The 55290-nt window shown below is 65.6% G+C and carries 46 protein-coding genes (1 of these 46 running past the window's edge); 22 read left to right on the top strand and 24 right to left on the bottom strand.

What is annotated here, in order from left to right; translation table 11 throughout:
* Positions 1 to 190: 190 nt before the first annotated feature.
* Positions 191 to 952, bottom strand: a complete 762-nt coding sequence (gene ubiE / locus DT603_RS13660; protein WP_162350526.1) for a bifunctional demethylmenaquinone methyltransferase/2-methoxy-6-polyprenyl-1,4-benzoquinol methylase UbiE — start codon at positions 950 to 952, stop codon at positions 191 to 193.
* A 149-nt stretch (positions 953 to 1101) separates the two neighbouring features.
* Here ubiE and DT603_RS13655 point away from each other — a divergent pair, with 149 nt between their 5' ends.
* The gene (locus DT603_RS13655) at positions 1102 to 1557 is read left to right on the top strand and encodes a nucleoside deaminase (RefSeq protein ID WP_162350525.1); all 456 of its coding nucleotides are present in this window, start codon (positions 1102 to 1104) and stop codon (positions 1555 to 1557) included.
* Between the two features lie 44 nt (positions 1558 to 1601).
* Positions 1602 to 2051, top strand: coding sequence for an OsmC family protein (locus DT603_RS13650; protein ID WP_162350524.1), 450 nt, complete (start codon positions 1602 to 1604; stop codon positions 2049 to 2051).
* A gap of 85 nt (positions 2052 to 2136) precedes the next feature.
* On the opposite strand, the gene hslU is transcribed toward DT603_RS13650, so the two are convergent.
* The 10 genes from hslU to DT603_RS13600 form a co-directional block, all read right to left on the bottom strand.
* Positions 2137 to 3510 (bottom strand): ATP-dependent protease ATPase subunit HslU, encoded by a 1374-nt coding sequence (gene hslU, locus DT603_RS13645; RefSeq protein WP_162350523.1) that lies wholly within the window; start codon positions 3508 to 3510, stop codon positions 2137 to 2139.
* Positions 3511 to 3615: 105 nt separating this feature from the next.
* Entirely contained in the window at positions 3616 to 4167 is a 552-nt protein-coding gene (hslV, locus tag DT603_RS13640; protein ID WP_162350522.1) for an ATP-dependent protease subunit HslV, read from the bottom strand.
* Between the two features lie 140 nt (positions 4168 to 4307).
* Positions 4308 to 5147 (bottom strand): tyrosine recombinase XerC, encoded by an 840-nt coding sequence (gene xerC, locus DT603_RS13635; RefSeq protein WP_162350540.1) that lies wholly within the window; start codon positions 5145 to 5147, stop codon positions 4308 to 4310.
* A gap of 193 nt (positions 5148 to 5340) precedes the next feature.
* Positions 5341 to 6015 (bottom strand): DUF484 family protein, encoded by a 675-nt coding sequence (locus DT603_RS13630; protein ID WP_162350521.1) that lies wholly within the window; start codon positions 6013 to 6015, stop codon positions 5341 to 5343.
* Positions 6012 to 6821, bottom strand: a complete 810-nt coding sequence (gene dapF / locus DT603_RS13625; protein WP_162350539.1) for a diaminopimelate epimerase — start codon at positions 6819 to 6821, stop codon at positions 6012 to 6014. Before dapF ends, DT603_RS13630 begins: the two co-directional genes overlap by 4 nt.
* Before the next feature lie 39 nt (positions 6822 to 6860).
* Entirely contained in the window at positions 6861 to 7088 is a 228-nt protein-coding gene (lptM, locus tag DT603_RS13620) for an LPS translocon maturation chaperone LptM (RefSeq protein ID WP_162350520.1), read from the bottom strand.
* A 51-nt stretch (positions 7089 to 7139) separates the two neighbouring features.
* Complete coding sequence (locus tag DT603_RS13615; protein ID WP_162350519.1) at positions 7140 to 7538, bottom strand: YbaN family protein; 399 nt, start codon at positions 7536 to 7538, stop codon at positions 7140 to 7142.
* Between the two features lie 50 nt (positions 7539 to 7588).
* A complete protein-coding gene (locus DT603_RS13610) occupies positions 7589 to 9718 on the bottom strand; it encodes a S9 family peptidase (RefSeq protein ID WP_162350518.1) in 2130 nt (709 codons plus the stop codon).
* 102 nt (positions 9719 to 9820) lie between these two features.
* The gene (locus DT603_RS13605) at positions 9821 to 11947 is read right to left on the bottom strand and encodes a prolyl oligopeptidase family serine peptidase (RefSeq protein ID WP_162350517.1); all 2127 of its coding nucleotides are present in this window, start codon (positions 11945 to 11947) and stop codon (positions 9821 to 9823) included.
* Positions 11948 to 12014: 67 nt separating this feature from the next.
* Positions 12015 to 12341: a hypothetical protein gene (locus DT603_RS13600; protein ID WP_162350516.1), complete on the bottom strand. Its 327-nt coding sequence runs from the start codon at positions 12339 to 12341 to the stop codon at positions 12015 to 12017.
* A gap of 124 nt (positions 12342 to 12465) precedes the next feature.
* Between DT603_RS13600 and DT603_RS13595 the strand changes: the two genes are divergently transcribed.
* Positions 12466 to 13053 (top strand): lipocalin family protein, encoded by a 588-nt coding sequence (locus DT603_RS13595; RefSeq protein WP_425500980.1) that lies wholly within the window; start codon positions 12466 to 12468, stop codon positions 13051 to 13053.
* Positions 13054 to 13147: 94 nt separating this feature from the next.
* Here the strand turns inward: DT603_RS13595 and DT603_RS13590 are convergent, their stop codons facing one another.
* Both DT603_RS13590 and DT603_RS13585 read right to left on the bottom strand, forming a co-directional pair.
* The gene (locus DT603_RS13590; protein ID WP_162350515.1) at positions 13148 to 14047 is read right to left on the bottom strand and encodes a patatin-like phospholipase family protein; all 900 of its coding nucleotides are present in this window, start codon (positions 14045 to 14047) and stop codon (positions 13148 to 13150) included.
* The gene (locus DT603_RS13585; RefSeq protein ID WP_162350514.1) at positions 14047 to 15015 is read right to left on the bottom strand and encodes a helix-turn-helix transcriptional regulator; all 969 of its coding nucleotides are present in this window, start codon (positions 15013 to 15015) and stop codon (positions 14047 to 14049) included. The genes DT603_RS13590 and DT603_RS13585 overlap by 1 nt, the downstream gene beginning before the upstream one ends.
* A 209-nt stretch (positions 15016 to 15224) precedes the next feature.
* Between DT603_RS13585 and DT603_RS13580 the strand changes: the two genes are divergently transcribed.
* The 3 genes from DT603_RS13580 to DT603_RS13570 all read left to right on the top strand — a co-directional run bounded on the left by DT603_RS13580 (position 15225) and on the right by DT603_RS13570 (position 17493).
* On the top strand, positions 15225 to 15887 hold the full coding sequence (locus tag DT603_RS13580; RefSeq protein WP_162350513.1) for a hypothetical protein: 663 nt from the start codon (positions 15225 to 15227) through the stop codon (positions 15885 to 15887).
* A gap of 64 nt (positions 15888 to 15951) precedes the next feature.
* Positions 15952 to 16569: a hypothetical protein gene (locus DT603_RS13575; protein ID WP_162350512.1), complete on the top strand. Its 618-nt coding sequence runs from the start codon at positions 15952 to 15954 to the stop codon at positions 16567 to 16569.
* Between the two features lie 120 nt (positions 16570 to 16689).
* Positions 16690 to 17493, top strand: coding sequence for a DUF481 domain-containing protein (locus DT603_RS13570; RefSeq protein ID WP_162350511.1), 804 nt, complete (start codon positions 16690 to 16692; stop codon positions 17491 to 17493).
* 176 nt (positions 17494 to 17669) lie between these two features.
* Here the strand turns inward: DT603_RS13570 and hemC are convergent, their stop codons facing one another.
* The 9 genes from hemC to DT603_RS13525 form a co-directional block, all read right to left on the bottom strand.
* On the bottom strand, positions 17670 to 18575 hold the full coding sequence (gene hemC, locus DT603_RS13565; protein ID WP_162350510.1) for a hydroxymethylbilane synthase: 906 nt from the start codon (positions 18573 to 18575) through the stop codon (positions 17670 to 17672).
* Positions 18576 to 18627: 52 nt separating this feature from the next.
* Entirely contained in the window at positions 18628 to 19416 is a 789-nt protein-coding gene (locus DT603_RS13560) for a LytR/AlgR family response regulator transcription factor (RefSeq protein WP_211368439.1), read from the bottom strand.
* 31 nt (positions 19417 to 19447) lie between these two features.
* The gene (locus DT603_RS13555) at positions 19448 to 20131 is read right to left on the bottom strand and encodes an alpha/beta hydrolase (protein WP_162350508.1); all 684 of its coding nucleotides are present in this window, start codon (positions 20129 to 20131) and stop codon (positions 19448 to 19450) included.
* Positions 20132 to 20183: 52 nt separating this feature from the next.
* Positions 20184 to 20699 carry a DUF2306 domain-containing protein gene (locus DT603_RS13550; protein WP_162350507.1) on the bottom strand — a complete coding sequence of 172 codons (516 nt, stop codon included), beginning with the start codon at positions 20697 to 20699 and terminating at the stop codon, positions 20184 to 20186.
* 157 nt (positions 20700 to 20856) lie between these two features.
* Positions 20857 to 23391, bottom strand: coding sequence for a TonB-dependent receptor (locus tag DT603_RS13545; RefSeq protein ID WP_246191845.1), 2535 nt, complete (start codon positions 23389 to 23391; stop codon positions 20857 to 20859).
* A 38-nt stretch (positions 23392 to 23429) separates the two neighbouring features.
* On the bottom strand, positions 23430 to 25478 hold the full coding sequence (locus tag DT603_RS13540; protein ID WP_162350505.1) for a tetratricopeptide repeat-containing sulfotransferase family protein: 2049 nt from the start codon (positions 25476 to 25478) through the stop codon (positions 23430 to 23432).
* Between the two features lie 120 nt (positions 25479 to 25598).
* Positions 25599 to 27011, bottom strand: a complete 1413-nt coding sequence (locus DT603_RS13535) for a M20/M25/M40 family metallo-hydrolase (RefSeq protein ID WP_162350504.1) — start codon at positions 27009 to 27011, stop codon at positions 25599 to 25601.
* Positions 27012 to 27031: 20 nt separating this feature from the next.
* The gene (gene pcaF / locus DT603_RS13530) at positions 27032 to 28228 is read right to left on the bottom strand and encodes a 3-oxoadipyl-CoA thiolase (protein ID WP_162350503.1); all 1197 of its coding nucleotides are present in this window, start codon (positions 28226 to 28228) and stop codon (positions 27032 to 27034) included.
* Complete coding sequence (locus DT603_RS13525; RefSeq protein WP_162350502.1) at positions 28225 to 29055, bottom strand: IclR family transcriptional regulator domain-containing protein; 831 nt, start codon at positions 29053 to 29055, stop codon at positions 28225 to 28227. The genes pcaF and DT603_RS13525 overlap by 4 nt, the downstream gene beginning before the upstream one ends.
* A gap of 103 nt (positions 29056 to 29158) precedes the next feature.
* On the opposite strand from DT603_RS13525, the gene DT603_RS13520 reads away from it, so the two are divergent.
* Genes DT603_RS13520 through DT603_RS13495 form a run of 6 tightly spaced genes read left to right on the top strand, consistent with a single transcriptional unit; the run spans position 29159 to position 37057 of the window.
* The gene (locus tag DT603_RS13520; protein WP_162350501.1) at positions 29159 to 30487 is read left to right on the top strand and encodes an aminotransferase class III-fold pyridoxal phosphate-dependent enzyme; all 1329 of its coding nucleotides are present in this window, start codon (positions 29159 to 29161) and stop codon (positions 30485 to 30487) included.
* Positions 30484 to 32052, top strand: a complete 1569-nt coding sequence (locus tag DT603_RS13515; protein ID WP_162350500.1) for an aldehyde dehydrogenase family protein — start codon at positions 30484 to 30486, stop codon at positions 32050 to 32052. The genes DT603_RS13520 and DT603_RS13515 overlap by 4 nt, the downstream gene beginning before the upstream one ends.
* A complete protein-coding gene (locus DT603_RS13510) occupies positions 32049 to 32903 on the top strand; it encodes a CoA transferase subunit A (RefSeq protein ID WP_343037762.1) in 855 nt (284 codons plus the stop codon). Before DT603_RS13515 ends, DT603_RS13510 begins: the two co-directional genes overlap by 4 nt.
* The gene (locus tag DT603_RS13505; RefSeq protein ID WP_162350499.1) at positions 32900 to 33685 is read left to right on the top strand and encodes a CoA-transferase subunit beta; all 786 of its coding nucleotides are present in this window, start codon (positions 32900 to 32902) and stop codon (positions 33683 to 33685) included. Before DT603_RS13510 ends, DT603_RS13505 begins: the two co-directional genes overlap by 4 nt.
* A 22-nt stretch (positions 33686 to 33707) precedes the next feature.
* Positions 33708 to 35051, top strand: a complete 1344-nt coding sequence (locus tag DT603_RS13500; RefSeq protein WP_162350498.1) for an acetyl ornithine aminotransferase family protein — start codon at positions 33708 to 33710, stop codon at positions 35049 to 35051.
* Positions 35048 to 37057: a prolyl oligopeptidase family serine peptidase gene (locus DT603_RS13495; RefSeq protein WP_162350497.1), complete on the top strand. Its 2010-nt coding sequence runs from the start codon at positions 35048 to 35050 to the stop codon at positions 37055 to 37057. Before DT603_RS13500 ends, DT603_RS13495 begins: the two co-directional genes overlap by 4 nt.
* Before the next feature lie 65 nt (positions 37058 to 37122).
* Here DT603_RS13495 and DT603_RS13490 read toward each other — a convergent pair whose 3' ends face one another.
* Positions 37123 to 38274, bottom strand: a complete 1152-nt coding sequence (locus DT603_RS13490; protein ID WP_162350496.1) for a DmpA family aminopeptidase — start codon at positions 38272 to 38274, stop codon at positions 37123 to 37125.
* 52 nt (positions 38275 to 38326) lie between these two features.
* On the opposite strand from DT603_RS13490, the gene DT603_RS13485 reads away from it, so the two are divergent.
* The 4 genes from DT603_RS13485 to DT603_RS13470 all read left to right on the top strand — a co-directional run bounded on the left by DT603_RS13485 (position 38327) and on the right by DT603_RS13470 (position 44252).
* Positions 38327 to 39397 (top strand): aromatic ring-hydroxylating oxygenase subunit alpha, encoded by a 1071-nt coding sequence (locus tag DT603_RS13485; protein WP_162350495.1) that lies wholly within the window; start codon positions 38327 to 38329, stop codon positions 39395 to 39397.
* A complete protein-coding gene (locus DT603_RS13480) occupies positions 39394 to 40686 on the top strand; it encodes a Xaa-Pro dipeptidase (protein WP_162350494.1) in 1293 nt (430 codons plus the stop codon). The genes DT603_RS13485 and DT603_RS13480 overlap by 4 nt, the downstream gene beginning before the upstream one ends.
* Positions 40687 to 40856: 170 nt before the next feature.
* On the top strand, positions 40857 to 42170 hold the full coding sequence (locus tag DT603_RS13475) for an APC family permease (RefSeq protein WP_162350493.1): 1314 nt from the start codon (positions 40857 to 40859) through the stop codon (positions 42168 to 42170).
* 3 nt (positions 42171 to 42173) lie between these two features.
* Positions 42174 to 44252, top strand: coding sequence for an oxidoreductase (locus DT603_RS13470; RefSeq protein WP_162350492.1), 2079 nt, complete (start codon positions 42174 to 42176; stop codon positions 44250 to 44252).
* Between the two features lie 54 nt (positions 44253 to 44306).
* Here the strand turns inward: DT603_RS13470 and DT603_RS13465 are convergent, their stop codons facing one another.
* Positions 44307 to 45776 carry a glycoside hydrolase family 30 protein gene (locus DT603_RS13465; protein ID WP_162350491.1) on the bottom strand — a complete coding sequence of 490 codons (1470 nt, stop codon included), beginning with the start codon at positions 45774 to 45776 and terminating at the stop codon, positions 44307 to 44309.
* A gap of 377 nt (positions 45777 to 46153) precedes the next feature.
* On the opposite strand from DT603_RS13465, the gene DT603_RS13460 reads away from it, so the two are divergent.
* From DT603_RS13460 to DT603_RS13435, 6 genes are all read left to right on the top strand, one after another.
* Positions 46154 to 47158, top strand: a complete 1005-nt coding sequence (locus DT603_RS13460; RefSeq protein WP_162350490.1) for a LacI family DNA-binding transcriptional regulator — start codon at positions 46154 to 46156, stop codon at positions 47156 to 47158.
* A 308-nt stretch (positions 47159 to 47466) separates the two neighbouring features.
* Positions 47467 to 50517 (top strand): TonB-dependent receptor, encoded by a 3051-nt coding sequence (locus DT603_RS13455; RefSeq protein ID WP_162350489.1) that lies wholly within the window; start codon positions 47467 to 47469, stop codon positions 50515 to 50517.
* Between the two features lie 114 nt (positions 50518 to 50631).
* Positions 50632 to 52185: a tryptophan halogenase family protein gene (locus DT603_RS13450; protein WP_162350488.1), complete on the top strand. Its 1554-nt coding sequence runs from the start codon at positions 50632 to 50634 to the stop codon at positions 52183 to 52185.
* Positions 52186 to 52246: 61 nt separating this feature from the next.
* Positions 52247 to 52954 carry a SapC family protein gene (locus DT603_RS13445; RefSeq protein WP_162350487.1) on the top strand — a complete coding sequence of 236 codons (708 nt, stop codon included), beginning with the start codon at positions 52247 to 52249 and terminating at the stop codon, positions 52952 to 52954.
* On the top strand, positions 52938 to 53957 hold the full coding sequence (locus DT603_RS13440) for a cupin-like domain-containing protein (protein ID WP_162350486.1): 1020 nt from the start codon (positions 52938 to 52940) through the stop codon (positions 53955 to 53957). The genes DT603_RS13445 and DT603_RS13440 overlap by 17 nt, the downstream gene beginning before the upstream one ends.
* Before the next feature lie 14 nt (positions 53958 to 53971).
* Positions 53972 to 55290, top strand: the 5' portion of a protein-coding gene (locus DT603_RS13435; protein WP_162350485.1) for a tryptophan halogenase family protein. The gene runs 193 nt beyond the window's last position; 1319 of the gene's 1512 nt are visible here — the first part of the coding sequence; the start codon lies at positions 53972 to 53974; its stop codon lies beyond the right edge, outside the window.

Raw genomic sequence — 55290 nt, 5'->3', positions numbered from 1 at the left:
GGCGTCGGGGGTGGGAGCGGGTTCGCGGGAACAACCGGCCACCAGCACGGCGGCGCAGGACAGCAACAGGAAAGCGGAACGCATCAGGGATATCCGGGAACGGGGGATGGCTGCAGTTTACCCTCCCCCGCTTGCAGTCAGGCCTGAACGGGAGGCCAGCAACACTGCCCTCGCTGCGCCCGCCGCAGCCTCAGACCTTGTAGCCCGTGTGCACGGCGACGATGCCGGCCGAGAGATTCTTGTAGCTGCAGCGCTCGAAACCGGCTTCGCCCATCATTGTTTTCAGGGCTTCCTGCGGCGGATGCTTGCGGATGCTTTCGGCCAGGTATTGGTAGCTGTCGGCGTCCTGGGCGAACAGCTTGCCCAGTTTCGGCAGGATCCTGAACGAGTGGAAGTCGTACACCGGCTTGAACCAGTCGACTGTGACTTCGGAGAACTCCAGCACCCGCGCCTGGCCGCCGACCTTCAGCACGCGGTACATCTCGCGCAGCCCTGCGTCCTTGTCGGTCACGTTGCGCAGACCGAAGGCAATGGTGACCAGGTCGAAGCTGGCATCAGGGAACGGCAGCGCCTCGGCGTTGCATTGCACGTAATCCAGTCCCGCCACCAGGCCGCGATTGGTCATGCGGTCGCGGCCCACCGACAGCATGCCGGCGTTGATGTCGCCCAGCACCACTTCGCCCGTCGAACCGACACGCTCCTTCAACAGGGCGGCGATGTCGCCGGTACCCCCGGCCAGGTCCAGCACGCGGTCGCCCGGTTTCACCTGCGCAGTGGCCACGAAGTAGCGCTTCCACACCCGATGGATGCCCAGGCTCATCAGGTCGTTCATCAGGTCGTAGTTGCCGGCGACCGAGGAAAACACTTCACCGACCAGCTTCTGCTTGTCCTTGGCGGCGACGTCCTTGAAGCCGAAATGGGTGGTGCCGGATTTGTAGGGGGATTCGCTCATGTGGCCATTATTGCACTGCGGGCCGCGCCGCTGTGTGGACGCGCGGGGCGCCTGCAGTGGCCATCGCGTAGCCCCCGCTTCCACATTGTCCTGTCTCGCACTGCGTGGCCATGGCAAGCTCTGCACCCCCACACCCCCTGGAGCACGCATTGGACACCCGACCCGATTACCGCGCCTTGCTTGCCACCGCTGTGGCCGAAGCCCGGCTGGGGCTGGCGGAAGGCGGCATTCCCATTGGCGCGGCCCTTTTCAACGCGGGCGGAACGCTGCTGGGCTGCGGCCACAATCGCCGCATCCAGGAGAACGACCCCTCGGTGCACGGCGAAACCGACGCCTTCCGCAAGGCCGGGCGCCAGCGCGGTTATCGCGACACCATCATGGTCACCACCCTGGCCCCGTGCTGGTACTGCAGCGGCCTGGTCCGCCAGTTCAACATCGGCACGGTGGTGGTCGGCGAATCGGTGAACTTCACCGGCGGCATCGACTGGCTGCGCGAGAACGGCGTGAACGTGATCGACCTGCAGGACGAGGAATGCATCGCCATGCTGGGCGACTACATCGCCGCCAATCCGGACGTGTGGAACGAGGATATCGGCGAGGACTGACTCCGGCTGCTATCTTCCGCCCACTCGATTCCAGGGCCTACACCATGTCAGAACACAAGACGTCCATCCAATGGAACCGCGACGGCAAGCCGTTCACGCCCGAGGGCTACAGCCGCGACCACGAATGGGTTTTCGAGCGTGGGCAACGGCTAACCGGTTCGGCCGCGCCGGCGTACCTGGGCAGCGCGCAGGGCGTGGACCCGGAAGAGGCACTGGTGGTGGCGCTGTCTTCGTGCCACATGCTGACGCTGCTGGCGATTGCCTCAAAAAAAGGCTGGGTGATAGACAGCTATGCTGACGAAGCGGTGGGCAGGCTCGGCAAGAACGAGGCCGGCAGGATTGCCCTGGTCGGTGTGACGCTGCGGCCGAAGATCGTGTTTGCCGAAGGCAGCGCGCCAGATGCGGAGGGGTTGCAACGCCTGCACCATTCGGCACACCAGAATTGCTTCATCGCCAATTCCGTCAAGACCGAAGTGACGATAGAGCCGCGCTGAGTCCTGTGGTAGCGGCTTCAGCCGCGACGATGCTCCACCGGCAACGCCCGTCGCGGCTGAAGCCGCTACCACAGTGAGCAGGGGGTCAGAGGATGTAGCGGCTCAGGTCCGGGTCCTGCACCAGTTCGCCCAGGTGCTGGTCCACGTAGGCTTTGTCGATGCTTACTTTCTGGCCGTCGCGGTCGGGCGCTTCGTAGCTCAGCGTATCCAGCAGGCGCTCAAGCACGGTGTGCAGGCGACGTGCGCCGATGTTTTCCTGGCGTTCGTTGACCTGGGCAGCGATTTCGGCCAGCCGATCCACTGCGTCCGCGGTGAAGTCCAGGGCCACGCCCTCGGTCTGCAGCAACGCTTCGTACTGGCGGGTCAGCGCGGCCTTCGGCTCGGTGAGGATGCGCACGAAATCGTCCTTCGACAGTGCCGACAGCTCCACCCGGATCGGGAAGCGGCCCTGCAACTCGGGAATGAGATCGCTGGGCTTGGCCAGGTGGAACGCGCCCGAGGCGATGAAGAGGATATGGTCGGTCTTGACCGTGCCGTACTTGGTGCTGACGTTGGAGCCTTCCACCAGCGGCAGCAGGTCGCGTTGCACGCCTTCGCGGCTGACGTCGCCACCGCTCATGTTGCCGCCGCGCTTGGCGACCTTGTCGATCTCGTCGATGAAGACGATGCCGTTCTGCTCGCAGGCCTCGATCGCCGCGGTGCGGATGTCGTCTTCGTTGACCAGCTTGGCGGCTTCTTCTTCCACCAGCTGCGGGCGCGCGGCCTTGATGGTCAGGGTGCGCGCATGCGACTTGGGCGTGCCCATGCTGGAGAACATCTGCCGCAGTTGCTGGCCCATTTCCTCCATGCCCGGCGGGGTCATGATGTCCATGCTGACGTTGGCCGAAAGCTCGAGTTCGATTTCGCGCTCATCCAGCTCGCCGGCGCGCAGCATGCGGCGGAACTTGGTGCGGGTGTCGCCGTCCTGCGCGGACGGCTCGTGGCGCGCCGCTTCGGCATCGAAGCCGATGCCGGTACTGCGCCGTGGTAACAGCGCATCGAGGATGCGGTCCTCGGCGCGCTCCTCGGCCTGGGTGCGCACGCGCACCTTGGCCTGCTCGCGGTACATCTTCACCGCGGTGTCGGCCAGGTCGCGCACGATCTGTTCGACGTCCTTGCCTACATAGCCGACCTCGGTGAAGCGGGTCGCCTCGACTTTCACGAAAGGCGCGTTGGCCAGGGTCGCCAGGCGCCGCGCGATCTCGGTCTTGCCGACGCCGGTCGGGCCGATCATCAGGATGTTCTTGGGCATTACCTCCTCGCGCAGGTCGGGCTGCAGCTGCATGCGCCGCCAGCGGTTGCGCAGGGCGATGGCAACCGCGCGCTTGGCGCCGTGCTGGCCGACGATATGGCGGTCGAGTTCCTGCACGATTTCGCGCGGGGTCATGGTGGCGTTGTTGTTGAAGGGTTTGTCGGACATGGGGGCTTTATCCAGGAACGGGTGGGACGGAAAGAAGCACGAATCAGGGGGCGCGCTGGAACCGGGGCAGGCCTTGGCCCGTTCCGCGTTCCTCTGCATCCTTTCCTAGAGTTCTTCCACCACGATATTGCGATTGGTATAGATGCAGATGTCGCCGGCGATATTCAGCGACTCGACGGCGATGGTTTTGGCATCCAGGTCTGTATGCGCCATCAGCGCGCGCGCGGCGGACAGCGCGAAGGAGCCACCGGAGCCAATGGCGATGAGGCCGTCCTCCGGCTCGATGACATCACCGGTGCCGCTGATGATCAGCGAGGTGTCCTTGTCGGCCACCGCCAGCAGCGCCTCCAGCTTGCCGAGGCGGCGTTCGGTGCGCCAGTCCTTGGCCAGTTCCACCGCGGCGCGTTGCAGCTGGCCATGCTTTTCCAGCTTGGCCTCGAACAGTTCGAACAGGGTGAAGGCATCGGCGGCGGCGCCCGCGAAGCCGGCCAGCACCTGGCCGTCGCGACCCAGACGGCGCACCTTGCGCGCATTGCCCTTCATCACCGTGTTGCCAAGGGTGACTTGGCCGTCGCCAGCCACGGCGACAAGACCGTTGCGCCGCACCGACAGGATGGTGGTGGCGTGGAAAACATTGGGGTTCTGGCTGGGGTCCATGCGGCCTCCGGAGTGATGATTAGGAGGTGGGGACGGCCTGAACCGGTTCAACCGTGACTTTCGACACGATCCATGCAGGGTCGAGCTTGCTCGGCTGGTATTTTTAATTCCGCGCCAGGAGCGGTCGAGCAAGCTCGGCTCTACAGCGCGTCCTTGCGACGCTTTGCCCGCGGATGTGCAGCATCGTAGACCTTGGCCAGGTGCTGGAAATCCAGGTGGGTATAGATCTGGGTGGTGGCGATGTCGGCGTGACCCAGCAGTTCCTGCACGCCGCGCAGGTCGCCGGAGGATTCCAGGATATGGCTGGCGAAACTGTGCCGCAGCATGTGCGGGTGCACGTTCTTGAACAGGCCCTGCTTCTGGGCCAGGAGCTTCATGCGGATCTGCACCGCACGCTGGGAGAGGGGCCCGCCGCTGCGTCCCGGAAATACGAACGCGTCGCTGGCAGGTTTCTGTTCGTCGCGCCAAGAGTCCAGCGCACGGCGCGCATGCGAGCCTACCGGGACCTTGCGTTGCTTGCTGCCCTTGCCCAGCACGGTCACCAATCCGCCATCCAGGTCCAGGTCGTGCCAGCGCAGGCCGCACAGTTCGCTCAGGCGCAGGCCCGAGGAGTAGAAAAGTTCCAGCAGCGCGCGATCGCGCAGGCCCAGCGGCACGTCGGTGGGTACTTCCACCAGCCGCGAAGCCTCGTCGGCATCCAGCACCTGCGGCAACTTGCGTGGTGACTTGGGCGCGCGCAGCGCCGCGGCCGGACTGGCGACGATGCGGGCATGCCGGAGCAACCAGTTGAAGTAACTGCGGCAGGCGGAAAGCCGGCGTTGCAGGCTCTTCGGCGCCAGGCCGCGGCGGTGTTCGGCGGCCACGAAGGCGCGCAGCTGTCCTGTATCCAGCGCCGACAGTTCGTTGACGCCCTGTGCCGATGCCCATTCACCCAGTGAGGTCAGGTCACGCCGATAGGCATCCAGCGTGTGCGCCGACATGCGGCGCTCGACCTGCAGGTGGGAGAGGAAGTCTTCGACGCCGGACACGGTGATTTTCTCTCGTCATCCCCGCGCAGGCGGGGATCGCTCTTCGCTTCGTGCCGGAACGAGTCGCGGGCAGAAGCGCTCATGCAGGAGCAGCAGCGAGCCCCGCCTGCGCGGGCGTGACGAGCAAAAAAACAGAGGCCTCGCTTCAGCCATCGAAGCGCTTGAGCGCCACCACCAGCGCCTCGCCCATCATGCGCAGGAACAGCGTGCCCATGCCCGGATAGAAACGGTTGCCTTCGCGGCTACCCACCGCGACGAGGCCCAGGCCAGGCAATGGCAACAGCGCGGACGACTGCACTTCCTCGGCCCGCGGCCCGTACAGCAGCGCGTTCTTTTCCGGTTGCAGACGCCCGCAGATCGGCTCGCCGTCCTTCAGGCAGTCGCGGAACGAATTCAGGTGCGCGCTGCCCTCGGCCACCACCTGCAGCCACTCGGCATCTTCCAGGCCCGGCACCGGCTCGAACAGCACCATGCGCACCAGGTCGCCATTGAAATCCTCGGCCAGCGAGGCCGCCATCGCGCGCAAGATGTCCTGGGCGGTGTTCTGCTTCAACAGGGCAAGCGTCAACTGGTGGGTGCGCACGGCAAGACGCTCGTTGTCCTGCGCATTGCCGAACAGGTCATTGAGGCGCTTGGACAGTTCGCGGTTCTTGTCGCGCAGCACTTCCAGCTGGTAGCTGGCCAGCGACGCCGTCGGGCCCTCGTCGCGCGGCACCACCAAGGTCAGGGCCAGGTCGGGGAACTGCTTCAGGAAGGTCGGGTGCCGGCGCAGCCAGGCCGCGATCTCGTGCGCGCCGATTTTTTCTTGTGTCTCGTTCATTGCTTCCAATTCCCTTCGAATACGAATGCCGCCGGTCCGGACATGATGACCTCGGCGGCGTCATCGGGCCAGCTTATGTGCAGGTCGCCGCCCGGCAGGGTGATATCGACGTCACGATCGATGCGGCCACGCCGCATCAGCACCGCCGCCGCCGCGCAGGCTCCACTTCCGCAGGCGAGGGTTTCACCCACGCCGCGTTCGTACACGCGCAGGCGCAGGCGGTCACGCGCCACCACCTGGGCAAAACCGATATTGGCCGATTGCGGGAAAACCGCACTACCCTGCAATGCAGGCCCGGCCACCAGCACGGGTGCGAGATCGACATCGTCAACTTCCACCACGGCGTGCGGGTTGCCCATGGACACAGCGCCGAATTCCAGCGTCTCGCCATCCAGTTCCAGCATGTACCGGTCTGCTGCGGAAAATCCCGCCAGCGGGATCGCCGCCGGATCGAATCGCGGAACGCCCATTGCGATCGCATACCGGTCGCTTTCCAGACGCTGCACCTCGTGGGTGGCCAGCGGGCTGTCGACCTGGAAACGTTGGCCTGTCGCCGTGCCATCGCGCACCAGCCAGGCGGCGACGCAGCGTGCGCCGTTGCCGCACTGCTGCGAGGACGAACCGTCGGAATTCCAGATGCGATACGAAGCCACCGCCTGGCTGCTGCGCGCAGGCTCGATGGTCAGGATCTGGTCGCAGCCGACGCCAAAGTGGCGATCGGCCAGCTCGGAAGCCAGCGTCGCGTCAGGCGGTGGTGTGCCATCACGCAGGTCGAGGATGACGAAGTCGTTGCCTGCACCGTGCATCTTGGAAAAACGCAGCACTGTGATTGCTCCGGCAGTCGTTCACTCGTCCTTGGCAGGAGGCGCCGGGTCTTCGACAGCGTCGTCGGCCTGCTCATCGGCGGGCGTTGGAGCCGGCGCGTCGATCTGCGGCGTATTGTCGGTGGGCTCGTCGGCGGGCATCCCGATCGGCGCTGCTTTTTCCGGAAGGATCAACGGACCCTTGGCGCCGCAGCCGGCGAGGAGGACGAAGACGGAACTGGCGAGGGCGAACCGGAGGAATGTAGTCATGGCAGAAGTATAGCCAGACGGGCATGAACCAGCATGCCTGCCGCCCCAGGTCTAGCTGGGACCTGGTGGCTCGGGGCGCAGCCACAGCCACACTGCCACTGCCGCCATGCAGGCGATGGGCAGGGCGGCCATCCACCACCGATGAGTGCCTACCGACAGCATGATCGCCAGCAGGACCGCCGCGCACGCCAGCATGGTCAGCGTGGCCGCCCATTTGCCGCGACGCGAGACCGCGCCATGGGCCTGCCAGTCGCTGATGACCGGGCCGAAGCGCGGATGCTGCATCAGGTAGGCATGCAGGCGCTCGGAACCGCGCGAGGCGGCATAGGCCGCGATCAGGATGAACACCGTGGTCGGCAGGCCAGGGATGAATATGCCCACGATGCCGGTGCCCAGGCTGGCATAGGCCAGCAACCACCATGCCCAGCGAAAACGGGAGCGTCCGGTCATGGCGGCATCGTAGCAACGCGGGAGCGGGCAAGGCCTGCTCCCGCGCGATGCTATTTCATGGCGGGTTCGGCTACGCCCAGCTGGTCCAGCACGAAGGCGTAGTACTCGGCCGCCTCGCGATATTTGCGGAAGCGTCCCGATTTGCCGCCATGCCCGGCTTCCATGTTGGTGCGGAACACGACCGGAAGGGTGCCGGCATTTTCATCGCGAAGCCTGGCGATGTACTTGGCCGGCTCCCAGTACTGGACCTGGGAATCCCACAGGCCGGTGCCGACGAAGATCGCCGGATAGGCCTGCTTGCGGATGTTGTCATACGGCGAATAGGTCAGCATGTAGTCGTAGTATTTCTTCTGCTCGGGATTGCCCCACTCGTCGTACTCGTTGGTCGTCAGCGGGATGGTCGGGTCCAGCATGGTGGTGACCACGTCCACGAACGGCACCTGCGACACGATCACGCGGTACTTGTCCGGCGCCATGTTGGCGATCGCGCCCATCAGCAGGCCGCCAGCGCTACCACCTGAGGCAGCCACCCGATCCGGAGCGGCGTAGCCCTGCTTCACCAATGCATCGGTGACGTCGATGAAATCGTTGAAGGTGTTCTTCTTGTTGAGCAGCTTGCCGTCGTCGTACCAGTCGCGGCCCATTTCCTGGCCGCCGCGGATGTGGGCGATGGCATAGACCACGCCACGGTCGAGCAGGCTGACCGCGGTGGAGTTGAAGCCCGGGTCCATCGACAGGCCGTAGCTGCCGTAGGCGTACTGGAACAGGGCGCCCTTGCCGTTCTTCTCGAAGCCCTTGCGGTAGACCAGCGACACCGGCACGCGGGTGCCATCGCGGGCCTGGACCCACACCCGTTCGGTGGCGTACTTGCTGGCGTCGTAGCCGATCACCGGCTGCTGCTTCAACTGCCGGCGCTCGCCGGTTTCGACATTCAGCTCATAGGTGGTGGCCGGCGTGGTCATCGAGGTGTAGCTGTAGCGCAGCCACGGCGTGTCATGCTCCGAATTGACATCCAGGCCCATCGAATACGCCGGCTCGTCGGCCTGCACGTATTCCTCCTTGCCACTGGCGCGCAGCAGGCGCAGCCGCTCCAGGCCATCGGAACGCTCGCTGATGGCGGTGAAGCCGTCGAACAGTTCGAAACCTTCGATGTAGACCTGGTCGCTGTGCGCAATCCAGTCCTTCCATTCGCTGCGCGAGGTGGCGGACGACGGCGCAGTCATGATGCGGAAGTTCTTGGCCTTCCAGTTGGTGCGGATCACCCAGCGCCCATCCAGGTGGTCGGCGCTGTATTCCAGGTCACGCTCGCGCGGCGCCAGTACGGTGAATTCGCGCGGATCGGCGGCGGGCGTGCAGCGCTGTTCCGATGAGACCGTACTTTCCACCGAGATGCAGATGAAGCGGTCATCGCGGGTGCGGCCGATGCCCATGTAGAAACTGTCGTCCTGTTCTTCGTAGACCAGCTTGTCGGCACTGGCCGGCGTACCCAGCACGTGGGTCTTCACCCGAACGGTGAGCAGGGTTTCCGGGTCGGTCTCGACGTAGAACAGGGTCTTGTTGTCATCGGCCCAGACCACGTTGGGCGAGGCATTGGTGATGGTGTCGGGATACAGCTCGCCGGTGGCCAGGTTCTTGAAGCGGACCACGTACTGGCGGCGGCCGACTTCGTCGTCGGCCCATGCCAGCAGGGTGTTGTCCTGGCTCACCTGGGCATCGCCGACGCTGAAATAGCCCTTGCCCTCGGCCATGGCGTTGACGTCCAGCAGGATTTCCTCGGGCGCCTCCATCGTGCCCTTGCGGCGGGCCTGGACCGGATAATCCTTGCCAGCCTTGAAGCGCGTGTAGTACCAGTAGCCGCGCTCGCGGTACGGCACGCTGGCGTCGTCCTGCTTGATGCGGCCGACGATCTCGTTGTACAGCGTTTCCTGCAGCGGTCTGGTTGGCGCCAGCACTGTATCGGTATAGGCGTTCTCGGCGGCCAGGTAGGCCAGCATCGCCTTGTCCTTGCGCTTGTCGTCACGCAGCCAGTAGTAGTCGTCGTTGCGGGTGGCGCCGAAGGGAGCTTTCACCGCGTGCGGCCTCTTCACCGCATCCGGTGGCGTGGCGTCGAGCGCAAGGACGGAAACGGGAGAGGTGGTCATCAGGAAGGCAGCCGCAAGCAGGAAGGGGGTCGGTTTCATGGAAGATAGGTCCGGTTCGGTTCGATGCAATGGAGTTCGGTGCCAAAACCAGCATCCCGGCACGCGGCCGGGATGCAGGAGCAATTCCAGTCCAAGAACGCGTTACTTGGCGAGCTGCTGCCAGAGGAAAGTATAGGCAAGCGCGGACATATGCGCCGACTGCGCATTGTTGGCCGCGCCGCCGTGGCCGCCCTCGATGTTCTCGTAGTAGCGCACGTCCTTGCCGGCCTCGGACATCTTGGCCATCATCTTGCGCGCATGGCCGGGATGCACGCGGTCATCGCGCGTGGAGGTCATGAACAGCGTAGGCGGATAGGTCTTGCTGGCGTCAAACAGGTGGTAGGGCGAGAACTTCTGGATGAACTGCCAGTCCGCCGTATCCGGGTCGCCGTATTCAGCCATCCACGAGGCACCCGCCAGCAGGTGGCTGTAGCGCTTCATGTCCAGCAGCGGTACCTGCACCACCACCGCGCCAAACAGCCGCGGGTACTGCATCAGCATGTTGCCGGTGAGCAGGCCGCCGTTGCTGCCGCCCTGGATGCCCAGGTGCGCCGGTGAGGTGATCTTGCGCGTGATCATGTCTTGGGCCACCGCGGCAAAGTCCTCGTAGGCCTTGTGCCGGTTCTGCTTCAGCGCGGCCTGGTGCCAGCGCGGGCCGTATTCACCGCCGCCGCGGATGTTGGCCACCGCGTAGACGCCGCCCTTCTCCAGCCAACCCATGCCCACGCCGCCGGAATAACCGGGAGTCAGCGAGATCTCGAAGCCGCCGTATCCGTAAAGCAAGGTGGGCGAGCTGCCGTTGTATTCCAGGTCTTTCTTGCGCACCAGGAAATAAGGCACCTTGGTGCCGTCCTTCGAGGTGGCGAAGTGCTGCTCGACCACGTGCTTGGACGCATCGAAGAAGGCCGGCATGGTCTTCAGCACTTCCGGGGCAGCCGGCTTGCCCACTTCGGCCAGCATCAGCGTGGTCGGGGTCAGGTAGTCGGTCACGGTCATCCACACCGCGTCGCTGTCATCACTGTCCACCGCGCTGACGCCGATGGTACCCAGCGCGGGGGCGCCGGCGAACGCGCTCTTCTTCCAGCCGCTGGCCGATGGGGTCAACACGCTCAGCCTGTTCTTGACGTCCTCCAGCACGTTGAGCACGACGTGGTTGCGGGTCCAGGTGGCACCGGCCAGGGAGCTGGAGTCGGTGGGCTCGAACAGCACGTCGAAATTCCTCTTTCCCTGCATGAAGTCGTCGAAGCGCGTGGCCAGCAACGAGCCTGCCTTGTACGTGGTGCCGTCGACCTCCCATGGTTCGCGCAATTCCAGGGTCAACCATTCGCGGACCACGCCCTTGCCGGTGGAATTGGGAACGTCGACCTTGGTCAGCTTGCCGTCCGCGCCGCGCAGGTACATCTCGTCGTTGTAGAAGGCGATGGTGCGGCTGACGAAATCGCGCTCGAACCCCGGGGTCGCGTCATGGAACGCGGCGATGTACATGTCGGTATTGCTGCCTTCGTACACCACCGTAGCCGCCTCCAGCGGCGTGCCGCGCTTCCATTCCTTGACGATGCGCGGGTAGCCGGACGGCGTCATGCTGCCCGGGCCGAAGTCCGTGTACACATAGACGGTGTCGGCGTCTTTCCACCCCAGCGCGCCCTTGGCCTCGGGACGGAAGAAACCCTCCTTGACCCACTGCCGGTTGGCCAGGTCGAACTCACGGGTGACATCGGCGTCCGAGCCGCCTCGCGACAACGCGATCAGGCAGCGGTCATAGGACGGCTTGCGGCAATCGGCGCCATGCCAGACCCATTTGCGGTCGTCCTGCAGGCCCTCGGCGGCATTCAATGCGTCCAGGTCGATGACCGTTTCCCAATGCGGCTGCGGCTTGCGGTATTCCTCCAGCGTGGTGCGCCGCCAGAGGCCACGCTCGTGGTTCTTGTCCTTCCAGAAGTTGTAGTAGTAGTCGCCGATCTTCTCCACGCCGGGGATCTTGGCGTCGGAATCAAGCATGGCCAGGATCCGGCCTTCCAGCTGCTTGAATTCGGGGGTCGAGGCGATCTCGGCCTCGGACTTCGCGTTCTGGGCCTTGACCCATTCCAGCGGCTTGGCGCCGGTGACTTCTTCCAGCCAGGCGTGGGAGTCATTGGTCACTGTGGCGGTCTCATCGGCAAGGGCGCTGCCGGCGGCAGCGAGACCTGCGACGACCATCAGGGTCTGGCAGGTTTGGGCAAGGGTAGGCATCAATTGTCCTGGTGCGGGTCAATTTCCCACGCTAGCACAGCGCGCCAAGGCGCTCCCCTGCCGAAGGTCAGGCCGCGCGCGGAAGTTGCCTGGTGGCGGGCATGGCCCGCCGCCGCGCCTGCGCACCGCTGCGACGGCGACGCGGCAAACCTCGCGCAGCGGCCCCTGCACGGGCCCTGGGCCATGGCAACCGGAAGCGGTGCAGCGACCACAACGCCACCGCCGGCATGCCGGCCAGCCACATCGGCATCCAGCCCAGCCAGGCGCTGGAGCCGCGCGCCATCGGCAGCAACACGATGAGCAGCAAGCCTGCCACCAGCGCGATCCGCAGCGCGCGTTCCAGTTGCGGGTCCGGCAGGCTGGCAGTGGAAGGGCGAGGGGCGAAGTTCGACATGGCGCAGGCTCCTGTGACTGGGAGGCCAGCGTGCGCAACGGCCATCTCACCGAATGCGACCGTGCTGACATCGCCTTAGCCGAACCGGGAGTAGCCTGCGAATTTCGTCCTCCAGGTACGTCCCATGCCCGTCTCCATCGCGCTGCGCCCTTTCCTGCTGGGCGCACTGCTCCTGTCTCCCCTCGCCTGCTCGAGTCCTTCCATGCCTGCATCCACGACCCGGGCCGCGTCGCCGGCCATCGATCTCAGCCGTTTCATGGGTCCCTGGCACGTGATCGCGCACGTACCGTATTTCGGCGAACGCGGGCACGTGGCCAGCCGTGACGAATACACGCTGAGGCCCGACGGCAGGATCGCCGTGCATTACGTCTACCAGGAAGGCTTCACTGAACCGGTCAGGACCCTGGATTCGAAAGCCACGGTGAAGGCCGACTCCGGCAACCGGCGCTGGACCACCTGGTTCTTCGGGGTGATCCCGACCAAATTCAACATCCTGGAAGTCGCGCCGGATTACTCGTGGGCACTGATCAACTACCCGGGCCGCGACCTGGCCTGGGTGTTCGCGCGCTCGGCGGAAGTCAGCGACGCGCAATATTCCCAGCTGTTGCAGAAGATGCGCGGGCACGGCGTGGACACCAGCAAACTGGTGCGCGTGCCCCAGCTCAAGGAACAGGTGGGGCAACCGGGATTCGCAGCACCCAAGCAGCCCTGAGCCGAACGCGGAATCAGCTGTCAAGCAACCTGCAGGACCCACAGCGGCCCGGTGACCGCGTGCTGCCTGGGGTTGTCTTGCCGCCAGCGCGGGCTCAATACCCCGCGGCGTCGAGCGCCTTGTCCGCCTCGACGCGTCCAATCTCGACAAGTTCCTTTGCGCGCCAGAACTCGTAGAACAGACAGGCATCGCGGGGAATGCGGATCACCAGTTCGGGCGGATCCAGGGCCAGGTGCATGCGCGATATCTGCGCCTGCATGGTGTCCAGCGACAAGGCCATGATCTCGCTGATGCCGAGGTCCTCGTCCGGCTGCTCACCGATACGGCGCTCGAACCAGTCGCCGACGCGCGCGGCCAAGGAGCGGCCGGCGACATTTTCCTCTTCCTCCGGTTCGGCCGGCCGCCCGGGCGGCTGCTTGGGCCAGTCGTGCATGTCGACCGCGATCAGCCGGTGCGCATCGGACAGCCGGGTCGCGGCAATCGGCAACGGGGCCAGCAAGCCGCCATCGACCAGTGACCGCCCGTGCAGCATGGCCGGCGTGAACAGGCCGGGGATGGCGAACGAGGCGCGTAGCGCGTCCCACAGCGGCCCCGTCCGCAGCCAGACTTCGCGCTGGCGCTCCAGGTCCACCGCCACGGCGGTGAAATCGATGGCGAAATCCTCGATCAGCGGGTTGCCGACCACATCGCGCATTGCACCTACCAGCGCATCGCCGCGCATCAGGCCGCCCTCACCCACCACCGGATCGAGCAGGCGCAGGAAATCGCCGCGGCCCAGGCGCTCGATGTGTTCGCGGAACGCGCCGAGCTTGCCGGCCGCATGGATGCCGCCGACCAGCGCGCCGCTGGAAGAACCGGAAATGGCCACGATATTGAGGCCGCGCGCGCACAACGCCTCGATCACACCGACCTGCGCAAGCCCGCGCGCACCGCCGGCGCCAAGCGCAAGCGCTACTTTTTCACCCTTGCGGATGCTGGGAGCGGCCGCTGCCATCAGCGCCCGTAGTTGCTCAGGGCCAGCTCCAGCAGGGACTTGGCCTGCTCGCGCAGTACCGCCGGGGCGGTGATCTCCGCGTCGGCGCCGTAGTGCAGGATGTCCATCAGCAATTCGCGCGACGCGCTGTAGGGCACTTTCAGCTCATAACGGCCGTCGGGGAGGAAACGCCCTTCCTGGCGCGAATGCCACTGCTCGTCGGCCACCCAGCGCGCGGTCTTGGCGCTGAACACGATCGTGGCCCAGCCCTTGGGCTCGCCCGAGAAGATCCCGTAACTGGACGCCAGGTGCTGGTTGAGCTCGCTATCGGGCAGGTCACGTGCGGGTTCCTCGATCACCCTGGCGTTGCTGATGCGGTCCACCGCGAAGCTGCGCAGGCCGTCGCGCTCGTGGTCCCAGGCGTCCAGGTACCAGTTGTCGCGGTAGTGGGTGATGCGTTGCGGGGAAACCGTGCGCCGGGTGCGCTCGTCGGTGGAGCGCGCGCGGTATTCGAAATTGATCTGCCTGCGCTCCAGCACGGCCGAGGCGACCGAACGGAAACTGGCCTCGTCCAGGCGACGGCCGCGATGCGGAATGACCCGCACGCGTTCCACCGGCCAGTGATCGACGCCGGCATGGGCGGTCAGCAGCGACTCGATGCGATTCTGCAATGGCGCCAGCGCCCCGGCCAGCACGCCGCCGCCGGTACGCATCAGCAGCTGCTGGGCGGCGAGCAGTGAGTAGAGCTCTTCGGAACTCAGCCACAGACCGGGCAGTTCGAAGCGGTCGGTTTCATCAGCGGCGTAGCGGAAGCCGGCTTCGCCGTCGCCCTCGATCGGCGCCATCAGCGCATCGCGCAGGTAGGCCAGGTCGCGGTAGGCGGTGGCCCGAGAGCAGCCCAGTTCCTCCTGCAGGCGCTTGACCGTGACCGGGTAGCGGGCAGCCTTGAGGATGCGGTGCAGGGCAGTGATGCGTTCGATCTTGTCCATGCACCGATTATGGCCGAGCCGTGGCCGCTTTCGCGGTGAAGCCTGCGTTGAAGCCCATATGGACCCGTTGCCCAGGCAGCCCGGGCCCGTGCGGTGCCGGACACCGCCGCGCCCCTATCCTGCGCGGCGACCCCTCAACGCGCGGACCCGGGCTGCCTTTCTACAGACCCGGCCTTCCGGCCTGTTTGCATTCGTCACACGGAGTTGCCATGCCTGTTCGTCCGCTGGTGTTCGCCTGCCTTTTCCTCGCCCTATGCGCCTGCAAGCCCCAGGCGCAGGCGCCAGCCGGGGACGCGTCGCCGCAGCCCGACGCAGCCGCTCCCGCCAGCACCCTGGAAAAGGCAGCGGCGGCGATCAATCCGCTGTCCAGTCCGATGGAGGAAATGGAAGCCTCCACCGCGCTGTTCCGCAACGCCCGGAGCTATCACGCGGTGATGTCGGCCGAAGGCGCCCAGGCCATGGACAACGAGATCGATTTCGTCGCCCCAGACCGTTACCGCATGCAGATGCCGATGGGCACCCAGGTGATCATCGGCGACACCATGTACATGCAGGTGGAGGGGCGTTCGGTCAAGGTGCCGATGCCAAAGGGCACGCTGACCAGCATGCGCGACCCGATGCGCATGCAGGAGGCCCGTGAGGGCATGAGCGTCGAAGCACTGGGCAGCGACCGCGTGGACGGACAGGTCGCGAAGAAGTACCTGGTCCGCTACACCAGGCCGCAGGCCGGCGAATTCACCCTGTGGATCGGCAGCGACGGCCTGCCCCTGCAGTTCATCCAGCAGGGCCAGGCACAGGGCAAGCCCTACACCATGACCACGCGCTATTCGCGCTTCAATGATCCGTCGATAAGCATCGAAGCGCCGCAATGAATTCCTGACAGCGGTTTAACCCGCTGCGACAGCACGCCGGCAGACTCCGCGCCAAATCCGCGGGGTGAAGATGCGATCCAGGGACAGGAATGAGCAGGCCACGCAAGTCGCGGCCTGGGTTTTGGTCATGTTGGTACACGCGGGGATTTTCTGGTTGCTCGCGCAGCAGCAGCAGCGCAGAAGCGAAAGGGAAACAGGCCAAAGCCTGCGCCTGGCATTCATTGCCTTGCCGCCGACGTCCGCGCCTGAGCAACCGGTCCGCCCGGTCGCCGCACCGCGGCTAAGACGCGCTTCGCCGCGTGCGCAGCTGCCGGCCATGGTGCCGGACGTGCCCCCTGTGGAGCCCGCGGGAGCAAGTTCCGATCCACTACCAGGGCCGGAGCAACTGCAGCAGCAGGTTAGCCAGTGGGCGCGCGAGCAGGCCGGGCCCGCTTTCCCGGCCACCCCTTTTCGCAGCAGGTGCGCCCAGCTGCCCGGTGGCGAGCGTCCCGGCGCCTTCCGGATGAAGGAGCCCTGGAGTCCTTCGCGGGTGGTTGCCATCGTCGGCCGCGCGTTCGGCGACAGGGATCCCTGCCCCAGCATCAGGTCACGCCTTTCGGGCCTGCTCGCCTCGACTTCAGACCATGACAGGGAGCTGCTGCACGAAGAACTGCGGCGTGACCGGGAATATTGCCAACCCTGAACCGCTCCGGGTCCACTACAACAAAAATATCTTCATTAACAAGCACTTGGGTTCAAATTTAAACGCATAGGCTCTATACTGAAAACGTTTCCATATCTTTCCTCCGATCCAGAGCCTGCCATGTCCCGCCATCTGCTCAGCCTTCCTTTCCTGCTGTCGTCCTGGGTTTTCGCTCCCGCTGCATGGGCCGCCACCAACGCGGACTGCAATTGCGGGGACGCGGCAAGCGCCGAAGCGGTCTCCCCATGGAGCGGCGGTGGCGAGCTGGGCTTTGCCGCCACGCGCGGCAACAGCATCAGCGAAAGCCTCAACGGACGCCTGCAATTGCAATACACCGAAGGGGGCTGGATCCACACCATGGACCTGTTCGGGCTGCGTTCCAGCGCCGAATACCGGGTATACGCCGAGGACGGCACCATGACCCGTGACCGCAAGACCACGGCCAACCGCTACACCGCCGGCGCCGGCAGCGCGCTCAAGCTCGGTGACCACCGCCAGTTCACCACCGCGCTGCGTTACGAAAGCGACGATTTCGCCAGTTACAGTTCGCAGGCCACGGCCAGCGTGGGCTACGGAACCCGCGTGATGGATGGGGAACGCACCCGCCTGGACGTGCAGCTGGGACCCGGCGTGCGGCGTGCCCACAACGTGCAGGAAGGACGCACCGAGTCGGGGCTCATCGGCCGCGGTTTCGTGGGCCTGAAATTCGGCCTGACCGAGAACACCGAACTCGAGAACACGCTGCTGGTGGAATCGGGCACGTCCAATACGTTCGCCCAGAACGACCTTGGCCTGTCGGTCGCCATGAACCAGAACCTGGCCCTGAAGGCCGGGCTGCAGGCGCGCCGCAACAGCGAAGTGAACAGCCAGCAGAAGAAGACCGACACCCTGACCACCATGAACGTGGTGTACCGCTTCAAATAAGCGGTCTTGAGCCGTTGCCTGCGGTGGCATCGGCTTTGCGCTGGAGCTAGGTAAGCCGCGACCGGATGCCAATCAATCCTGGTTTGAAGAATTCATGCTCGTTGTGGATGGCGACGTTGGTGGTGACGGGCCACAGCTGACGCAGCTGCCAGATCGGTTTCCCGGCTACGGGATGCCTACAGGAATTCGCCGGCGCCCAGCGCCAGCAGGTCTTCGGCAACGGCTTGGCCGAGCGCTTCCGGCAGGGCGGCCGGACCTTCGCGATCAGCGCGCAGCATGCGCCCGTCGGTGGCCGATCCCACCAGCCCGGCAAGCTGCAGGCGATCACCCTGCAGCCGCGCATGCGCCGCCACCGGCACGTGGCAGCTGCCGTGCAAGGCCCGGTTCATGGCGCGCTCGGCTTCCACGCAGTTCCGCGTGGACGCGTGGTCCAGCGCCGCGAACAGTTCGTGCAGGGCCGCGTCACCCTGGCGGCATTCAATGGCGATGGCTCCCTGCGCCGGCGCCGGCAACCACCCGGGGGCATCCAGGCGCACGCGGATGCGTTGTTCGAAGCCCAACCGCTGCAGGCCCGCGCATGCCAGCACGATGGCGTCGTAGTCACCGGCATCCAGCTTGGCCAGCCGCGTATTGACGTTGCCGCGCAGGTCCAGCAATTGCAGGTCGGGCCGGCGTGCGCGCAACTGCGCCTGCCGGCGCAGCGAAGAAGTACCCACCCTGGCGCCGTGCGGCAGTGCATCCAGCGACGCATGCTGGTTGGAGATGAACGCATCGGCGTGGTCGGCGCGCTCCAGGATCGTGGACAGCACGAACGGCTCGTCCAGTTCCATGGGCACGTCCTTGAGCGAATGCACCGCGCAGTCGGCCTCGCCGCGCAGCATGGCCAACTCGAGTTCCTTCAGGAACAGGCCCTTGCCGCCGATTGCCGCCAGCGAGCGATCCAGCACGTCGTCGCCGCGGGTGCTCATTGGCACCAGGCTCACCTCGATGCCGGGGTGCGCCTGCTGCAGGCGCGCGGCCACGTGTTCGGTCTGCCAGAGGGCGAGCGGGCTCTTGCGGGTGGCGATGCGGATTCGTTCCATGTCCGCATTATGGATGCCGGCGCCCGGGACCGGCTAGGCGAAACGCAGCGGGCTACAGGCTCTTGACTGTGTCGCGCAGTCCTGCCACGCAGCGGCGGCTCACTTCCAGCGGCTCCTTGCCGTGGCGCAGCACCGCCTGCACGCGACCGTCGTTGATGCGCTTGAGTTCCACGATCTCGTGGCGGGCCACCAGGCAGTTGCGGTGGATGCGCACGAAGCGCCCGTTGAATTCGTCCTCCAGCGACTTCAGCGATTCCTCGATCAGGTCCTCGCCGCGCGCGTGGTGCACGACCACGTACTTTTCCTCGGCCTGCAGGTAGTGCACGTCCTCCAGCGGGATCAGGCGCAGGCTGCCGCGCAGGCGCGCGCAAAGATGGCTGCGCGGCTGCCGGTGTGGCGCGGCGGGGGCCTGGGTTTCGCGCCCGGCGACAAAGTTGCGCGCGCGTTCCAGCGCCACGGCCAGGCGTTCGGCACGCACCGGTTTCATCAGGTAGTCGATCGCGGCCGCTTCGAATGCCGATAGGGCGTGCTCGTCGTAGGCCGTGCAGAACACCACCGCCGGGCGCGGTTCGAAGGCGGTGAGGTGGCGCGCCGCTTCCAGTCCGTCGACGCCGGGCATGGCGATATCCAGGAGCACCAGGTCAGGCTTGAATTCCGCGCATGCCTGCAATGCGCTCAGGCCGTTGTCGGCCTCGGCGACTATTTCCACGCCGCCGTGTTCGCCCAGCAGCATGCGCAAGCGGTCGCGGGCCAGCGGCTCATCGTCGGCAATGACCACCTTCACGGCGCGTGCGTCCTCGGTTGGCGAATGGAAGTGCCAAGCCCATGGTAGCGGCGGCATCGGCCAGCGTCATCCTGCGACGCGGCGCACATCACGCCTGCTCGAAACGCCGGGACATCCAATCGCCCAGATCGCTGATTTCCTCGGCGCACAAATGATGCGCCATGGGATAGCGATGCCACTCCACGTCCACGCCAAGACTGCCCAGCAGCTGCGCGCTGCGTTCGGCATGGATCAACGGAATAACCGGGTCGGCGGTGCCATGGGCCATGAACACAGGCTGCCGTGTCGCGGCCTCGGTCTTCGTCGTCGCCGCGGTCTCCGCACCGGGCAGGTAGGTGGACAAGGCGATCACCCCTGCCAGCGGTGTCTTGCGGCGCAGGCCCGCGGCCAGGGCGATTGCCCCGCCCTGCGAGAATCCGGCCAGCAGCACGCGCTCGGCCGGAATGCCACGTGCGTGTTCGCGATCAATCAGGGCCCCGGCCTGCACGATGGACTGGTCGACGCCTTCGCTGTCGGCGCGGGTCGGGAAATCCGTGCCGACGATGTCGTACCAGGCGCGCATCCGCGCGCCGTTGTTGATGGTGACCGCGCGCACCGGCGCATGCGGGAACACGAATCGCAGCGCCGGCCATCCCGGGCGCACCAGCTCGGGCACCAGCGGCACGAAGTCATGCCCGTCCGCGCCCAGCCCGTGCAGCCAGACAATCGCCCATTGTGGCGAAGGTCCGGTTTCCTGTTCGATGGTTTCCAGCAGATCGGTGGCGTTGTCCATGGCTACATTGTGGCCGACAACGCCGCTGCCGGCCAAATGCGTGGCCCTTGGCTCAAGCGGCCGGGATCGCGCCCGGCGTGCCCACCTTGTGCAGACGCCGCAGCCGCATCACCTGGGCGAACGCGCCAACCAGGAAAAGCAGGAACACCCCGCCGATCACCTTCTGCAGGGTGGGATCATCGGGGCCTGAAAACACCGGCCCGCTTGCAGGCAGGCGTGTCAGGGTTTCGGTGAATCCCGGAATCATGTGGAAGAAGAAGGTCAGCGAATACGACACCGTTTCGATATATCGCCCCGCGCGACCGAACACTCCCGTCGAGCCTGCCACCCAGGCCACGGTCAGCACGATCAGGGTCACGATGCCGAGCACGTGCGGCTTGCCGAAGCCGCCGTGCTGGAAGATGAAGAAGCCGGTGAGGCAGGTCAGCACCGTGGTCCAGACGTAGGTCCTGCCCAGGCCAGTGCGCGGATTGATCTCCTTGTCGCGGAAAAACCCGATGATGCCGGCCGCAACGGCGACCAGGCTGATGGCGGTGTGGATGATTCCGATCGTGGTCAAACCCAGCATGGTGTTTTCCCCGGGAGCAGTTGCGAGATCCGCACTCAGGCGGTGCGGGCAGCGCCCCCCGCGCGGCCATCCTGGAAGTGAATATGACACGCCTCAATGGCGCATTCAAAAAAAACCCCGGCTGGCCGGGGCTTTTTTTCCATGCCTGGCAGGCAGGTCAGAACTTCTGCGAGAAGCGAAGGCCGATGGTCCGGGGCGGGCTGGTAACCGTGTAGATCTGCCCATTGGGATATTCCGGCACCACGCCTGGCGCTCCGCAGACCGATTCGGCGCACTGCGCGAACCGCGAGATCACCGGTCGCTCGTCGAAGGCATTGCTGACGAACAGATCCAGCGACCAGTTGTCCTTGGCGATGCCGGCGGAGAAATCGGCCGTGGTGTAGGACGGCATGTCACCCAGGATCTCGCGCTCGGCAATGCGCAGGTCGGATGTGCGTTGTCCGACATGTACCGCCGCACCCTGCACATAGGCCTCGAAGCCGCCAAGATTGAAGGTGTAGCGCGCGGTCAGATTGCCCTTGAACTTCGGCGTGACGGGCAGTCGTGTGCCATCCGGTGCTTCGGGGTCGGGGCAATCGGTGACCGGGTTGCCTGCGTCATCGGTGAAACCGCAGAAGTTCTCGGTCAGCTTGGCGTCGTAGAACGCCGCGCCCCCGGAGATGTTGAGGTTGTAGGTGGCCGCCCAGTTCAACTCCATCTCCAGGCCGTCGATCTGGGCCTGGTTGGCGTTCTTGATTTCGGTCAGGCCATTGGCGCCGAGGATCGCGAACTGGAAATCCTCCCAGTTCTGGCGGAACAACGAACCGTTGAAGGACAGGCTGTTATCCAGCCATGTCGTCTTCCAGCCCAGCTCGTAGTTGGTCAGGTAGTCGGACACATACGGGGGCAGGCTGCCACGGCGGTTGTTGCCGCCCGGACGGTAGCCCTCGGACCAGGTGGCGTAGAGCAGCTTGGTGTCACTGAGCTTGTAGGTGACGTTGAATTTGCCGATGGTGTCGTGCTCCTTCACGCTTTTGTCGATGTTGACGCACGGCGCGTTCATGAAGGGCGTGGACGGGTCGGCGCAGAAGGCATCGGTCGGATTGTCCGGGTCGTCGACGATGTAGCTGGCGAAACCGTGGAAACCCTTCAGCGTGTTGTCGACCCGGAACGAGCGGAAACCGGCGGTGGCGATCAGCTGGTCGGTGAAGTCGAAGGAGAATTCGCCGAACACCGCCTCGTCGTGGTCCTCCCGGATCTGCTTGGTCAACCACAACGTCCCCGGCCAGCCAGGCACCGAAGAATCCGTGGCCAGGCCGTCGATGATGTAATCCTGCTGGATGTCGTGGCGCTGGGTTTGCCAGAACAGTCCGCCGATGAAGCGGAAACGGTTGTCCTGGGGAGAGGAAATGCGCAATTCGTGGCTGGTCTTCTTGTAGCCATCCTTGCCCTGGATGTATTGCGACGGATTGATCAGGTCGCCGTTGTCGTTGTAGATGGAGCCGCCGTAGGCGTACAGCGTGTCGTACCAGAACGAATAATCGCTGTAATCGGAATCGACCTCGTCGTCGCGCTTGAGGTGGGCAAAGGCATAAGTGACGTCGAAGTTGCCGATCTTGCCCTCCACGGTCAGCGCGGCCTGCACCCACTTGTCTTCGCTGCGCTCGCGATAGGCATGGGACAACGCCAGATCGCCGATGTTTTCGTCGAAGGCGAAGGTGCCGTTGGCGGTCGCGGTCTGCCCCATCACGGTCGGGCTGATGGTCCAGTTGTCATTGAGGTTGACCTTCAGCGCCAGGCGCGCGCCGGTGGTGTCCACGTCGTTGTAATTGTCTTCCGCGCGCCCCGTGCAGAGCAGCAGGGCGGTCGAAGTGCAGTTCCTGTTGCTGACTACCCCGCCCCAGCTGGGCGGGACCGCGGGAATCGGCGGGACTGCATCCGGGTCGCCGGGGTCTTCCACCCGAATCGGAAACTGGCGGTCCCCGGGCCGGTTGTCGATGTAGCCGGCGTCATGCTGGTTCCAGCCGACCAGGCGGATAGCGGCTTTTTCGCCAAGCGGAATGTTGACGAAACCCTCGGCTACATGGCCGAGGCCGCCATGGCTGACGCTGTTCGCTTCCAGGCTGTAGCCAGCCTCGAATCCGCTGGGATCGGGCTTGTTGGTGATGACGCGGATCGTGCCAGCCTGCGAGCTGGCGCCGTACAGCGTGCCTTGCGGTCCGGCCAGCACCTCCACGCGCGCGACATCGTAGACGTGGATGTCCAATGGGCCCTGGATGGTGGTGACAGGCTGCTCGTCCAGGTACATGCCGACACTGGGCAACGGGCCGGAGTGGTTGCCGTCGCCGCCGCTGGATACGCCGCGCATGTAGATCTGGGAGAAGCCGGGGCCGAAGGTCTGGTAGGAGACGCTCGGCAGGAACTTCACGTAATCCTCGAAATCGCTGACATTGAGCTGCTCCAGCTTCTCGGTGCCAAGCACCTGGATGCTGATCGGCACCTGCTGGAGGTTCTCGCTGCGCTTCTGCGCGGTAACGGTGATGGTGTCCAGGGTGGCGGCGCGGTTTGCCGGCGGTACCGGCTCCGCCGCCGGCACGGCGTCCTGCGCGAACGCGGTGGAAGCAACCGCCAGGTAGATGGCGGCAGTCAGGGGCAGCCGCTTGAACGTCGATGCATCGTGTCGGCCGCTTCGTTTCTTGTATTGCATGTTCATCAGCGCCATCTCTACTCTCCAGTGATGAGTGTTGCCTGTCAGGAAGCTGCCTTTGCCAACGGAAACTCCGGCACCGCCGGATAGGTGTCCAGAACCGGTCCCAGCGCTTCTTTCAGCGGGTCCAGCCACGGATCGAAATTGCGCCAGTGGTCCACGCCCTCGCGGTAGATGGGCCTGCGCACCTGCTCGGAGCTGGCGGTGCGCACGGCGCGCGTGTTCTCGAAGAAGCGCAGGCAGCTTTCCTCGAACGGCAGCCCGCAGTGGTCCAGCAGCAGCCGGACCTGGGTTTCGGTGTCGTCGACCATCTGCTCGTAGATAACCCGGTGGACGCGGCCCGGCAGCACCTCGTCGAAGTGCGCCATCAATTCCACGTAGTCGGCGTAGTAGCGTCCGATGTCGTCCAGTCCGTAAGTGAAGCTCTGGCCGCGCGCGAAGTGCTGTTTGTAGCCGGAGAAACAGCAGGCCAGCGGGTGCCGGCGTGCATCGATGATCCTGGCGTTGGGCAGCATCAGCTGGATCAGCCCGATATGCAGGAAGTTGTTCGGCATCTTGTCGATGAAGAACGGCGCATCGGTCTTGCGCTGGATGCGGGTGTGCTGGAGATAGCGTTCGCCGAGTGCGCGCAGTGCATCGGCGCCCATGGACTCCAGCACGTCGTGGTACGGCATGGCATTGCCTGCCTCGCCGCGCCCGCGCAGCTCGCGGGTGATGGAAGTGATTTCCGGCAGCTCCATCGTGCCTTCGACGGCGGAGTGGCTGGACAGGATCTGTTCCAGCAGGGTCGAGCCGGCGCGCGGCAGGCCGACGATGAAAACGGGGTCGCCCGCCTGGGCGCCGGAACCGCTGCGACTTGCGAAGAATTCACGCGTGTAGCTGCGCTTGATGCGGGCCACCCGTGCGGAGGTGTCATTGGCGCTGTAGGACAGCGTCGCGCGCCGCAGGTCGTTGCCGCTCCGGTAATGGCGAAACGAGTCCTCGTAGCGACCCTCGTCTTCCAGCGCCTTGCCGATGGCGAACTCCAGGTGCTGGCGGTTCTCCGAGGCGATGCCCGGCCGCTCCAGTTCGCGTTGCATGACCGCCAGGTCGGCGGCGGAAAAACGGAAGGTCTTGAGGTTGGCCAGGCTCCACCACACTTCACCCGCGCCCGGTTCGAGTTGCAGGCTGCGACGGTAGGCGGCGATCGCGCGGTCCTGGTGGCCGGCCGTCTTCAGGGCATGGCCGTAACTCATCCAGATGCGCGGGTGCTGCGGATAGACCTGCAGGATTCGCGAATACAGCGCGATGGCCGGCTCGTAGTCACCGACCCGGCACAGCACCACGGCCTTGAGGTTGAGGTAGCCCGGATTGTCCGCCTCGTGCAGCAGCAGCTGGTCGATCTGCTGCAGCGCCTCGGCGGGCTTGTTCGACCGGTGCAACACCAGCGCGTAGTTCTGGCGTGCCGCATGGAAACCGGGCGCCAGTTGCAGGCTGCGGGCCAGCAGGTTCTCGGCGTCCTCGTTGCGACCCAGGCGCATCGCCACCTCGGCCAGCATGCGGATCGCCGCGACGTCGGTGGGTGCACGCGTCAGGTGTTCGCGCAGCAAGGCCTCGGCTTCGGCAATGCGTTGTTCGTGCAGGGCGTTCGCCGCCGCCAGCAGGTTGGGGTCGCGGGTGGAGTAACGCAGGTGGTTGGCGTAGGCCGCATCGGCGCCCTCGGGATCGTCCAGCGCCATCAGGTGGTCGCCCAGGGACCGCCAGGCCTGGGGCAGGTCCGGCTTCAGCGCCACCGCGCGCCGCAGCGCCGCCAGGGCACGGTCGCCCTGCCCCGCCTTGCCCAGGGCGATGCCAAGTTCGAGATGGGTCAGCGCGGAGTTCGTCTGGGCGTCAGCCAGCGGCTGCAGGATCGCCAGTGCACCTTCCAGGTCGCCGCGCGCACGATGCGAAGCGCCCAGGATCAGCAGCGCCATCGGATGCGGGCCGACCGCCTTGATGATTTCCGCAGCCTGTTCGCCTGCCAGTGCCGGATCCGTCGCCAGCAACCGGCTGGCATGGGCGAGCGCGGTGTCGAGGCTGGCAGTGGGCACCGTGGCAGCGTTCACCGGAGACATTGCTCCGGACAATCCTGCGAATGCCCCAGCCACGACCAGTCCGCCCGGAAAGCCGTCTGGACGATCGCAACCGCGGACTCGCGCTTCATTCGAAACCCCCCGTACACGGCAGCCACCCCGTCATAGCGCTTTCAGCAATCTATAGTTGAATTGAAGCGATTGGTAGTAGGAGGCCACGCCGATGCGTTCGTCCTGGCCATGGGCGCGGTCGTCGTCGACGTCGTAGGGCATGCCGTTGAACACATAGACCGGCAGGCCCGCCGCGCGCAGGAATACGCTGTCGGTGGCGCCAGCGGACATGTAGGGGGAAACCGGGATCCGGCCCCACAGCGCGGCAGCTGAATCGCCAATCCTGGCAAACAGTTCGGCATTGACTGGCGAAGGGGGACCGGAGAATGGCTCATTGACGCGGGCCAGTTCGATCTGCGGATCGGCCAGCGCCTGCCTGAGTGCGGCTTCCACGCTTGCCATGCTCTCTTCCGGCAGCACCCGGCAGTTCACCGTGGCCTGGGCCATCTGCGGCAGTGCATTCTCCGCCTGTCCGCCCTGCAGCAACGTGGGCACGCAGGTGGTGCGAAGTTGCGCATTGTTGTAAGTGGAAGTCGCCGCCAGGCGTCCGAGGGCGGCCGGGTCCGGTGCCTCGCCCGCGGCAGCGCGCATGTCATCGGCGAGCGCGCCCGAATACAGCTTCGCCAGTCCGTCGTAGTAGCCACGGGTGGCCGAATTGGTCCGCAGGGGAAACGAATGCGCAGACAGCCTCGCCAGGCCGTGGGCGAGCCGGTAGATCGCGTTGTCCGGCGTGGGCAGGGAGCTGTGCCCCCCCGGGTTGCGGACGGTCAGGGTGAAACTGATGAAGGTCTTCTCGGCGGTCTCGACCGACAGCACCGCCGGCCTGCCATTGCGGATTTCCGGGCCGCCGCCATCGACGTTCAGCGCGTACTGCGCCTTGAGCAGTTCAGGCCAATGGGCCAGCAGCCACTGCACGCCATTGTCGGCGCCGTCTTCCTCGCCTGCGGTCAGGGCCAGCACGTAGTCGCCGTCCGGCACGAATTTCTCGGCACGCAATCGCAGCAGCGTGGCGACCAGCCCGGCCGCACCGCCCTTGATGTCCGAAGTGCCGCGGCCGTAGAAGTAGCCGTCTTTCTCGGTCAGCCGGTAAGGGTCGACAGTCCAGTCCTCGCGCCGGGCTTCCACCACGTCCAGATGCGCGAGCAACAGGATGGGCTGGCGCCGGCCCTTGCCGCGCAGCCGCACAACCAGGTTGCGCTTGAGCGGGTGGTCGCCCAGCACCTGCACGTCGGCCGGGTCGAAGCCTGCATCGAGGAACCGCCTGGACAGCAGCTCTGCCGCGGCAGTGGTGCTGCCGTGCCCGGGCGTGGTGTCGGTTTCGATCAGCTGCTGCAGCAGTTCACGGCCCAGTGCCTGCTGCGCGGCCGGCGCCTGTTCGGCGGCCATCGCAGCCAGCGGCGCCGTCAGCAGCGACACCACCAACACCGTCCTGGTCCATTTCAACCCACCATTTCTGACTTTCATTCGTACTCCGGAAGTCGGATTCATGCTGCTTCCAGTGCGAGCGCCAGGCCTTGCCCCACGCCTACGCACAGGCTGACCAGCGCCTTTTTCTGCCGCTCCCGCTGCATCGCGTAGGCCGCGGTCATGACCAGCCGCGCGCCACTGGCGCCCAGCGGATGACCCAGCGCGATGGCGCCGCCATTGGCATTGACGTGATCGGCATCGTCGGCCAGGCCCAGCGCCCGCGTGCAGGCCAGCACCTGCGCGGCGAATGCCTCGTTGATTTCGATGCGGTCGAAGTCGGACAAGGACAGCCTGGTGCGCGCAAGCAGCTTGTGGATGGCCGGCACCGGGCCCAGGCCCATCACCCGCGGCGCAATGCCGGCCGAGGCCATGCCGACGATCCGCGCAAGCGGCTGCAGCCCATGGCGTTCCAGCGCGGATTCAGAGGCCAGCAGCACCGCGCCCGCACCATCGTTGAGGCTGGAGGCATTGCCGGCGGTAATGCTGCCTTGCGGTCCCAGCAGCGGGTCGAGCCCGGCCAGCTTGTCCAGGCAGGTGTCGGGGCGCAGTTGTTCGTCGTCGTTGAAGGCGGCCGCGCCCTGGCTGGTTTCGACCGGCGTTATCTCCTCGTCGAACCAGCCCTGCTGCTGCGCATGCTTCGCACGCTGCTGGCTGCGGAGCGCGTAGGCGTCCTGGTCGACTCGGCTTATGTGATGTTCCCGGGCAAGATGCTCGGCGGTCTGGGCCATCGAATCGACGCCGTAGCGGTCGCGCATGCGTGGATTGATGAAGCGCCAGCCCAGCGTGGTGTCCGCCAGTTGCTGGTCGCGCGCCAATGCGCCGGCGGCCTTGGCCATGACGTAAGGCGCGCGGCTCATGCTTTCCACGCCGCCAGCGATGACCAGGTCGGCTTCGCCGCAGGCGATTGCGCGCGCGCCTTGCCCGATCCCTTCCAGTCCAGAGCCACACAGGCGGTTGACCGTCACCGCAGGCACGCCCTCCGGCAAGCCAGACAACAACACCGCCATGCGCGCGACGTTGCGGTTGTCTTCGCCCGCCTGGTTGGCGCAACCCAGCACCACTTCATCCAGCGCCGCCCAGTCCAGCAGCGGGTGGCGCGCCTGCAATGCGATCAGCGGCAGGGCGGCGAGGTCATCGCAGCGCAGCCCCGCCAGCGCGCCGCCGTAGCGCCCGAAGGGCGTACGCGTCGCGTCGACGAGGTAAGCGCGGTTCACAGGCCCTGCCTCCTGTAAACATGCGGTGCCCAACCGCCCTGCCGGATCGCTTGCTCGATGTCCGGTTGCGCGGCGCGCAACGCGGGCAGTATTTCCTTCAGCGCCCGTGCGGCCGCCTTGTCGCTGTATTGCATGCTCACATTGAGGCCGGCAACCACGCAGCCATTGGCGGCGCGGATCGGCACCGCGATGGAACACAGGCCCAGCTCCAGCTCCTGCGAGACCATCGCGTAGCCCTGCTTGCGCACCGCCTGAAGCTCTGCCTTGAGCGCACGCGGGGTGCGCAGGGTCCTGGGCGTGTAGGCGTGGAACTTGCCGGCCTGCAGCGGATTGGCATGTATCCAGGCGTCGAGTTCCGGCTCGGCCAGGTCGGCCAGCATCACCCGTCCCATCGAGGCGGCGAACGCGGGCAGCCGCGCGCCCACGCCCAGGGCGATGCTCATTACCCGGCGCACCGGCACGCGCAGCACGTAGACGATGTCGCTGCCGTCCAGTACGGCCATCGAACACGATTCGCCGACCTGCTGGGCCAGCTTTTCCATGGTCTGCTGCGCCAGCTCGCTGACGTCCAGCGAAGACAGGTAGCTGTAGCCGAGTTCAAGCACGCGCGGGGTAAGGTGGAAGCTGCGTCCGCGCACATCCACGTAGCCAAGGTGCTGCAGGGTCAGCAGGATGCGGCGTACCACCGCACGTGACAGATTGGTGCGCGTGGCCAGGTCCGAAAGGCTGGGCGTGGGCAGCTCGTGCCCGAACGCGCGCAACACCTGCAGGCTGCGCGCCAGCGACTGCACGTAGTCGGGACTCTTCTCGAACGGTTCTGCTGCCATGCGCCATTCATTCGAATTGACAGCCCGAGCGTAGAAGGTTTCCAATGGGTTCGCAATACGAATTACCGTTCGATTACCGCACAAATTCTGGCAGGAATCGCTTGTGACCAGTGAGCGCGACAGCGTGCTGCACAGTTGGTGCGTGCAGTCGGAATGGCAGGCGCCGACCATCGTCGGCGGCCAGGGCGCACGCCTGCGCGACGACGCCGGCAACGAATACCTGGACATGAGCAGCCTGGCCGAATGCAGCAACCTCGGCCACCAGCACCCGCTGGTGGTGGCGGCAATCCGGGCCCAGGCCGACAAGCTCTGTTTCGTCACCTCGGCCTGGGGTGCGCAGCCGCGTGCCGAACTGGCGCGGATGCTGCTGGAGAAATCCGGCTTCGCCGGCGGCCGCGTGTTCTTCACCCTGGGTGGCGCCGATGCCAACGAGCATGCGGTCAAGTTCGCGCGCCAGGCGCGTGGCTTGCCACACGGCAAGGTGATCGCCCGCGAGCGCTCCTATCACGGGGCCAGCTATGCGGCCATGGCGCTCTCAGGCGACGCACGCACACAGACGCAGGTCGATTCGCGGGCTTTCGATGTGCTGCACGTGCCGCCGCCCTACGCCTACCGCTGCCCGTTCGGCAGCGCCAGCGACACCCAATGCGGCGAACGCGCCGCTGCCGCCGTCGAGGCGGCGATCCTGGAACAGGGCGCATCGACGGTGGCCGCCGTGTTGATGGAACCCAACGCCGGCAGCAACGGCATCGTCGCCCCGGACAACTACTGGCCGCGCCTGCGCGCGATCACCCGCGACCACGGCATTCCGCTGATTGCCGATGAAGTGATGAGTGGCTTCGGCCGCTGCGGCGAATGGTTTGCCTGGCAACGCCACGGCAGCAGCGCGCGTCCCGACCTGATGACCCTGGCCAAGGGCCTGACCGGCGCGCACCTGCCGCTGGGCGCGGTGGTGATGAGCGCGGCGATCGCCGAACGCCTGCAGCAGCAGATGCTCAACACCGGCCTGACCTATTGCGGCCATCCGCTGTCATGCGCGGCCGGCATCGCGGCCATGCAGGCCTATGAAGGCGAGCACCTGATCGAACGCTCGCGGCTGCTGGGCGAGCAGATGTTCTCGGTGCTCAAGCGCATGCAGGAACGCCATGCGGTGATCGGCGACGTGCGCGGCGGCCACGGCCTGTTTGCCGTGGTCGAACTGGTGTCCGACCGCGAGGCTCGCACGCCACTGGCGCCGTGGCCGCAACTGCCCGGCGAGCTGGGGGAATTGCTGCGCAAGGCGATGGCCGAGGGGGTTTCCTTCGCCGCACGCGGCAACCTGATTCTGCTGGCGCCGCCACTGGTGATAGATGCCGGGGAACTGGCCGCCGCGCTCAACCTGCTCGACCGCCTGATCGGTGAGCTGGCCCTGCCCCAGGCCGCAGCCGCATGAGCTACAAGCTGACCTATGCGACGATGTTCGACCCACCCGCCGAAGTACACGCGCGGTTCGACACGGCGCTGGCCGAGGTCATGGGACAGCTGGGCGCCGACCATTTGCTGCACGTGGCCGGCAGCGACTGCAGCGGCGAGGGCTGGGACGAACGTCGCAGCCCCATCGACCTGCGCAGGGTGCTGGGTCGTTTCGCGGTCGCCGATGCGGCACTGGCTGAACGTGCGATGGAAGCGGCCCATGCGGCGTTCCCGGCATGGCGGTCCACCCCCATGCCGCGCCGGCTGGAACTGCTGAGGCGGGTCGCCGCGCTGATCGAGGAGCGTGTGTACCTGATCGCCGCCGCGCTGACCCTGGAAGTCGGCAAGAACCGCATGGAAGCACTGGGCGAAGTGCAGGAGACGGCCGACTTCTTCCGCCACTACGCCGATGACTTCGAACGCCAGCACGGATTCGAGCACGCCCTTCCCGACGACCCGCTGCCCGACTTCCGCTCGCACAACCGCAGCGTCATGCGGCCGTATGGCGCCTGGGTGGTGATCGCGCCGTTCAACTTCCCCTTCGCGCTGGCCGGCGGACCGGTCGCCGCGGCGCTGGTCACGGGAAACACGGTGGTGTTCAAGAGCGCCACCGACACCCCGTGGTCGGGCCGACTGCTGGCTGACTGCCTGCGCGAAGCCGGTTTTCCACCGGGCGTGTTCAATTACCTCAATGGCAGCGGTGATGTGATCGGCCAGGCACTGGCCGACCACCCGCGCACCGCAGGCATCACCTTCACCGGTTCGTTCAAGGTGGGCATGCATCTGTACCGGGCCATGGCCACCGGTCCCTACCCGCGGCCCTGCATCGCTGAAATGGGCGGCAAGAACGCCTGCATCGTCACCACCAATGCCGACCTGGAGCGTGCCGTCACTGGCATCGTGCGCTCGGCCTTCGGCATGGGCGGCCAGAAGTGCTCGGCGCTTTCCCGCGTATATGTGGAGGACGCGGTCGCGGACGCGCTGATCGAGAAGCTGTTGCCCAAGGTCCGGGCACTGCGGGTCGGCGATCCGTGCCTGCGCGACAACTGGCTGGGACCGGTGTCCACCTCCAATGCGGTGCGCAACTACGAGCGCTATTGCGACATGCTGGCCGCCGATGGCGGACACGTGCTCTGCGGTGCGCAGCGACTGCAGCACGATGGGCTGGAACATGGCTATTTCGTCGCCCCGACCGTGGCCGAGGCACCGGCGCAGCATCCGCTGTTCGCTGAGGAAATGTTCCTGCCCATCGTCATGCTGTGCCGGGTCGGGGATCGCACCGAAGCCCTGCGTCGGGCCAATGATTCGCCGCTGGGCCTGACCGCCGGCTGCTATGGCAACGACGACGACCTGGCTTATTTCTTCGAGCACATCGAGGCCGGCGTCACCTACGGCAACCGCCCGCAAGGCGCAACCACCGGTGCCTGGCCCGGCTATCAGCCGTTCGGTGGCTGGAAGGGATCGGGCTCGACCGGCAAGGCCATCGCCTCGTTCTATTACCTGGCCCAGTACCAGCGCGAACAGTCGCGCACGGTGGTGGAGTGAGCACGCGTTTCCTGTCGCTGGCCGATGCCGTGGGTGAACACGTGCACGACGGTGCCTGCGTCGCGCTGGAAGGCTTCACCCACCTGATTCCCTTCGCCGCCGGCCACGAAATCATCCGCCAGCGTCGCCGCGACCTGCATCTGGTGCGGATGACGCCCGACCTGGTGTACGACCAGATGATCGGCATGGGCTGCGCGCGCAGGCTGACGTTCTCATGGGGCGGCAATCCGGGGGTCGGCTCGCTGCACCGCCTGCGCGATGCGGTGGAGCACGGCTGGCCGCAGCCGTTGCAGCTCGACGAACACAGCCACGCCGGCATGGCCGCGGCCTATTGCGCCGGCGCGGCGCGCCTGCCCTTCGGCATGCTGCGCGGCTATCAGGACACCGACCTGCCGGCGCACAACCCGCGCATCCGCACCGTCGCCTGCCCCTTCACCGGCCAGTCGCTGGCAGCGGTGCCTGCGATCAATCCCGATGTCACCTTCCTGCACGCCCAGGTGGCCGACCGCCAGGGCAACGTGGCAGTGGCCGGCATCATCGGTGCCGCGCGCGAAGCCGCACTGGCAGCCAAATTGCTGGTGGTGACGGTGGAAGAGATCGTCGACTGCCTGCCCCCGGCCATGAACGGCCTGCTGTTGCCGCACTGGATCATCAGCGCCGTGGTCCATTGCCCCGGCGGCGCCTACCCGTCGTATGCGCAAGGACACTACGAGCGGGACAACGCCTTCTACCAGCACTGGGATGCGATCGCGCGCGACCGCGAAGGCTTCCTGGCCTGGATGGGCGAACACGTGCTGGGCCAGCGCGACAATCGCGCCTTCCTGTCCAGCCTGCTGGTGGAAGCGGCATGAGCGCATGCACGCGCGAGGAGTGGATGACCATAGCGGCGGCCCGCTTGCTGTGGGATGGCTGCGTCTGCTTCGTCGGCATCGGCCTGCCCAGCGCGGCCTGCAACCTGGCGCGGCTGACCCACGCTCCGGAGATCGTGCTGATCTACGAATCGGGCACCATCGGGGCGCGCCCGGACGTGCTGCCGCTGTCGATCGGCGATGGCGAACTCGCCGCCACCGCGGCCTGCGTGGTCTCGCTGCCGGAGATCTTCAGCCACTACCTGCAGGCCGGCCGCGTCGATGTCGGGTTACTGGGCGCTGCCCAGGTCGATCGCTTCGGCAATCTCAACAGCACGGTGATCGGCCCATACGACAGCCCGCATACGCGCCTGCCCGGGGCCGGAGGGGCGCCGGAAATCGCACTGCATGCGCGCCAGACCTTCGTGATGCTGAAGGCAACGCCGCGCAGTTTCGTTCCCACCCTTGATTTCCGCACCAGCGCCGGTTTCCTGGAAGGATCGGGGGCGCGTGCGCGCAGCGGGGCCCCGGGTGGCGGGCCGAAATGCGTCATCACCGATTTCGGGATGCTGGCCCCGCACCCCCATACCCAGGAACTGCAACTGGCTGCGCTGTTCTCGGGCGTGGGCGTGGACGAAGCGCGCGCGGCGGTGGGCTGGCCGCTGTCGCCGGGCGCGCATGTGGGCATCATCGACCCGCCCGAAGCGCGCGAGCTGGAGATCCTGCGCGACCTGCAGGCGCGCACCCGCGCGGCCCATGCGCGGCCAATGACGCTGCCCCTTTGACAACAGACTGCACAGGCTGGCCATGACCTCGCCCCACATCAAGACCGAACTCCCCGGCCCCCGGGCACGCGCGATGATCGCGCGCGACGCCGAAGTGATCTCGCCTTCGTACCCGCGCGACTATCCCTTCGTCATGGCCCATGGCCGCGGCACCCAGGTCTGGGACGTGGACGGCAACCGTTTCCTCGACTTCGCCGCCGGCATCGCCGTTTGCGCAACCGGCCATGCGCATCCGCAGGTAGTGGCCGCAGTGAAGGCGGCGGCGGACGAGTTCCTGCACATCTCCAGCGACTACTGGCACGAGCAGATGACCGCGCTGGGTGAACGACTGGCGGCGGTGGCACCGACGCGGACCATCGGCAATGAGCCGGCGATGAGTTTCCTGTGCCAGTCCGGCACCGAAGCGGTCGAGGGCGCGCTGAAGCTGGCTCGCTACGTGACCGGCCGTCCGCGCTTCATGGGTTTCCTGGGGGGCTTCCACGGACGCACCATGGGCTCGCTGTCGTTCACTTCCAGCAAGTACACCCAGCAGCTCGGCTTCGCCCCGACCATGCCGGGGGTGACCCACGCGCCCTATCCGAATCCCTACCGGCCACTGTTTGCCGGCGACGACCAAGGCAAGGCGGTGCTTGATTACCTGCGCATGTTGTTCGAGCGCAACGTCCCGGCTTCGGAAGTGGCCGCGATCCTGGTCGAACCGCTGCAGGGTGAAGGAGGCTACGTGGTGCCGCCGACCGGGTTCCTGGCCGGGTTGCGCGCGCTGTGCGACCAGCACGGCATCCTGCTGATCTTCGACGAAGTGCAATCCGGGGTGGGCCGCACCGGCAGGATGTTCGCCTGCGAACACGCCGGCGTGGTCCCGGACATCATGACCCTGGCCAAGGGCCTGGGCTCGGGCCTGCCGATCGGCGCGGTGGTGGCCAGACGATCACTGATGTCCCAGTGGAAGCGCGGCGCCCACGGCAACACCTACGGCGGCAATCCGCTGTCCTGTGCCGCGGCCAATGCCACCCTGGACCTGGTAGGCGGCGGCCTGGTCGACAATGCGGCTACGGTCGGCGCGCATTTCATGCAAGGGCTGAGGACGCTGCAGCAGGACTACGCGTGCATTGGCGAGGTGCGCGGGCAGGGCCTTATGATCGGCATGGAACTCATCGAAACCGACGGCGAGAAAACTCCGGCCGGCAGGCTGTGCGATGACGTGGTGACCCGCGCCTTCCACAACGGACTGCTGCTGCTGTCCTGCGGCGTGAGCACCGTGCGCTTCATGCCGCCGCTGAATGTCAGCATCGCCGAGGTGGACGAGGCGATCGACCTGCTGAAGACCAGCCTGGATCAGGCACTTGCGCTGGCGAGTGGCCGGTGAGGATCTGCACGGCGGGGTTGTTGTTGGCGCTGTGCGGCACCGCGGTCGCTTCGGAAGCCGGAAGCCGCTTCGTGCCAGCGGACCTGGCCCGGCTGGCCGATCTCGGCGAGCCGCGGTTCGCGCCGGACGGCAACGCGCTGGCCTACACCGTGACCAGCGCCAACCTTGATGAGGACAAGTCGCAGTCCGACCTGTGGCGCGTGGGCTTCGACGGCAGTGCACGCAGGCCACTGACGCGCACGCCCGACAGCAGCGAGTGGCGCCCGCAATGGTCCGGCGACGGCAAGCGCATCGCCTTCCTCTCCGACCGCGTGTATGCCGGCGAGGACAAGGACGACGCGGAGACGCAGGTGTGGGTGATGCCCGCGGGCGGTGGCAATCCGAAACGTCTCACCACGATGTCTGCAGGCATCGAGGATTTCGTCTGGTCCCCGGATGGCAGACAGCTCGCCCTGATCGCGATGGATGCCCAATTCCCCGCCGGCACGGCCAAGCCGAAGAATCCCGCGCCAATTGTCACCACGCGCTACCAGTTCAAGGAAGACGGCACCGGCTACCTGGGCGAACGTCGCAAGCACCTCTACCTGCTCGACGTGGCCAGCGGAAAGGTCCAGCAACTCACTGCAGGTGCGCATGACGAGATCCTGCCCGCGTGGTCCCCGGATGGAAAGTGGATCACCTATGTGACCAAGCGCGGGACCGACCCGGACCGCCACCTCAATTTCGACCTCTACCTGATCGAGCCCAGGGCCGGCGCACGCGAACGTCAACTGACCACCTTACCCGGCGCCGACCTCGACCCGTACTGGGAAACGCGGCCGGCATGGAGCCCGGACAGCACCCGCGTTGCCTACCTGCGCAGCGGCCAGGACAAGTGGATCTACTACGCGCCCTGGCAACTGGCCATCGTCGATGTGGCCTCCGGCAAGGAAACGGTGCCGGCTGACATCGACCGCAATTTCTACAAACCGCGCTGGTCGCCAGACGGAAAAAGTGTCTACGCATTGATCGAACAAAGCCTGGTCACCCACCTGTCGCGCATCGAGCTGGGCGACGGCAAGGTCACCGAAATAACCCGGGGCGAGCGCTTCGACTACGACCTGGACGTGTCGGCCGACGGCCGCGTGGTCGTTCTCGGCGGCAGCGACCAGCGGCCCTATGAAATCTCCGTCGTGGATACGGAGGGTTTGCGTGCGCTCGGCAGGCACAACGACTGGCTGGAAGGAAAGCAGCTGGCCGGGGTGGAGAAGATCCACTTCAAGACAAGGGACGGCACGCAGCTGGAAGGTCTGTTGGTCAAGCCGGTCGGCTATGAGCCCGGCAAACGTTACCCCACGCTGCTGCGCCTGCACGGCGGACCGGTCTACCAGTTCAGCCACGAATTCATGCCGGACTGGCAGGCCTACGCCGCCCGGGGCTACGCCATCGTCGCGATCAATCCGCGCGGCAGTTCCGGGCGTGGCTTCGACTTCGCCAGGGAAATCTACGCCGACTGGGGCAACAAGGACGCGGAAGACGTACTGGCCGGCATCGATCACGTGGTGGCGATGGGCATCGCCGATACCGCGCGACTCGGCGTTGGCGGCTGGAGCTACGGTGCCATCCTGACCAACGCGGTGATCGCGCGCGATACGCGCTTCAAGGCTGCGATCAGCGGCGCGGGCGCCTCCAACATGTACGCGATGTACGGCCACGACCAGTACATCCGGGAGTACGAGCTGGAGCTGGGTTCCCCCTGGAGCAACCGCAAGCTCTACGATCGCGCCAGCATCCCGTTCCTGCATGTGGATCGGATCAGGACCCCAACCCTGTTCCAATGTGGCGAGAAGGATTTCAACGTGCCCTGCCTGGGCGCCGAACAGATGTACCAGGCGCTGCGCTCATTGAACGTGCCGACCCAGCTGGTCGTCTATCCCGGCGAGCACCATGGCCTCACGGTGCCCAGCTATCTGCGCGACCGGCTGGAGCGCAACCTGGCGTGGTACGACAAGTATTTGAAGCCGTGAATGGAGGTGATATTTCCAGACCGCAACAGAAGGACGACCCAACGGAATTCACCTGGGCTGAAGCATCAGCGCTTCGGCGAATAGCGCCCGAACTTCTTCAACAGCTTCACCAGTCCGGGGTGCGAAATGGCCTTGGCATATTTCCCGTCATTGCCCTGCATGTCGCGCGCGGCGACCATCGCGTTGACGATGGCTTCCTCGGTCGCCTGCACGGTGGCTTCGAACAAGCCGTCGATGTGGTCCAGTCCGACGAAACCGGCCTGCGACACCGCATCGCCTTTCAATGCGCCTGCATTGGCGGTGGAGAAGGCGAGGAACAGGTCGCCGGAGCCGTTGCCTGCATAGCTGCCCATCCGCGCCAGGCCCATGCCGGCGCGCTTGGCGATGCGCCGGAGCTGGTGCGGCAGCAGCGGCGCGTCGGTGGCGACCACGATGATGATCGAGCCCGTATCGCCGGCACGCGCCGGCGGCTTGCTGTAGATCATGTAGTTGCGCAGGTACTGGCCGACCGGCACGCCGGCGATGCGCAGGGAATCGCGCACGCCGTAGTTGGCCTGGACCAGCACGCCCACCGTGTAGTTGCCGTCGTCGACCACCCGCGAAGCGGTACCGATACCGCACTTGAATTCGTGGCAGATCATGCCGGTACCACCGCCCACATTGCCCTCGGCCACCGGCCCGCCCCTGGCTTCGGCCAGCGCCGTAGCCACGTGCTCCGGCCGCACGTGGAAGCCATTGATGTCGTTGAGCTCGCCGTCCCAGGTTTCGGCCACTACCGGCAACGACCACCAGTAGCCGGAAGCATCGGCGCCGCCGGCGCGCACGCGTTCGGCGATCACCGCATCTCGGACCACGCCGACACTGTGCGTATTGGTCAGCATCACCGGTCCTTCAAGCTGGCCGGATTCGTCGATCCAGGCGGTGCCGGTCATCTCGCCATTGCCGTTCAAGGCGAACCAGGCGCCGAATACCGGGGTGTCGAAGGTGCCGCGCCCGCGCGGCAGGATCGCGGTCACGCCGGTACGCACTTTCCTGCCGTTGTCCAGATCCTCGATAAGCGTCACCTGGCCGACGCTTATCCCGGCGACATCGGTGATCGCATTCAGCGGGCCAGGCGTGCCTTCGAAGGGAACGCCCAGTTCACGCGCACGCGGTTCGGCGGCGGACGCCAGGCAACTGAGGGCGCACAATGCGATGGCAGCGGGGAAACGGATCATGCGCGCTCCACGAGTCGGCAGGTCCTGAAGATTACAACCATGGGAGTACACGATGCGGCAGGTTGATGCGGCCCAGCAGCTCGAACAGGCGAGCGCCCTGCCGGCGCGCTACTACTTCGGCGAGGACATGCTGGCGATGGAACAACGTGCGGTATTCGCACGCAGCTGGCAGCTGGTGGCGCATCACGCGCAGCTGGCCGAGCCGGGAGACCACGTGGTCGAGAAAATCGGAGAAGTACCGGTCATCGTCATCCGCGGCCAGGACGGCGTGCTGCGCGCCTTCCCCAATGTCTGCCGGCATCGCGCCGGGCCGCTGGCCCTTTGCAATGGCAAGGGCGCGCGCGCCCTGCACTGCAAGTACCACGGCTGGACCTACACCCTGGAAGGCCAGCTGCGCAGCGCCCCGGAGATGCAGGCGGCGCAGGATTTCAGGGTCGAGGACATCCGACTGCCGCCGTTGCACGTGCACCAATGGCAGGGACTGGTGTTCGTGGCGCTCACCGACCAGGTGCCGGCGTTCGAAGAGGTCTATGGCGGCATCGTCGAACGCATCGCGCCGATCGACCTGTCGGCCATGCGCTACCTGCGCCGCGATTCCTACGACATCGACTGCAACTGGAAGGTCTATATCGACAACTTCCTCGAGGGCTACCACCTGCCGCACGTGCACCCGGGCCTGTCGCGGGTGCTGGACTACCGCGCCTACGACACCGAGTTGTTTCCCTGGCATTCGCTGCAGTCCTCGCCGTTGCGCGACGGCGGCGAGTTCTACGGCGAAGGCCGGGCGTTCTACTACCACGTGTACCCGAACGTGATGCTCAACATCATGCCGGGCCGGATGCAGACCAACCGCATCCTGCCGCTGGGCCCGGGCCGCTGCCGCGTCGAGTTCGACTACTACTATGCGCAGGACGCGCAGGCGCTGGCCCGCATCGCCGCCGACCAGGCCTTCAGCGACGAGGTGCAGGTCGAGGACGTGACCATCTGCGAAGCGGTGCAGAAGGGACTGGCCTCGGGCTTCTACGAAGCCGGCCGCCTGTGCCCCAAACGGGAAAGCGGTGTCTGGCATTTCCAGAACCTGCTGCGTGCCGCCTACACCGACCTTGCCGGAACCACGCCATGAACCTGCGCAGCACCTGCCTGTCCGCCGCCCTCGCCTGCTCGCTGCTCCCTTTCGCGAGCCACGCTGCTGAACGCATGACCGTGCATGCCGGCCAGCTGGTCGATGTCGAGACCGGCAAGGTGCTGGCCGACCAGGCCATTGGCGTGGAGGACGGCAGGATCGTTTCGATCGGGCCGTGGAGCCAGGCCGCCGCCCAGGGACGCGTGATCGACTGGTCCACGCTGGTGGTGGTGCCAGGGCTGATGGACATGCACACGCACATCGCCGACGAAGGCCCCTACGCCGATCCGGCCACGCCCCTGAAAAGCAATCCGGGGCGTGATGCGCTGATCGGCGCGGCCAACGCGCGCAGGACCCTGCAGGCCGGCTTCACTACCGTGCGCGATGTGGGTGTGTTCCGGGGCCTGTCCGACGTGATCCTGCGCGATGCCATCAACGCCGGCCTGGTGCCGGGACCGCGCATGTTCGTCGCGGGCGCCTACATCACCATCAGCGGCGGCGGTGGCGAAATCACCGGGCTGCCCGCGGGAACCGTGGTCCCGCCTGAGTTCCGTCTCGGTGTGTCCGATAACGAGGCGGAAATCCGCGAGCATGTGAACTACCTGCTTGACCACGGCGCGGATTTCATCAAGGTCATCGCCACGGGCGCCGTGCTGGCCGCCGGCACCGAACCGGGCCAGTCCGAGTACACCGAGGCCCAGATCCGTGCCGCGGTGGAGGAAGCCGGCAAGCGTGGCACGTTCGTTGCCGCCCATGCGCATGGCGCCGAAGGCATCAAGCGTGCCGTGCGCGCCGGGGCACGCTCGATCGAACACGGCTCGCTGATGGACGACGAGTCCATCGCCCTGATGAAGCAGCACGGCACCTGGCTGGATGCCGACATCTACAACGGCGACTACATCGATTCGGTGGGTCGTGCGGACGGATGGTCGGAAGAGATCCTGCGCAAGAACCTGCAGACCACCGACGCCCAGCGCCAGGGCTTCCGCAAGGCCGTGCAGGCAGGCGTCAAGATCTCCTACGGCACCGACTCCGGCGTCTACCCGCACGGCGACAACGCACGCCAGTTCGCCTACATGGTCAAGTACGGGATGACGCCGTTGCAGGCCCTGCAGTCGGCAACCCTGGTTTCAGCGCAGCTGCTCGACAGGGAAAAGGATCTCGGCTCGATTGCAGTGGGCAAGTTCGCCGACCTGGTCGCAGTGGGGTGCGACCCGCTGCAGGACATCGAATGCCTGCGCAGGGTGAGGGGCGTGGTGAAGCAGGGACAATGGATCGGCCTGGAGTGAGGTCGACGGTCGCTCGAGCGCTCCCCCCCCCCCCGGAACGTCATCCCGCGCAGGCGGAGACCCAGTGGCTTTGCTTCGACCACGGAAGTCGCTGGGTTCCCGCCTGACCAGCCGTTCGGCTGTTGAAAACCGCGGCAATGACGAATGACCCACATATCCGCAGGATTGATATGAACGACACCAGGAAAATCGGCTTCTGGACCTGCACCGCGCTGGTGGTGGGCAATACCATCGGCATGGGCATCTTCCTGCTGCCCGCGTCGCTGGCGCCCTACGGTTTCAATGCCACCGTCGGCTGGTGCATCACCGTGTTCGGCTGTATTGCACTGGCGCGCGTATTCGCCAGGCTGGCGCGGGAGCTGCCCAATGCCGACGGGCCCTACGGCTACGTGCGCAGCACCCTGGGCGAGCTGCCCGCCTACGTCGCCATGTGGTGCTACTGGGTATCGATATGGATCACCAATGCCGCCCTGGCCACCGGCGTGGTCGCCTACATCCGCGCCGCGTTCCCGGAACTGGCGCACCTGCAGCCCTCGGTGTTCGCCCTGGCGCTGCTATGGACCTTCGTTTCCATCAACCTGTTGGGCGTGCGTACTGGCGGCGGCGTTCAGCTGGTGACCACCGCACTGAAACTGCTGCCGATGCTGGCCATCGCCGTGCTCGGCGCGTGGATGCTGGTCGACTCGCCGCAGTCCTACGTTGCACATCTGCCGGCCCGGCCGGTCACCCTGCAGGATTCCATGGCCGCCTCGACCATCGCCCTGTTCGCGATGCTTGGCATCGAAGCGGCAACGGTGCCAGCCTCCAAGGTGGACAACCCGGGCCGCACCATTCCACGCGCCACCATCGTCGGCACCCTGGTCACCGCCGCCATCTACCTGGTCGTGTCCACCGTACCCATGCTGCTCTTGCCCGGGCAGGAGCTGGCCAACGCGCCGGCGCCTTTTGCGCTGCTGATGGACCGCTTCGTTGGAGAAGGCACGGGCCGCTGGCTGGCCGTGTTCGTGGTGGTCAGCGGGCTGGGCGCCTTGAATGGCTGGACCCTGCTGGTGGGTGAACTGACCCGCACCATGGCCGACAACGGCGTGCTGCCCGCCTTCCTGTCGCGCAACAACCGCAAGGGCGCTCCGGCCTTGGCCCTGGTCGTCACCGGCGTGCTGGCCAGCGCCATGATCCTGATGAATTACAGCAAGTCGCTGGTCAATGGCTTCACCCTGCTGACGCAAGTGGTCACCGCCGCCAACCTGCCCTTGTACCTGTGCTGCTCGCTGGCACTGGCTGTGCTGTGGAGACGCGGCAAGCGCCTGGATGACAAGGGTGTGCGCGGGTTGCTGTCGATCGCGGTGCTGGGAACGGCCTACTCGATTTTCGCGTTCTTCGGCATGGGGCACGAGGCTTTCATGATGGCCCTGGTATTGGCTGCGGCGGGACTGCCGCTCTACGTTTTCATGCTGGTGCTGCGCAAGCGGCTTCGGCGGTCCTGATCCATGCCGCGCGATCCCCGCTACGACCTTCTTTTCACCCCGATCAAACTGGGACCGGTGACGGCGAAGAACCGCTTCTTCCAGGTGCCTCATTGCAATGGCATGGGTCACGCCATGCCGCTGGCGCATGCGGCGATGCGCGAAGTGAAGGCCGAAGGTGGCTGGGCGGTGGTGTCGACCGAGGAATGCGAGATCCACCCCAGCAGCGACCTGACCCCCTACGTGGAGGCAAGACTGTGGGACGACCGCGACATCCCGGCGCTGGCTTTGATGTGCGACAAGGTGCATGCCCATGGCGCGCTGGCCGCGCTGGAGCTTTCGCACAACGGCCCGACCGCGTCCAACCTGTATTCACGCGAAGTGCTGCTGGCGCCGTCGCACCAGCCTTCCAAATACGGTTATCCGTCGCAGGCGCGCGCGATGAACCTGCACGACATCCGCCAGTACCGGCGCTGGCATCGCGAGGCGGCGATCCGTGGCAAGCGTGCCGGCATGGACATCATCTACGTATACGCCGGCCACGACCTGTCGCTGGCCATGCACTTCCTGCAGCGCCGTCGCAACCAGCGCACCGACGAATACGGCGGCTCGCTGGAGAACCGCGTGCGCCTGTTGCGGGAGGTGTTGGAGGACACCCGCGATGCCATCGGCGATACCTGCGCCGTGGCCCTGCGCTTCGCTACCGAGGAACTGCTGGGCCCCGGGGGCGTGGAGTTGAACGAGGCCCGGGACATCGTCGCCATGCTGGCGGAGCTTCCCGATCTGTGGGACGTCAACGTGGCGGCCTGGTACAACGACTCGATGCCTTCGCGCTTCGCATCGGAAGGCGCGCAGGAACCCTTCATCGATTTCGTCAAGAAGACCACGACCAGGCCCGTGGTCGGCGTCGGCCGCTTCACTTCGCCCGACACCATGGTCTCCCAACTCAGGCGTGGCGTGCTGGACATGATCGGCGCCGCACGTCCTTCCATTGCCGATCCGTTCCTGCCCAGGAAGATAGAGGAAGGACGCATCGACGATATACGCGAATGCATCGGCTGCAACATCTGCGTCTCCGGCGACATGACCATTTCGCCGATCCGCTGCACCCAGAACCCGACCATGGGCGAGGAATGGCGCAAGGACTGGCATCCAGAGACCATCGCGCCGCGCAGCTCCGCCTCGCGCGTGCTGGTGGTCGGCGCCGGGCCGGCGGGACTGGAGGCCACGCGTGCGCTGGGCCAACGCGGTTACGACGTGAGCCTGGCCGAGGCCCGCAGGGAACTGGGCGGCCGGGTGACCCGCGAGTCCCGCCTGCCCGGGTTGTCCGAATGGGCACGCGTGCGTGACTGGCGCGTAGGCCAGATCGGCAAGATGGATAACGTCGGCGTGTACCTGGACTCGCCACTGACCGTCCAGGACGTGCTCGATTTCGGCGCCGGGCATGTGGTGCTGTCCACCGGCTGCCATTGGCGCCGCGATGGTTTCGGACGCAGCAATGGCCTGGGTATCGCGGACTTCGAAAGCAACCAGCGCGTCTTCACCCCCGACGACCTGATGGACGGCCGCTGGCCGCAGGGCCGCGTGGTGGTCTTCGACGACGACAACTTCTACCTGGCCAGCGTGCTGGCCGAAGCCCTGCGCAGGCAGGGCTGCGATGTGACCTACGTGACCGCCGACGACACCGTCGCCTCATGGAGCGTGCACACGCTCGACTATCGCCACATCAGGGTACGCATGGCGGAGCTGGGAATCGAGCCGATCGTGTCGCACAACATCGAGCGCTTCCAGGGCACGACCTTGGTCTTGGAAAACGTATGGAGCGGGAAGCAAAGCGATGTGCAGTGCGACGCGGTCGTGAGCATCACCTCGCGCCTGCCCGACGATCAGCTGCACGCCGGGCTGCTGCTGCGCGAGCCCGAATGGAACGGGGCCGGAATCCGCTCCGTCCGCTGCATTGGCGACGCCCTGGCCCCGGGCCTGATCGTGCATGCGGTGTACGAAGGCCATCGCTATGCACGCGAACTGGAACAGGACGTGCCTTCGGGCGTGCCCTTCAAGCGGCACTTCCACGTCGGCAACGAGGACGGTCCGCTTCGCTGACCCGATGCAGCGGGACGCGCCTTATGGGCACCACACGTTTTTTTGCGCGGCGGCTCAGTAGACCAGCGTCTGGATCGCGTGGGCGGGGATGCCGACCCGTGCAGACTCCTGGCCCACGTAGAAGTTGTAGGTGATTTCCTTGTCGGTCGGGTTCATCACCACGGTGGCCAGCTGGTTGTCCTCGTTGAGAAAAGCGGTGGCCAGCAGGGTGCTGCGGCTGCTGGCCACACCCACGCGCCGGGCGTTGGGGCGGATGAACCTGGAGAAGTGGCCGATGTAATAGTAGCTGGGCGTGTAGATCAGTTCGCCGGTGCGCGTATCCGCGTGCAAGGGCGCAAAGCACAGGTTGCCGACATGGTTGGGGCCGCCGGTTTCATCCAGCAGCATGTTCCAGTCGGTCCAGCCCACGGCGCCGCTGTTGAAATCATTGATCATGGCGCTGCCGTAGCGCTCGGCATTGGGCCAGTACTGGTAGCGCGCGGGGTCGAATTTCTCCACGGCCGCTTCAGTCAGCAACAGCGGCTTGTCGGGATAAGCGGCGGCCACGGCGGCGACGTTGGCATACATCGGGGCAAAGCCCGCCCAGGTCTCATACCAGTGGAAGCCCATGCCCCAGGCGTATTTCGATGCTTCCGGATCGTCGAAGATCACCTTGGCGCGATAGGCGATCATGTCGCGGTTGTGGTCCCAGACGATGATCTTCTTGTCGGCATAGCCGGCCTTGTGCATGGTCGGACCGAGATGGTTCTTGAGGAAGTCGCGCTCCTCTTCCGCCGTGTACAGCATCGATTCCCAGGTCTGCGTGGCCATGGGCTCGTTCTGCACGGTGATGCCCCAGATCGGGATGCCTTCCTGTTCGTAGGCAGCGATGAAGCGGGTGAAATAGCGCGCCCACGCATCGGCATACTCGGGCAGCAGCGCACCGCCCTTGAGCATGTTGTTGGTGGTCTTCATGAAGGCCGGCGCACTCCAGGGGCTGGCGAACAGGGTCAGCTTGCCGCCAGCGGCGGCGATGGCTCTCTTGATGAGCGGGATGCGGGCCTTGCGGTCGTGATCTATGGAAAAACTGGTCAAGGCCTTGTCGCCTTCCCTGATGTAGGTATAGCTGGCGCTGCTGAAATCGGAACTGTGGATGGTGGTGCGGGCCAGCGAATAGCCGATGCCCTTGTCCTTGTCGTAGTACGCCTTCAGGAACTCCGCCTGGCGCCGCGGATCCAGCTTGGCGAACACTTCGGCACTGGAGTCGGTGATGGCACCACCGATGCCCAGCAGCGACTGGTAGTGCCGGTCGGGATCGATGAACACGGACGTTTCCGACTCGACCAGCTTGTGCCCCGCCGCCAACGTAACGGTCCTGCTGCGTTCCAGGCGCTGCCCGCTGCCCTGCGCACTGGTATGGATGACAACGGCCTTTACGCTGCTTGAGAATTTCTTCACCGTGTTGTCCGCCGCTGTTGCCTGGCCAGCACTTGCCATCATTGCAACAAACGCCACTGCTGACGGATAGAGGAATCGGTTTTTCATTAGTGTTCCCGGCGAAAGGCGACCTGCGGATGCGGACCGGCCGACGCTATTCCGCGCGTCGGACCAGACCTGCTTGCTGTTTCGTGACAGCGCTGTCATATAATCCGCGCGCGCTGCTGTCAACCGCGATGTCTCCGGGGAGCCGGTTTTGCAGCGTCCGCCATGCCGTTGGCGGGATCCAGTGGTGGGGAATGCCGGCTTGTATTGCCACGCAACATGCATATGCGCATGCGATCAGGACGTTTGCATCCGTCCTGCAGGCAGTGCCGGGCCGAACTCAGGACGATGCGGGGACATGACATTGCAGAGTGATCGAACGGGGCCGAAAGGCCAGGGGCAAGTTGCAGTGCAGCGCAATGCATGCGCAGGCGATCGGCATGCGTAGCCGCATCGAGGACGTGGCCGCAGCCGCTGGCGTGTCCATGAAGACGGTGTCGCGGGTCCTCAACAATGAGCCCAACGTGCGCGACATCACGCGCGAGCGGGTCATGCGCGCGGTCGAGCAACTGCAGTACAAGCCCAATCTTTCGGCGCGCAGCCTGGCCGGCCAGCGCTCCTGCGTGGTCGCGCTGGTCTACAACAATCCATCGCGCAACTACCTGATGGAAATCCAGAACGGCATGCTCGAAGCCTGCCGCGCCAACCACTACAACCTGGTGCTGGGGCCGGTAGGTTCCGGCACGCAGCGCGCAGCGGATATCAAGGGTCTTTTCGAGTATTTCGGACCCGACGGCGTGGTCCTGATTCCGCCACTCACCGACGACCCCGTCGTGCTTGCCTACCTGCAGGAACACGGCGTGCCATTCGCCTGCATCGCCCCGCGCGAACCGCAGAACCACATCGGGGTGATGATGGAGGAGACCGCCGCGGTGGTGGAGCTGGTGGCAGGACTGATCGCGCTTGGACACCGGCGCATCGGCCACATCAAGGGTCCACGCGCGCACGGTGCCTGCCAGTGGCGTTACGCCGGCTATCGCCAGGCGCTGCGCACTGCAGGCCTGGCTTACGATCCGCGACTGGTGGTGCAAGGTGAATTCTCGTTCGAATCCGGAATGCAGGGTGCCAACCGCCTGCTGGACCTGCCGGATCCACCCACTGCGATTTTCGCGGCCAACGACGACATGGCGGCCGGAGTGATCCGCGCGGCCGGTGAACGCGGCGTGTCGGTGCCACGCGAACTGTCGGTGTGCGGCTTCGACGACACCCCCATCGCCAGCCACATCTATCCGGCCCTCACCACGGTGCGCCAACCGACTTCGGAGATGGGGCGGCTGGCCACCCTGGAGTTGCTGGACCGAATTCGAACCCCGGATGGTGGACGCATGGTCCATGTGCAGCACACGCTGCTGTTCCGTGACTCGACCCGGGCGCCGGCGCACTGATCGCAGCTTCGAGTACAAGCGCATATACATGCGTGCAGCGTTGATGCCGCGCCGATGGCGGCGGCACGCTGGCGCAACTGCTTCACCAGCCGTACTGCACGCCGTCATGCACTGACGCTGATTATTTCGCTGCGACGCAGCATTTTTTTTCACCAAACCGCTTGTTTTTACGGCTCCAGTCCAAATCCCGGCCTCTTGTTGACAACGCTGTCAATTGGGCGTTCAATGCGCCGGCAATGTGAGATCAGACACATTCCAGTGACCTGACATCAAAATTTATTTCGTGAAATTCCGGGGAGGGAAGTTCCATGAAACATGTCCATGCTGTGCCCAAGAAAAGAATCCTGACATCCGCCCTGCTGCTGGCCATGGCCAATCCGCTGTATGCGCAGGTGGTGACGGACGAAGGGAAAAACCCGACGACCACCGCTGCGGCCGAAGCCGATGCAGCCACGCTGGACACCGTGGTGGTGACCGGCATCCGCGGCAGCCTGACCTCCTCGATGAACCTCAAGCGCGATGCGCAGGGCATCGTCGACGGCATCGTCGCCGAGGACATCGGCAAGTTCCCCGACACCAACCTGGCCGAATCGCTGCAGCGCATTTCCGGCGTCTCCATCGACCGCTCGATGGGTGAAGGTTCCAAGGTCACCGTGCGTGGCGTAGGTCCGGACTTCAACCTGGTGCTGCTCAACGGCAGGCAGATGCCGGCCTCCAGCAATGCGGGCGGCGCCGGTGTCTCCAACTCGCGGGCCTTTGATTTCGCCAACCTGGCGTCCGAATCCATCTCCGGCGTCGAGGTCTACAAGACCAGTCGCGCGCAGACGCCCCCCGGCGGGATTGGCGCCACCATCAACATCAAGACCGCGCGTCCGCTGGAGTCGGCCCCTACGATCAGCGTAGGCATGAAGGCAGTCAACGACACTTCCAATGGCAACCTGCCCAGTTCCCTGCAGGGCGAGGATTTTACCGGTGAAATGTCGGGCATCTTCAGCCAGACCTACGCCGACGGAAAATTCGGTGTCGCCCTGAGCGGCAGCTTCCAGAAGCGCGATTTCGGTTACAGCCAGGTCTCCGTTCCCAATGGCTGGCGCCCTTTCCGCGGCGACGAGAACAACTGGGGCACCATTCCTCAGCCGGGCTCGCCGGGTTCGGAGAACATCATCAACCGTCCCGGCCCCACCGACATCTATTCGGTGCCGCAGAACCTCAACTACAGCGTCAATGGCGTGCAGCGCGAGCGCACCAACGGCCAGATCACCCTGCAGTGGGCGCCTACCGACCGGGTCACAGCGACGCTGGACTACACCTATTCGGAAAACAAGATCCAGCAGCAGCGCAACGAGCTGTCGGTGTGGTTCAACTATGGCCCCTCATCCAGCTCGTGGACCGATGGCCCGGTGGCGGCGCCAATCGTCTACTCCGAGGCCCTGACCTTCAACGGCAATGGCGATCCGAACTATTCCGACGTGTCGATGGGCGGCATGAAGCTGGCCAACGTCAACGAGAACAAGTCGCTTGGCTTCAACGTCGAGTGGGAAGTCAATGACCGCCTGGACCTGGCATTCGACTACCACGACTCATCCGCCGAAACGCGCCCCGACAGCCCGTACGGCTCGGCAGGCGTGCTGGGCGCCTCGGCCTTCGTGCGCGCGACCACCACCGCCGATTTCAGCCGCGATTTCCCGGTGCTGACCATCACCCTGCCGCCGGGCGTGGCGCAGGTAGCGCCCTCGCAAGCGCTGGTGAGCGGCTCGGTGTTCCAGAACGCCTACACGCGTTCGGAAATCGAGCAGGGGCAGATCAGCGGTCGCTTTGAACTGGGTGATTATTCCGGCCTGGACTTCGGGGTCTCGTCGACCGAAGTCAACAACCGCACCGCCTACGGTTTCATGCAGCGCGACACCTGGGGCGGCGTGGGCACGCCGGCCGACTATGCCGATGACATCTGGACGCCCGACAACATGGGTCGTTACTTCGATGCGTTCTCCGGCAGCAACAGCCCCAACTTCACCGACACCTTCCTGTTGTTCGACTTCGACCGACTGCGCGACCGCGCCGCCGAGCTCACCGGTCGCGACGACTGGTATCGCGCCCCGGCCGCATTCAGCCGCGACCTGCGCACCACCGAGAAGTCGCAGGGCGCCTACCTGCAGTGGAACAACTCCTGGCAGTGGAGCATGCCGTTCAACCTGGCGGTCGGCGTGCGTTACGAGAAGACCGAGATCACATCGTCGGCGCTGGTCCCGACCGCCAATGCCATCTCCTGGGGCGCGGCGAACGAGTTGAACCTGGTCTTCGGTGACCCGGCGTTCGCCACCCTCAAGGGTGAATACGACCACTGGCTGCCCAACATCGACATGAGCCTCGAGCTGACCGACAGCATGATCCTGCGCGGCAGCTACGGCCGCACGATCGGCCGGCCGGGCTGGGCGGACATCCAGGGCGGGCAGACGCTGGACCAGATCGTGCGCGTGGACGGCGGCACCGGCGCGGCGGGCGATCCAGCCCTGGAGCCGCTGGTTTCCGACAACTTCGACCTGTCCTTCGAGTGGTACTACGGCGAGTCCAGCTATTTCTCGGTGGGCTACTTCCGCAAGAACATCGACAACTACATCGGCACCACCCAGATCGTGGACGTGGGCGGCAGCGATGGCGAGACGCCGTTCGACCTGCACACTCCGGTGGGCGGTGCCTACTGGAACGCCGCGCTGGCCGGCGGCTGTCCCACCGCCGACGTGGTCTGCATCCGCAACTACATCTTCAGCAATTTCAACGGCCAACCCGGCGTTACGGCGGGGCCGCTGGACAGCACCGGCAACTTCACCGGCACCATCGTCGGCCAGCCTGGCGATCCACTGGCGAACTTCCGCATCAATACACCCGCCAATACCGGATCGTCGACGCTTGATGGCTTTGAAATCAACCTGCAGCATGTCTTCGGCGAAAGCGGCTTCGGCCTGGCCGCGAACTACACCATCGTCGACAGTCCGAACCTCAATTACGACAACTACGTGATCGGCGACCAGTTCGCCCTGATCGGATTGAGCGACTCGGCCAACTTCGTGGGCTTCTACGACAAGGGAGCCTGGCAGATCCGAGCGGCCTACAACTGGCGTGACGAGTTCCTGTCGGGCCGGTTCGACGGCATCGGGCCAAACCCCAACTACACCGAGGCCTACGGACAGTTCGACCTGAGCATCGGCTACAAGGTCAACGACCAGTTCTCGATCCAGTTCGAAGGCATCAACCTGACCGACGAGACCCAGCGCATCCACGGCCGCAACAAGAACCAGCTGCTGTTCGCCACCCAGACCGGTCCGCGCTACATGCTCGGCTTCCGCTACAAGTTCGAATAACGGCAGCTGCAACGATTGCGCGGCCCATGGCCGCGCCTTCAGGAAGCCGCCGAAACCCGGCGGCTTCTTCTTGTGGTATGTGTGCAGAACCAACATCGGCGCGGGGGTGATTGATTGAGCGATGCCATCAGACACGTGGTCATCTTGGGCGGCGGTTCGGCCGGCTGGCTGACCGCGGCGGTGCTTGCCGCCGATCACCAGGCCAATACCGGCACGGGCCTGCAGATCACCCTGATCGAATCGCCCGACGTGGCCACCATCGGCGTTGGCGAAGGCACCTGGCCGACCATGCGCGACACCCTGCGCAGGACCGGGGTGACCGAGACCGACTTCATCCGCGAATGCGACGCCGCCTTCAAGCAGGGCTCCAAGTTCGCGCGCTGGACGCAGGACCACGACGACGACTATTACTACCATCCGTTCGTGCTGCCACAGGGCTACCTGGAAACCAACGTGGTCGCCGGCTGGATGCAGCATCCGCAGGTCCCGTTCGGCAAACTGGTGAGTTTCCAGCCGCACCTGTGCGAAGCGGGCAAGGCGCCCAAGCAGTTCTCCACCCCCGAATACGCGTCGGTGGCCAACTACGCCTACCACCTGGATGCCGGCAAGCTGGGCGTGTTCATGCGCAAACACTGCGTGGAAAACCTCGGCGTGCGGCATGTGTCCGACCACATGACCGCAGTCAACGCGCATGACAGCGGCGACATTGCCTCGCTGCAGACGCGCAACCATGGCGCCATCGAAGGCGACCTGTTCATCGACTGCACCGGCATGCGCGCGCTGCTGATCGGGCAGCACTACGGCATCGACCTGCAGTCCCAGAAGGACGTGCTGTTCAATGATCGCGCCATCGCCCTGCAGGTGCCTTACGCGGATCCCGAGTGGCCGATCGCATGCCAGACCATTTCCACCGCGCAGGGCAGTGGCTGGGTCTGGGACATCGGCCTGCAGACCCGGCGCGGTGTGGGCCATGTCTATTCCAGCACCCACACCACCGATGAAGCAGCCGCCGAGGAACTGCGCAAGTACGTGATTGCAACCGGTGGCCGCGAGCAGGACGTGTACACGCTGCCGAAGATCACCATCCGCCCCGGCTACCGCGGCACCTCATGGCACCGCAACTGCCTGGCGATCGGCCTGTCCAGCGGGTTCATGGAACCGCTGGAAGCTTCCTCCCTGGTCATGGTCGAGCTGGCCGCCGGCATGCTCAGCGACCAGATGCCGGCCACGCGCAGTGACATGGACCTCGTGGCGCGCCGCTACAACGAGGCCTTCGCCTATCGCTGGGAACGGGTGGTCGATTTCCTCAAGTTGCACTACGTGCTGACGAAGCGCACGGACACCGAATACTGGCGCGACAACTGTCGTCCGGAAACCATTCCCGAGCGATTGCAGGCCCTGCTGCAACTGTGGCGCCACCAGCCGCCCTCGCGCTATGACCTGCATCGCGTGGAGGAAGTGTTTCCCTCGGCCAGCTACCAGTACATCCTGTATGGCATGGGCTTCCACCCCGATGCGCGCCCCACCCGCCGGCGCATGGATGATGCCCGCATGTCCGAAGGCTATTTCCGCGAGGCCGCGGAGCTGACCCGGAAAATGCTGGCGGCGTTGCCTGGACATCGCGAGATGCTCGACCATGTGCGCACGCACGGCATGCCACGCATCTAGCCTGCTCATTACTGCCGCGCGTAGCATGCGTGCAGCAGCCCATTGCCCAACTGGAAACCCGATGAGCCAACACGTCCTGCTGAACAACATCGACCACAAGGACCTCCGCGTCGACACCGCGCACCGCGCCGCGCTGGGCGACGACGTGATGTTCGCGCTCACCTTCCCGGCCGAGCTGCGCAATGTGCAGGCCTGCTACCCCATCGTGTTCCGCAAGACCGCCGAAGGCGCGTTCCAGCCGATCGCACTGTTCGGATTCCAGGACGGGCGCAACCTGTTCCTGCAGCACGACCGCTGGGATGCCACCTACGTGCCGCTGGCCATCGAACGCCAGCCATTCCTGATCGGCCGCGATGGCGAGGAACTGATGGTCCACATCGACCTGGACAACCCGCGCATGCATACCGGCCAGGGCGAGCCGCTGTTCCGCGACCAGGGCGGCACCACGCCTTTCCTGGACCGCATCACCTCGGTGCTGCTGACCTTGCATGAAGGACTGGCCAGCGTGCCGGCTTTCGTCGACGCGCTGCTTCAGCATGAGCTGCTGGAATCGTTCGCGCTGGACGTGGAACTCGACGACGGCTCGCTGAACCGCATGGTCGGCTTCTACACGATCAACGAAGAACGCCTGCGCGCGCTGGACGGCGCCGCGCTGCAGAGCCTGCACCAGGCCGGTTTCCTGGAGCCGGTGTACATGGTGGTCGCGTCGGTGTCGCGCTTCCGCGACCTGATCGACCGGATGAACCGGTCACATGCTGCCGATCGGTAAGAAAATCAGGGAACTCACCGGCCTCGACCCGCAGTCATTGCCGGAGGAGGTGCTGCAGGGCAGCGAACCCGCGGTGTTGCGCGGGATCGCCGCTGACTGGCCGATCACCCGTGCGGGCAACGAATCGGCGCAGGCCGCAGTGAGCTACCTGCGCGGCTTCGAACGCCCCGGCGCGCAGCCGGTGGTGGCGCTGGTGGGTGCTCCCGAAATCCAGGGCCGCTTCTTCTACAACGGGGACCTGAGCGACTTCAACTTCAAGCGTGAGAACGTGCCGCTGGGCGTGGCCCTGGCTACTCTGTTGAAGTACGCCTCGCAGCCGCGGCCGCCGGCGATCTACATCGGTTCCACCACCATCGACACCTGGCTGCCGGGCTTCCGCGAGCACAATGATTTCGCGCTGGGCGGACGCGACGCGCTGTCCAGCATCTGGATCGGCAACCGCACCCGCATCGCCGCCCACCAGGACGTGCCCGACAACCTGGCCTGCGTGGTCGCAGGGCGCCGGCGGGTGACCCTGTTCCCGCCGCAGCAATTGTCCAACCTCTACATCGGCCCGCTGGATTTCACTCCGGCCGGCCAAGCCATCAGCCTGGTGGATTTCGCCGCGCCCGACTACGACCGCTTCCCGCGTTTTCGCGAAGCGCTGCAGCATGCGCAGGTCGCCGAGCTGGAGCCGGGCGATGCGGTGTTCATCCCCAGCATGTGGTGGCACCACATGGAGGCGCTGGAAACCTTCAACGTGCTGGTCAATTACTGGTGGCGGCGGACGCCGGCGTGGATGGACACGCCCATGAACGCGCTGATGCTGGCCATCATGACCGTGCGCGAGTTGCCGCCCGAGCAGCGCGCGACCTGGGAAGACGTGTTCCGCCACTACGTATTCGCCGCCGACGACGCCACCGCCGGCCATATTCCCGAGAACGCGCGCCGCATGCTCTCGCCCCTGGATGAAACCCGGGCGCGTGCACTGCGCGCGCGCCTGCTGCAACGACTGAACCGCTGAGGACGACACGCCCGATGAACGACACCGCCGAGTTTCCAGGCAAGCAGATCAAACGCGTGGTCATCGCCGGTGGCGGCACCGCCGGCTGGATGGCCGCCGCCGCCCTGTCCAAGACGCTGGGCAAGGTGCTGGACATCACCCTGGTCGAGTCCGAGGAAATCGGCACCGTCGGCGTCGGCGAGGCCACCATCCCCACCCTGGTCACTTTCCACCGCCTGCTGGACATCGGCGAGCAGGAATTCATGGCCGCCGTGCAGGGCACCATCAAGCTCGGCATCTCCTTCGAGAACTGGCTGGACGTCGGCCATCGCTACATCCATTCCTTCGGCCTCAGCGGCAAGGACCACTGGTCGGCCGGCTTCCAGCATTTCTGGCTGCGCGGGCGCAGGGAAGGCCTGGCCAGCGGCTACGAAGACTACTGCGTGGAACTGAAGGCCTCGCTGCAGGATCGCTTCGCGCACCTGCCGCGCGGCGGCATCAACTACGCCTATCACATGGACGCCAGCCTCTATGCGCGCTTCCTGCGCGGCTTGAGCGAGCGCCACGGCATCAAGCGCGTGGAAGGCAAGATCGTCTCGGTGGCCACCGATGATGCGTCCGGCTACATCACCGCACTGACCCTGGCTGATGGTTCGACCATCGAAGGCGACCTGTTCATCGACTGCACCGGCTTCCGCGGGCTGCTGATCGACAAGACCCTGGGCGTGGGCTTCGAGGACTGGTCGCACTGGCTGTTCAACGACAGCGCACTGGCCACCCAGACCACCGCCGTACGCGATGCCGTGCCCTACACGCGCGCGATCGCCGGCACCTCGGGCTGGCAGTGGCGTATCCCGCTGCAGCACCGCGTGGGCAACGGCATCGTCTATTCCAGCCGCCACATCAGCGACGACGACGCCAAGCAGGAATTCCTGTCCAGCCTTGAGGGCGAGGTGATCAAGTATCCGTGGCCGATCCGCTTCCGCCCCGGCCAGCGCCAGAAAAGCTGGGAAAAGAACTGCGTGGCCCTGGGCCTGGCCGGCAGCTTCATCGAGCCTCTGGAATCGACCACCATCCACCTGATCCAGCGCGGCATCGTGCACCTGCTGCGCATGTTCCCGCAGGTCATCGCCCAGTCCGACATCGACCAGTACAACGCCCAGCTCAACGAGGAGCTGACCCACGTGCGCGACTTCGTGGTCCTGCACTACACGCTGACCAACCGCCGTGATACGCCTTACTGGCGCGAGATCGCGGAAATGAAACTGCCAGCGACCCTGCAGCACCGCATCGACCTGTTCCGCGAAACCGGGCGCGTGTTCCGCATGCCCGACGAACTGTTCGCCGAGAATTC

The sequence above is a fragment of the Pseudoxanthomonas gei genome (assembly GCF_010119615.1).
Classification (GTDB): domain Bacteria; phylum Pseudomonadota; class Gammaproteobacteria; order Xanthomonadales; family Xanthomonadaceae; genus Pseudoxanthomonas_A; species Pseudoxanthomonas_A gei.
The sequence above is the reverse complement of the archived record's forward strand: the minus strand, read 5'-3'. Positions and strand labels throughout refer to the sequence as shown.

Excerpts from the sequence above, each read along its gene's own strand:
- ubiE (WP_162350526.1), bottom strand. The coding sequence starts at position 952 with ATGAGCGAATCCCCCTACAAATCCGGCACCACCCATTTCGGCTTCAAG.
- DT603_RS13650 (WP_162350524.1), top strand. The coding sequence starts at position 1,602 with ATGTCAGAACACAAGACGTCCATCCAATGGAACCGCGACGGCAAGCCG.
- hslU (WP_162350523.1), bottom strand. The coding sequence starts at position 3,510 with ATGTCCGACAAACCCTTCAACAACAACGCCACCATGACCCCGCGCGAA.
- hslV (WP_162350522.1), bottom strand. The coding sequence starts at position 4,167 with ATGGACCCCAGCCAGAACCCCAATGTTTTCCACGCCACCACCATCCTG.
- xerC (WP_162350540.1), bottom strand. The coding sequence starts at position 5,147 with ATGTCGGCGCACACGCTGGATGCCTATCGGCGTGACCTGACCTCACTG.
- DT603_RS13630 (WP_162350521.1), bottom strand. The coding sequence starts at position 6,015 with ATGAACGAGACACAAGAAAAAATCGGCGCGCACGAGATCGCGGCCTGG.
- dapF (WP_162350539.1), bottom strand. The coding sequence starts at position 6,821 with ATGCACGGTGCAGGCAACGACTTCGTCATCCTCGACCTGCGTGATGGC.
- lptM (WP_162350520.1), bottom strand. The coding sequence starts at position 7,088 with ATGACTACATTCCTCCGGTTCGCCCTCGCCAGTTCCGTCTTCGTCCTC.
- DT603_RS13615 (WP_162350519.1), bottom strand. The coding sequence starts at position 7,538 with ATGACCGGACGCTCCCGTTTTCGCTGGGCATGGTGGTTGCTGGCCTAT.
- DT603_RS13610 (WP_162350518.1), bottom strand. The coding sequence starts at position 9,718 with ATGAAACCGACCCCCTTCCTGCTTGCGGCTGCCTTCCTGATGACCACC.
- DT603_RS13605 (WP_162350517.1), bottom strand. The coding sequence starts at position 11,947 with ATGCCTACCCTTGCCCAAACCTGCCAGACCCTGATGGTCGTCGCAGGT.
- DT603_RS13600 (WP_162350516.1), bottom strand. The coding sequence starts at position 12,341 with ATGTCGAACTTCGCCCCTCGCCCTTCCACTGCCAGCCTGCCGGACCCG.
- DT603_RS13595 (WP_425500980.1), top strand. The coding sequence starts at position 12,466 with ATGCCCGTCTCCATCGCGCTGCGCCCTTTCCTGCTGGGCGCACTGCTC.
- DT603_RS13590 (WP_162350515.1), bottom strand. The coding sequence starts at position 14,047 with ATGGCAGCGGCCGCTCCCAGCATCCGCAAGGGTGAAAAAGTAGCGCTT.
- DT603_RS13585 (WP_162350514.1), bottom strand. The coding sequence starts at position 15,015 with ATGGACAAGATCGAACGCATCACTGCCCTGCACCGCATCCTCAAGGCT.
- DT603_RS13580 (WP_162350513.1), top strand. The coding sequence starts at position 15,225 with ATGCCTGTTCGTCCGCTGGTGTTCGCCTGCCTTTTCCTCGCCCTATGC.
- DT603_RS13570 (WP_162350511.1), top strand. The coding sequence starts at position 16,690 with ATGTCCCGCCATCTGCTCAGCCTTCCTTTCCTGCTGTCGTCCTGGGTT.
- hemC (WP_162350510.1), bottom strand. The coding sequence starts at position 18,575 with ATGGAACGAATCCGCATCGCCACCCGCAAGAGCCCGCTCGCCCTCTGG.
- DT603_RS13560 (WP_211368439.1), bottom strand. The coding sequence starts at position 19,416 with ATGCCGCCGCTACCATGGGCTTGGCACTTCCATTCGCCAACCGAGGAC.
- DT603_RS13555 (WP_162350508.1), bottom strand. The coding sequence starts at position 20,131 with ATGGACAACGCCACCGATCTGCTGGAAACCATCGAACAGGAAACCGGA.
- DT603_RS13550 (WP_162350507.1), bottom strand. The coding sequence starts at position 20,699 with ATGCTGGGTTTGACCACGATCGGAATCATCCACACCGCCATCAGCCTG.
- DT603_RS13545 (WP_246191845.1), bottom strand. The coding sequence starts at position 23,391 with ATGAACATGCAATACAAGAAACGAAGCGGCCGACACGATGCATCGACG.
- DT603_RS13540 (WP_162350505.1), bottom strand. The coding sequence starts at position 25,478 with ATGTCTCCGGTGAACGCTGCCACGGTGCCCACTGCCAGCCTCGACACC.
- DT603_RS13535 (WP_162350504.1), bottom strand. The coding sequence starts at position 27,011 with ATGAAAGTCAGAAATGGTGGGTTGAAATGGACCAGGACGGTGTTGGTG.
- DT603_RS13525 (WP_162350502.1), bottom strand. The coding sequence starts at position 29,055 with ATGGCAGCAGAACCGTTCGAGAAGAGTCCCGACTACGTGCAGTCGCTG.
- DT603_RS13515 (WP_162350500.1), top strand. The coding sequence starts at position 30,484 with ATGAGCTACAAGCTGACCTATGCGACGATGTTCGACCCACCCGCCGAA.
- DT603_RS13505 (WP_162350499.1), top strand. The coding sequence starts at position 32,900 with ATGAGCGCATGCACGCGCGAGGAGTGGATGACCATAGCGGCGGCCCGC.
- DT603_RS13500 (WP_162350498.1), top strand. The coding sequence starts at position 33,708 with ATGACCTCGCCCCACATCAAGACCGAACTCCCCGGCCCCCGGGCACGC.
- DT603_RS13490 (WP_162350496.1), bottom strand. The coding sequence starts at position 38,274 with ATGATCCGTTTCCCCGCTGCCATCGCATTGTGCGCCCTCAGTTGCCTG.
- DT603_RS13485 (WP_162350495.1), top strand. The coding sequence starts at position 38,327 with ATGCGGCAGGTTGATGCGGCCCAGCAGCTCGAACAGGCGAGCGCCCTG.
- DT603_RS13480 (WP_162350494.1), top strand. The coding sequence starts at position 39,394 with ATGAACCTGCGCAGCACCTGCCTGTCCGCCGCCCTCGCCTGCTCGCTG.
- DT603_RS13475 (WP_162350493.1), top strand. The coding sequence starts at position 40,857 with ATGAACGACACCAGGAAAATCGGCTTCTGGACCTGCACCGCGCTGGTG.
- DT603_RS13470 (WP_162350492.1), top strand. The coding sequence starts at position 42,174 with ATGCCGCGCGATCCCCGCTACGACCTTCTTTTCACCCCGATCAAACTG.
- DT603_RS13465 (WP_162350491.1), bottom strand. The coding sequence starts at position 45,776 with ATGAAAAACCGATTCCTCTATCCGTCAGCAGTGGCGTTTGTTGCAATG.
- DT603_RS13460 (WP_162350490.1), top strand. The coding sequence starts at position 46,154 with ATGCGTAGCCGCATCGAGGACGTGGCCGCAGCCGCTGGCGTGTCCATG.
- DT603_RS13455 (WP_162350489.1), top strand. The coding sequence starts at position 47,467 with ATGAAACATGTCCATGCTGTGCCCAAGAAAAGAATCCTGACATCCGCC.
- DT603_RS13445 (WP_162350487.1), top strand. The coding sequence starts at position 52,247 with ATGAGCCAACACGTCCTGCTGAACAACATCGACCACAAGGACCTCCGC.
- DT603_RS13440 (WP_162350486.1), top strand. The coding sequence starts at position 52,938 with ATGCTGCCGATCGGTAAGAAAATCAGGGAACTCACCGGCCTCGACCCG.